This is a genomic window from Burkholderia territorii (assembly GCF_902833055.1).
GTDB classification, from domain to species: domain Bacteria; phylum Pseudomonadota; class Gammaproteobacteria; order Burkholderiales; family Burkholderiaceae; genus Burkholderia; species Burkholderia territorii.
On record NZ_CADFEJ010000018.1, the window covers coordinates 57,672 to 114,062 of the forward strand.

Consider the following 56,391-nt stretch of genomic DNA (forward strand, 5'->3'; position numbering starts at 1 on the left):
GAGACGATGGGCGGTCTCGTCGAGAAGATCATTCCGCGCAATTCGACGATTCCGATCGCGCGTGCGCAGGAATTCACGACCTTCAAGGACGGCCAGACCGCGATGGCGATCCACGTCGTGCAAGGCGAGCGCGAGCTCGTTGCCGACTGCCGGTCGCTCGCGCGCTTCGAGCTGCGCGGCATCCCGCCGATGACGGCCGGCGCGGCGCGCATCCGTGTGACGTACCAGGTCGATGCGGACGGACTGTTGTCGGTGTTCGCGCGCGAGCAGCACTCGGGCGTCGAGGCATCGGTCGTCGTGAAGCCGTCGTATGGCCTCGCCGACGACGACATCGCAAAGATGCTCGAGGACAGCTTCAAGACCGCCGAAATCGACATGCGCGCACGCGCGCTGCGCGAAGCGCAGGTCGAGGCCGAACGGATGATCGAGGCGACGCAGGCGGCGCTGGCCGCCGACGGCGAATTGCTCGACGACGCCGAACGCGCGCAGATCGACGCGCTCGTCGCGGCACTGCGCTCGGTCGCGCAGGGCGACGACACGGACGCGATCGAAGCGGCGACCAAGACGCTGGCCGATGGCACCGACGAATTCGCGGCGCGCCGGATGGACAAGAGCATCAAGCGCGCGCTGTCGGGCCGACGCCTCGACGAGATCTGAACGAACTGCACGCGGACCGGCGACGGCCCGCGCGATATTGAACCGTGCGGCGCCAGCCGCCGCACCCTGACTGACGGAACGGACATGCCTCAACTGGTGGTGCTGCCTCACGTCGAACTGTGCCCGGACGGCGCAGTGATCGACGCGACGCCCGGCAAGAGTATTTGCGACAACCTGCTCGACAACGGGATCGAGATCGAGCACGCGTGCGAGAAGTCGTGCGCATGCACGACCTGCCACGTGGTGATCCGCGAGGGCTTCAACGATCTCGAGCCGTCCGACGAGGACGAAGACGACCTGCTCGACAAGGCATGGGGCCTCGAGCCGACTTCGCGCCTGTCGTGCCAGGCAATCGTGAAGGAAGATTCCGACCTGGTGGTGGAGATCCCGAAGTACTCGATCAACCACGCGAAGGAAAATCACTGACGGTTCGGCGGGGCGGACTCGCCGCGTACACGGGAGAGCAGGCCATGAAGTGGACCGATTCGCGCGAAATCGCCATCGCGCTGGCAGACAAGCATCCGGACGTCGATCCGCAGCGGATCAATTTCGTCGACCTGCGCCAATGGGTCCTCGAACTGGACGGCTTCACCGACGACCCGGCTCATTCGGGCGAGAAGATCCTCGAAGCGATCCAGGCGCACTGGATCGATGAATCGGACTTCGACGACGAAGACTGACGCTCGGGCCGGGGGCCGCACCAACGCGGTGGCCGGGCAGCAAAAACCTCGCGCAAAAGGAAAAGGCTCGTGATGCTTCACGAGCCTTTTTCATTTCCGGCACGGCGCCGGGGCCGCCCGGCGACGCGTCAGACGTTAAGCGCCGACTAGCGTGCCGTTCTCGATCCGCACGCGCTGGCCCTGGCCGAACGGCGGCGGGTTGTGGTACGTGAACGTGCGCGTCGCGCCGCTTTCCATCTGGACCTGCACCTGATAGTCGGTTTCCGCGCGCACCTGCTTCTCGACCTGGTTGCCGGCGAGACCCCCGCCGAGCGCGCCGATGATCGTCATTGCGGTGCGGCCGTTGCCATGACCGAACTGGTTGCCGAGCAGGCCGCCGGCCGCTGCGCCGCCAACCGCGCCGATCCCCGAGCTCTGGCCCGGCGTGCGTGTCTGGGTGATCGCGACGACCGTCCCGCAAGTCTGGCAATAAGCCGGCTGCGCGGGCGCGGACGGCTGCTGCGCGTATTGCGGCGGTTGCGGCGCGGGCGTGTGGCGCCGGTGCGTGGCTGCGGGGCGCGGCGCGGGCTTCGATTCCGCCTGGACTGCCGCGGCCTTCTCGGCCGCCGCCTTCTGCCGCGCGGCTTCTTCGGCTGCTGCCTGTTGCTGCGCTTGCGCGGCGAGCGCCGCGCTGGCCGCCGCAGCCGTATCGACGGCCGGCTGCGACGCGATCAGCGCGGCCTGGGACTGGCCGTTCTGCGCGTTGTTGCTGTTGGCCTTCGGCAGGATGCCCGTGATCGCGGCGGTGGCTGCGAGGCTCGCGACGATGACGGCGCCTGCCGCGGTCGCGATGAGCGGGTGAAGGCGTTGCTTTTGCGGCGTGGTTTGATTCTGGTTGTCCATTTTGTTCTCCGGTGTCGACCCGGCTTCGCATGTCTGCGCTGGCCGGATCCCACGCTCGGGAGCGAGCAGACTTGGCGTTCCGGCGCCGCGTTCTGGTCCCGTGGTCATGCGTGGTGACGCAACAGGAGTGTCGTCCACAGGCGAGGCGCGCACCGTATCAAGGTGTAACGAATTGCAGCGGGGAGCCGGCGCGCGTTACAGGGAAAACCCGGAGAATGCCGTCGCGACGAGGGGATAAATCGGGGGAGGATCGAAAACCGGCGAACGCCGGCAGGCGGGATTTACGCGTGGTTACAAAGCTGACGCGTGCGCGCCGCAGGGCGCGGCGCACACGCGGCCTCGGCCGTCAGTCCTCGCGGCGCAGGTGCGGGAACAGCAGCACGTCGCGGATCGTCGGGCTGTCGGTGAGCAGCATCACGAGACGGTCGATGCCGATCCCGCAGCCACCCGTCGGCGGCATCCCGTGTTCGAGCGCGCGGATGTAGTCGGCGTCGAAGAACATCGCTTCCTCGTCGCCCGCATCCTTCTGCTCGACCTGCTTCTTGAAGCGCGCGGCCTGGTCTTCCGGATCGTTCAACTCCGAGAAGCCGTTCGCGATTTCGCGGCCGGTCATGAACAGCTCGAAACGCTCGGTGATGCCCGGCACCGTATCCGATGCGCGCGCGAGCGGCGACACTTCGACCGGGTAGTCGATGATGTAGGTCGGCTCCCACAGCTGCGATTCGGCGGTTTCCTCGAACAGCGCGAGCTGCAGCGCGCCGATGCCGGCGTTCAGGAAGGCCGGCTGCGACACGTCCACGCCGAGACGCTTCAGTTCGGAGCGCAGGAACGCGTCGTCCGACAGCTGGCCGTCGGTGTACTGCGGTGCGTACTTCTGGATCGCCTGCGTGATCGTCAGGCGGTGGAACGGCTTCGCGAGGTCCAGCTCGCGGCCCTGGTACTGGATCGTCGCGGTGCCGAGCGCATCGATCGCCGCCTGGCGGATCAGCTGTTCGGTGAAGTCCATCAGCCAGCGGTAGTCGGTGTACGCGGCGTAGAACTCCATCATCGTGAATTCCGGGTTGTGACGCGGCGACACGCCTTCATTCCGGAAGTTGCGGTTGATCTCGAACACGCGTTCGAAGCCGCCGACGATCAGGCGCTTCAGGTACAGCTCCGGCGCGATGCGCAGGAACATCTGCATGTCGAGCGCGTTGTGATGCGTGACGAACGGCTTGGCCGCCGCGCCGCCCGGGATCGGGTGCAGCATCGGCGTTTCGACTTCCATGAAGTCGGCGTTGTCCATGAACTTGCGGATCGACGCGATGGTCTTGGTGCGCGCGCGGAACGTGTCGCGCGTTTCCGGCGTGACGATCAGGTCGACGTAGCGCTGGCGATAGCGCATTTCCTGGTCCGCCAGGCCGTGGAACTTGTCCGGCAGCGGGCGCAGCGCCTTCGACAGCAGGCGCAGTTCCTTGCACTGGACCGACAGCTCGCCCTTGTTGGTGCGGAACAGCACGCCGCGTGCGGCGACGATGTCGCCGAGGTCCCACTTCTTGAATGCGTCGTAGGTTTCCGCGCCGACGTCGTTCGGCGTCACGAAGAACTGGATCTGGCCCGAACCGTCCTGCACCGTCGCGAAGCTCGCCTTGCCCATCACGCGCTTGAGCATCATGCGGCCGGCGACCGCCACCTCGACCGGATTCGCCTCGAGCGCGGCCTTGTCCGAGTCGGCGAAGTCCGCCTGGAGATTGGCGGCGTGATGCGTCGGCCGGAAATCGTTCGGATAGGCGACGCCTTGCTCGCGCAACGCGCGCAGCTTCTCGCGGCGCTCGGCGATGATCTGGTTTTCGTCCGCCGCGACGGCGGGCTGCGTTTGGGTCGGTTCGGTCATGATGGTCGGAATTCGGAGTGGGTGCGGCAACGCAACGGGAAGGGCGGCGCGACCGGAGAGGCCGCGCCGCGGCGCTTACACGCCCTGTTTGAGGCTCGCGCTGATGAAGTCGTCGAGATCGCCGTCGAGCACGGCCTTCGTGTTGCTCATTTCGACGTTCGTACGGAGGTCCTTCACGCGGCTCTGGTCGAGCACGTACGAGCGGATCTGGTGACCCCAGCCCACATCGGTCTTGCTCGACTCGAGCTTGTCCTGCTCGGCCTGGCGCTTGCGCATTTCGGCTTCGTACAGGCGCGACTTCAGCATGGCCATCGCTTCGGCGCGGTTGCGGTGCTGCGAGCGGTCGTTCTGGCACTGCACGACGATGCCGGTCGGCATGTGCGTGATACGCACGGCCGAGTCGGTCTTGTTGATGTGCTGGCCGCCCGCGCCCGATGCGCGGTACGTGTCGATGCGCAGGTCGGCCGGGTTGACCTCGACTTCGATCGAGTCGTCGATTTCCGGATACACGAACACCGACGAGAACGACGTGTGGCGGCCGCCCGACGAGTCGAACGGCGACTTGCGCACGAGACGGTGAATGCCGGTTTCGGTGCGCAGGAAGCCGTATGCGTATTCGCCCGACACCTTGATCGTCGCGTTCTTGATGCCCGCGACGTCGCCGTCGGATTCTTCGAGCACTTCGGCCTTGAAGCCCTTGCGCTCGCAGTAGCGCAGGTACTGGCGCAGCAGCATCGACGCCCAGTCGCACGCTTCGGTGCCGCCGGCGCCGGCCTGGATGTCGATGAAGCAGTTGTTCGGGTCGGCCGGGTTCGAGAACATCCGGCGGAATTCGATGTCGCCGACGCGTGCTTCGAGCTTTTTCGCGTCTTCCTCGGAGGCGACGAGGGTGTCTTCGTCGCCTTCCTCGCGTGCGAGTTCGAACAGGTCGAGTGCGTCGCGCAGGTCGCTATCGAGCGCCGTCAGCGTCGTGACGACGCCTTCGAGCAGCTTCTTCTCGCGGCCGAGTGCCTGGGCGTTCTTCGAATCGTTCCAGACGTTCGGGTCTTCGAGTTCCTTGTTGACTTCGTTCAGACGCGCAGCTTTGGCGTCGTAGTCAAAGATACCCCCGAAGCTCGCCCGCGCGCGTGCGCAGGTCGAGCAGGGAGCTTTCGATCGCGTTGAGACGTTCCGCTTCCATGATCGTTCGCTTTTCTTGCTTCGTAAAAAAGCGGAATTATAGCCGATCGGCGGGCTTACCCGGTGACGCGGAACGTGCTTGCATGCGCGCCGCGGCCCCGTTCGGCGCGGCGCGCATGCGGCCGGCGAGCGCGGCAGGCCGGTCGGCCACGCGGGCGGGGGAGTCTCAGCCGGCTGCGTGTTCGACGATCAGCTGGACACGCGTCACGCCGTTCCACGTGTCGGCCACGAGGCGGTATGCGATCAGCGCGCTCGCCGGCAACGGCTCGGTGTGGTTGAACCAGATCGCGTTGAAGCGCTGGCGGCCGCGCGCCAGTTGCAGCTTCAGGTGCTTTTCCTTCACGAGCGACTGCGACACGACGTCGAATTCACCGGAGAAAAGCGGGGCCGGGAAGCCCTGGCCCCAGACGGCTTCGTCGAGCAGCCCGACGAACTGCGGCGTGAAATACGCGTCCTCGAGTTCGCCGTCGGTCTCGATCACGCGTGCCAGCGCGTCGTCGGACAGCCACTCGCGCGCGACGGCCTCGAACGCGGCCGCGAAGCGCGGCACGTTGTCGGTGTCGAGCGTGAGGCCGGCCGCCATCGCGTGGCCGCCGAACGCAACGATCAGGTCGGGCTCGCGCTTCGATACGAGATCGAGCGCATCGCGCAGGTGGAAGCCAGGGATCGAGCGGCCCGAACCCTTGACCCGCGTGCCGGCTTCGTCCGCATGCGCGAACGTGAACGACGGGCGGTGGAATTTCTCCTTGAGCCGCCCGGCGACGATGCCGATCACGCCCTGGTGCCACTCGGGGTTGAACAGCGTGATCGTGCATGCGTCGGCCGGATCGACGTCGGCGAGATCGGCGAGCGCCTGCTGCTGCATGCCGGCCTCGATCTCGCGGCGTTCGCGGTTCATCGTGTCCAGCTGCTGCGCGAGGTCCCACGCGCGGCCGATGTCGTCGGTAATCAGGCACTCGATGCCGAGCGACATGTCCGAGAGCCGCCCGGCCGCGTTCAGGCGCGGGCCGAGGCCGAAGCCGAGATCGAAGCCCGACGCGGTGCGTGCGTCGCGGCCGGCCGCGCGAAACAGCGCGGCGATGCCCGGCTGCATGCGGCCGTTGCGGATGCGCTGCAGCCCCTGCGCGACGAGCACGCGGTTGTTGCCGTCGAGCCGCACCACGTCGGCGACCGTGCCGAGCGCGACGAGGTCGAGCAGCCCGTCGAGGCGCGGTTCGGCCTCCTTGCTCGCGAACGCGCCGCGCCGGCGCAGCTCGGCGCGCAGCGCGAGCAGCACGTAGAACATCACGCCCACGCCGGCGATATGCTTGCTCGGGAATCCGCAGCCGGGCTGGTTCGGGTTGACGATCGCGCGCGCGGCGGGCAGCGCGTCGCCGGGCAGATGGTGGTCGGTGACGAGCACGTCGATGCCGCGCGCGTTCGCGGCTTCGACGCCCGCGACGCTCGCGATCCCGTTGTCGACGGTGATCAGCAGGTCGGGCTTGCGCGCGGCCGCGAGCTCGACGATCTCGGGCGTGAGCCCGTAGCCGTATTCGAAGCGGTTCGGCACCAGGTAGTCGATCTGCGCGCCGAACATCCGCAGGCCGCGCACCGCCACCGCGCAGGCGGTCGCGCCGTCGCAGTCGTAGTCGGCGACGACCAGCAGTCGCCGCTTGTCGGCGATCGCGTCGGCGAGCAGCGCCGCAGCGTTAGCGCAGCCTTTCAGTTCGGAGGGCGGAACGAGGCGCGCGAGCGCCGTTTCGATGTCGGTCGGAGACTGCACGCCGCGCGCCGCATACAGGCGCGCGAGGACGGGGTGCAGGCCGTGGCGCGCGAGCGCTTCGGCGTCGGCGGGCGCGACGGGGCGGGTAACGATCCGGGTCATACAGGTCGGGTTATTCGAACAGGGACGCCAGCGCGCGGCGGCGCCAGAACTTGCGCAGGTCGCCGCGCGTGGCGTGCAGCGTCACCGAGCTGGTGTCGCCGCACAGCGTGAAGTCGACGCCGGCCAGCTCGCCGTTGTGCAGCGCTGCCAGCGCGGGCGCGAACCAGTCGCGCTCGAGCGCGGCGAGCGCATCGTGCCAGCGCGCCCAGTCCTGTTCGATGAACGGTGCGGACAGCGCCGGCAGCTCGACGAGCGTCGCGCCGGGGCCGCCGGGCAGTGCGCCGAATGCGGCCGGCACGGCGCCGGCTTCGGCCTGCGCGGCGCGCGCGAGACCGAGTGCCGCGGGCGATGCGGACAGCACGCGAGCGAACGGCTTGTCGACCGGCTTCAGCGTGCCTTGCGCATGGAACCAGATCGAATTGACGGCGGGCAGGCCGCGCGCTTCGCGCGCTTCGTTGACCGGATGCTGGAACCACGCCATCTGCACTTCGTTCTGCAGCTTCATCCACATCCGCGAGCGTTCGCCGGTGTGCGCCTCGTGCGGCAGCCAGATCTCGATGTTGCGGCCGCTCGCGCGCAGCGGCGCCGCGCCGGCGAGGCGGGCGAGCTGCTCGCTGGACAGGTACCAGCGCGCCGGCTGCGGCGCCTCCAGTCGCACGCCGAGTTCCTCGATCAGCGGGCGCGCGACCGCCAGCAACGCGGCGGCGTCGCCGTCGTCGAGCGCGAGGCTCGACGGATCGACGAGCACGAGGTGATCGTGCGCGATTTCGACGTGGACGGGCTCGACGCACGCCCAGGCGTGGGTGCCCGGGTCGCCGCCGTCGGCCAGCAGCATGTAGGGCGCGAGCGGTGCTTCGTCGGCGGCGTTGCCCTGGGTCGCGCCGAACTGGCGGGCCAGCCAGCGCTCGTGCGGCAGCGTGCGCTGGAAGTCCTCGCCGGCCACGCGCTCGACGAGGCTCGCGCGCGCGAGCAACTTTTCGAGCGCGGGGCTGTCCAGCGTGTGCAGGGACGAGGCCGCATCGGCCGCCGACGGCAGCGCGAACGGAACGAGAAAATGGAGGCGTCGGTCGTGCATGATGGTGCGCATTGTATGGCAAACTGCGCGCGTGATCGGGCCGGCGGACGGCCCGATTGCGTCCGGCGACCGATTTTTCGGCCGTGCGCCGGGCGGCCGTCCGCCGCCGGACGGCGCTCCGGCCGCGGGCCGCCATCCCCGCCGTAACCAGCAGAAAGGATTCGCTTGAAACTTCCGTACGAATGGCAGATCGGCTGGCGCTACACGCGCGCCGGCAAACGCACGACCGGCAACGGCTTCATTTCCTTCATCGCACTGGTATCGATGCTCGGGATCGCGCTCGGCGTCGCGGCGCTGATCGTCGTGCTGTCGGTGATGAACGGCTTCCAGAAGGAGGTGCGCGACCGCATGTTGTCGGTGCTCGCGCACGTCGAAGTGTTCTCGCCGACCGGCTCGATGCCGGACTGGCAACTGACCGCGCAGGAAGCGCGCCGCAATCCGTCGGTGATCGGCGCGGCACCTTACGTCGAGGCCCAGGCGCTGCTCACGCGCCAGGACGCGGTGAGCGGCGTAATGCTGCGCGGCATCGAACCGTCGCTCGAGCCGCAGGTGTCGGACATCGGCAAGGACATGAAGGCGGGCCAGCTCTCTGCGCTCGTGCCCGGCCAGTTCGGCATCGTGCTCGGCGATGCGCTCGCCGGCAACCTCGGCGTGACGGTCGGCGACAAGATCACGCTCGTCGCGCCCGAAGGCACGATCACGCCGGCCGGGATGATGCCGCGGCTCAAGCAGTTCACGGTGGTCGGCGTGTTCGAGTCCGGCCACTACGAATACGACAGCACGCTCGCGATGATCGACATCCGCGACGCGCAGGCGCTGTTCCGGATGTCCGCGCCGACCGGCGTGCGATTGCGCCTCACCGACATGCAGAAGGCGCCGCAGGTCGCGCTCGAGCTGTCGCATACGCTGTCGGGCAGCCTGTACATCCGCGACTGGACCCAGCAGAACAAGACCTGGTTCTCGGCCGTGCAGATCGAGAAACGGATGATGTTCATCATCCTCACGCTGATCATCGCGGTGGCCGCGTTCAACCTCGTGTCGTCGCTCGTGATGACGGTGACCAACAAGCAGGCCGACATCGCGATCCTGCGCACGCTCGGCGCGCAGCCGGGCTCGATCATGAAGATCTTCGTCGTGCAGGGCGTGACGATCGGCTTCGTCGGCACCGCGTCGGGCGTCGCGCTCGGCTGCCTGATCGCTTGGAGCATTCCGTGGCTGATCCCGATGATCGAGCATCTGTTCGGCGTGCAGTTCCTGCCGCCGTCGGTGTACTTCATCAGCGAGCTGCCCTCCGAGCTCGTCGCGGGCGACGTCGTCAAGATCGGGCTGATCGCGTTCGCGCTGTCGGCCGTCGCGACGCTCTATCCGAGCTGGCGCGGCGCGAAGGTGAAGCCGGCGGAGGCGCTGCGCTATGAATGACCGCGCGACCGCATTCGCGGATTCACGACAACCCATCAGACAGGATTCGGCAGGTATGCAGGAATACGTGCTTCAGGCGCGCGGGATCACGAAGGCGTTCGTGCAGGGCGGCTTCAACGTGCAGGTGCTCAACAACACCGAGCTGACGGTGCGGCGCGGCGAGAAGCTCGCGGTCGTCGGCGCGTCGGGCTCCGGCAAAAGCACGCTGCTGCACGTGCTGGGCGGCCTCGACGAACCGAGCGCGGGCGAGGTGTCGCTGCTCGGCAAGCCGTTTACGCAACTCGCCGAGCGCGAGCGCAACGAGCTGCGCAACCGCGCGCTCGGCTTCGTCTACCAGTTTCACCATCTGCTGCCGGAGTTCACCGCGCTCGACAACGTCGCGATGCCGCTGCGCATCCGTCGGATGACGACCGAGGACGCACGCGCGCAGGCGCAGGCGATGCTCGAACGCGTCGGTCTCGGCCCGCGTGCGAAGCATCGGCCGGGCGAGCTGTCGGGCGGCGAGCGGCAACGCGTGGCGATCGCGCGCGCGCTGGTGACGAAGCCCGCGTGCGTACTCGCCGACGAGCCGACCGGCAACCTCGACGGCACGACCGCCGACACGGTGTTCAACCTGATGCTCGAACTGTCCGAGACGCTCGAGACGAGCTTCGTGATCGTCACGCACGATCCCGAGCTGGCGGCGCGTTGCGACCGCATCATGCGGCTGCGTGACGGCGTGCTGCACGAGGAGCCGGCGCTGCCGGTATGAACGAACGCGCCGCCGTGCCCGGCGATTTCCGGCACGGCGGCGACGGCGCAGGAAAGCCGCCATGTGGATCGATACGCATTGCCATCTCGATGCCGCCGAGTTCGACGCCGACCGCGACGCCGTCGCGCATGCGGCGCGCGCGGCGGGCGTGTCGCGCATCGTGATCCCGAGCATCGGGCGCGACAATTTCACGACCGTGCGCGAACTGGCACAGCGCACGCCGGGTGCGGTCTATGCGCTCGGTATCCATCCGATGTATACGCCGCATGCGCGCGACGAGGATCTCGACCGCTTGCGCATGGAGATCGAGGCGAGCCTCGATGATCCGCGCTTCGTCGCGATCGGCGAGATCGGTCTCGACTACTTCGTGCCGGGCCTGGACGAGGACCGGCAGCAATTCTTCTATCAGGGGCAGCTCAAGCTCGCGCGCGAATTCGACCTGCCGGTGCTGTGCCACGTGCGCAAGTCGCAGGACCGCGTGCTCGCGGGGCTGCGCCGCTTCGGCGTGCGGCGTGGCATCGCGCATGCGTTCAACGGCAGTTTCCAGCAGGCCGACGCGTATCTCGCACAGGGGCTGCATCTCGGTTTCGGCGGCAACGTGACGTTCGGACGCGCGTTGCAGATTCGTCGGCTCGCTGCGCAGTTGCCGCTCGATGCGATCGTCGTCGAGACGGACGCGCCCGACATCGCGCCCGAGTGGGCGTACAAGTCCCGCAACGCGCCCGACCAGGTGCCGCGCATCGGCGCCGTGCTCGCCGAGCTGCGCGGCATCGACGCGCACGCGCTGTCGCTATCCACAACGGCTAACGCGCTCGCCGCGCTGCCGCGCCTCGCACTTTCGTCCGCATAATCGTTGCCCGAAGGCGCCGCATCGACGGCGGCGCCAGGTCGACGAGGAGGTGCGATGCGCGTGTGGTGGATCGCGTTCGCGCTCGGCGTCGTCGTGCTGCAGCGGCAGGCGGCGTTGCCGGGCATGAGCGCCTGGATTGGCGGGGCGATCATGCTGGCCGGCTGCGGCGCGTTGCTCGGATGGTGCGCGCGGCGCCGCACGACTCGCGCGCTCGTCGCGCTTCGGTGGATGCTCTGCGCCTGCGCCGCCTGCGCGATCGGATTCGGCTATGCGGCCGCACGCGCCGAATGGCGGCTGCGTGACAACCTGCCCGTCGAGTGGGAAGGGCGCGACATCATCGTCACGGGTGTGATCAGCGGGTTGCCGGTGATCGATGACACCGGCGCGCGACTGCTGCTGGCCGTCGAATCGAACGATGCGGGGCTGGCCCATTTCCCTCCGGTCATCCGGTTGTCGTGGCGCACATACGGCGCGCGCGCCGCACGCGACGCGATGCCCGATTTGCGTGCCGCGCAGCGCTGGCGTCTAGTCGTGCGACTGAAGCGCCCGCATGCCGAGGCGAATCCCGGCGTGCGCGACAGCGAGGCGACGTGGCTCGCCGCGGGCATTCGTGCGATCGGCTACGTGGTCGCGCCCGGGCGGGCGGAACTGCTCGATGCGCGTGCATCGGGATGGCGCGCGTCGATCGACCGGCTGCGCGATGCATTGCGCAACGGCATCGGTGACGCGCTCGGTAGAGACGCGCGCCATCGCGGCATCGTGACCGCGCTTGCGGTCGGCGATCAATCCGCCATCGACGATGACGACTGGCGCGTGCTGCGCAATACGGGCACGAGTCATCTGGTCGCGATTTCGGGCCTGCACGTCGGGCTCGTCGGCGCAATTGCCGGCGGGATCGTATCGTGGGTCTGGCGGCGTCTGCGCTGGCGCGGGCATGCCGCGGTGCTCGCGATGCCGGCTCCTTATGTGACTTCGGTGGCGGCGCTGACGGCGGCCGCCGGCTATGCGGCGCTTGCCGGTTTCAACGTGCCGGCGCAGCGTGCATGGTGGATGATCGCGGCCGCGGCGGCCGCCCATCTTGCCGGTCGTAGCGTGCCGACGTCCGCCGTGTTGTGCACGGCGCTTGGCGGCGTGCTGCTCGTGGATCCGTGGGCCGTGGTATCGGCCGGGTTCTGGCTGTCTTTTGGCGCGGTCGCCGTGATCCTGATGGCCGTGGCGGGCTGGCGCGCGATGCGCGACTTCGACGGCGGTGACGACCGAGGGACGGACGATGACGCCGCCATCGAGCACTGGCACCGCCTGCGCGCGTGGTGCAGGCGAGCCGGGCGCCGTGTCGCGGAGGCGACGCGCGTGCAGTACGCGGTGACGATCGGTCTCGCGCCGCTCACGGCCGCATGGTTCGCCCAGATTTCGGTATCGGGTCCGTTCGGCAATGCGCTTGCGATTCCGTGGGTCAGCGCCGTCGTGACGCCGATCGTGCTGGCCGGCATCGGGTTGCCCGCGCCGTTGGACGCGTATGCGTTCCGGCTCGCGCATGCGGCGCTCGAACCGATGATGGCGCTGCTGCGGCACCTTGCCGACTGGCCGGCCGGTGTGTTGTGGTTGCGCATGCCCGACTGGCCGGCGCTGACGCTCGCATGCGTGGGCGTCGCGTGGGTCCTGATGCCGCGCGGCTGGCCGCTGCGCTGGGTGGCGCCGATGACATGGTTGCCGCTGGTCGCGCCGGCACCCGATGCGCCGCCGCCCGGCGGCTTCCGGCTGACCGTGCTCGATGTCGGGCAGGGCGCGTCGGTGCTCGTCGAGACCGCGCGCCGGACCTTGCTGTTCGATGCGGGGCCTGGGGCCGAGTCGACCCATGCCGGTGCGCGGATCGTCGCGCCGGCATTGCGCGCACGCGGGATCCGGACGATCGATTCGCTCGTGCTGAGTCATGCGGATGCCGATCACTCGGGCGGCGCGGCGGCCGTCTACGGGGCCGCCGAGGTTCGCCAGCTGCTTGCCGGCATCGCGCCGCAGCACCGGCTGTGGCGTGACGCGCAGGCGGCCGGCGTGGCCGATCGGCTGCCGTGCGCGAGCGGGCAGCGGTGGACCTGGGACGGCGTCGCATTCACGATGTTGTGGCCGTCGCGCGCTGCCGGCGCCGCTCACTCGAACGAACGATCGTGCGTGCTGCGCATCGACGCGGGCGACACGTCGGCGCTGTTGACGGGCGACATCGACGCACGCGCCGAGCGCCGGCTGGTGCAGGATGCGCGCGACGCGCTGGCCGCGCAGATCCTCGTCGTGCCGCACCACGGCAGCCGCACGTCGTCGGTCGAGCCTTTCCTCGATTCGGTCGGGCCGCGCGTCGCGGTATTTCCTGTAGGCTATCGCAATCGATTCGGGCATCCGCACCGGACGGTCCTCGCGCGTTACGAAATGCGCGGAATCCCGCTGCCGCGCACGGATCGCGACGGGGCCGTGAGGTTCGACGTCGCCCCGGGCGGCGGTTATGCGTTCGAGCGCCATCGCGATGCGCGGCGGCGTTACTGGATGGACCGGTGAGCGGCGCGATGGCGCGGATCAAGAAAGAGAAGGCAGGAGCAGCGCTGAAGCGCCCAACTGCAGTCGACCGCGAAGCATGGGACTGGAGTAAGCGCTGAAGCGCCAACTCCAGTCGACAAAGGAGACATTGGCGTTTGAAGGACATCCTCCATTTCTCGCATGCGAACGGTTTTCCGGCATCGACGTACCGGACGATCTTCGCCGAGCTGGCAGACGACTACGAGCTGCGCTACATCGAGCGCATCGGCCACGATCGCCGCTACCCCGTGACGCGTGACTGGCCGCATCTCGTCGAGCAACTGCTCGACGACATCGGCAGCCGCTACGAGCGCCCGGTCTGGCTCGTCGGCCATTCGCTCGGCGGCTACCTGTCGCTGATGGCCGCGCTGAAGAAGCCGCACTGGGTGCGCGGCGTGGTGATGATCGATTCGCCGATCATCGCGGGATGGCGCGCCGGCGCATTGCGCGCGAGCCAATGGGCGGGGCTCGACGAGCGGCTCTCGCCGGCGGCCGCGACGCGCAAGCGGCGCACGCGCTGGGCGAGCCGCGACGAGGCCTGGCGGCACTTCCACGAGAAACCCGCATTCGCGCGCTGGGACGAGCGGATGCTGTCCGACTACATCGACTACGGCATTCCGCAGGTGGGCGCCGACGGCGAACGCGTACTCGCGTTCGATCGGCAGGTTGAATACCTGATCTACCGGACACTCCCGCATACGCTCGGTCCGCGGCTCGCGCACGGCGCGCCGGTGCCGCTCGGCTTTCTTGCCGGCACGCGCTCGCGCGAGGTGCGGCAGGTCGGGCTCGATGCGACGCGTCGCGCGGCGCGCGGGCGCATCGAATGGCTCGAAGGCAGCCATCTGTTCCCGATGGAGCGGCCGATCGAGACGGCCCGCGCATTGCAGCGGATGCTGAATTCGCTGAGAGCGGCGGAGGGCGGCGTGCCGCGCGACAGCGCGGCGCTCGCGAAAAGCGCCTGAGGCACCGGTCCGGTGCGCCGCGCCGGCGTGCGCAGTCGCGCCGACCGGCCGGCCGCTTCGCCCCGGCGCGCACGGCTGGCGCGGCACAGCGCGAAAGGGCGGGATCATCGCGTCAATTGCTGAGAGAAGGGCGGGCTTTACGGTATAATCCGTTTTTCCCGCGAGCATTCAGCGATGACCAAATATGTTTTCGTCACCGGCGGCGTAGTTTCTTCCCTCGGCAAGGGTATTGCCGCCGCCTCCCTCGCCGCGATCCTCGAATCGCGCGGTCTGAAAGTCACCCTCCTCAAACTCGATCCCTACATCAACGTCGACCCCGGCACGATGAGCCCGTTCCAGCACGGCGAAGTGTTCGTGACGGAGGACGGAGCGGAGACCGACCTCGACCTCGGCCACTATGAGCGCTTCATCAGCACGAAGATGCGCAAGGCCAACAACTTCACGACCGGCCAGATCTACGAATCGGTGATCCGCAAGGAACGCCGCGGCGACTATCTCGGCAAGACCGTGCAGGTGATCCCGCACATCACGAACGAAATCCAGGCGTTCATCGAGCGCGGGGCGGCATCGGCCACCTGCGGCGAGCCCGACGTCGCGATCGTCGAGATCGGCGGCACGGTCGGCGACATCGAATCGCTGCCGTTCCTCGAGGCCGCGCGCCAGATGAGCCTGCGCCTCGGCCGCAACAGCGCGTGCTTCGTGCACCTGACGCTCGTGCCGTACGTCGCGACGGCCGGCGAGCTGAAGACGAAGCCGACCCAGCACAGCGTGCAGAAGCTGCGCGAGATCGGCATCCTGCCGCACGTGCTGCTGTGCCGCGCGGATCGCCGCATCCCCGACGACGAATCGAAGAAGATCTCGATGTTCTCGAACGTGCCGGAAGACGCCGTGATCTCGGTGTGGGACGCCGACAGCATCTACAAGATTCCGCAGATGCTGCACGACCAGGGCCTCGACCGGATCATCTGCGAGGAACTGAAGCTGTCGCCGAAGGACGCCGACCTGAGCATGTGGTCGACGCTCGTCGAGAAGCTGGAAAACCCGAAGCACGAAGTCACGATCGGCATGGTCGGCAAGTATGTCGACCTGACCGAGTCGTACAAGTCGCTGATCGAGGCGCTGCGCCACGCATCGCTGCACACGTCGACCAAGGTCAACATCGAGTACATCGACTCGGAAGAGATCGAGACGAACGGTGTCGACAGCCTGAAGCATCTCGACGCCGTGCTGGTGCCGGGCGGTTTCGGCCGCCGCGGCACGGAAGGCAAGATCGCCGCGATCCGCTATGCGCGCGAGTCGAAGGTCCCGTACCTCGGCATCTGCCTGGGCATGCAGCTCGCGGTGATCGAATTCGCACGCGACGTCGTCGGCCTGAAGCAGGCGAACAGCACGGAATTCGATCCGGACACGCCGGAACGCGTGGTCGCGCTGATCACCGAGTGGTACGACCGCGAAGGCAAGGTCGAGACGCGCACCGAGGAATCCGATCTCGGCGGCACGATGCGCCTCGGCTCGCAACGTTGCCCGATCAAGCCCGGCACGATGGCCGAAGAGATCTATGGCAAGGACGTGAACGAGCGCCATCGCCACCGTTATGAAGTCAATAACCGCTTCGTGCCCCAGCTCGAAGCCGGCGGCCTTATCATCAGCGCCCGTACCCCGAGCGAGGATCTGCCGGAAATGATGGAGCTGCCGCGTTCGATGCACCCGTGGTTCGTCGGCGTCCAGTTCCACCCGGAATTCACGTCCACGCCGCGTGACGGTCATCCCCTCTTCAAGTCGTTCGTCGAAGCCGCGCTCGCCAACAAGCAGGCGCGTGGAGTGCAAGCATGAAGCTGTGCGATTTCGAGGTCGGTCTCGACCAGCCTTTCTTCCTGATCGCGGGTACCTGCGTCGTCGAGTCGGAGCAAATGACGATCGACACGGCGGGCCGCCTGAAGGAAATCTGCGAGAAGCTGAACGTTCCGTTCATCTACAAGTCGTCCTACGACAAGGCGAATCGCAGCTCGGGCAAGTCGTTTCGCGGCCTCGGAATGGACGAGGGGCTGCGGATCCTCGGCGAGGTGAAGCGCCAGCTCGGCCTGCCGGTGCTGACCGACGTGCACTCGATCGACGAGATCGAGCAGGTCGCGTCGGTCGTCGACGTGCTGCAGACGCCCGCGTTCCTGTGCCGCCAGACCGACTTCATCCATGCGTGCGCGCGCTCGGGCAAGCCCGTCAACATCAAGAAGGGCCAGTTCCTCGCGCCGCACGACATGAAGAACGTGATCGACAAGGCGCGCGACGCGGCGCGTGAAGCCGGTCTGTCGGAAGACCGCTTCATGGCATGCGAGCGCGGCGTCTCGTTCGGCTACAACAACCTCGTGTCCGACATGCGTTCGCTCGCGATCATGCGCGAGACGGGCGCGCCGGTCGTGTTCGACGCGACGCACTCGGTGCAGTTGCCGGGCGGGCAGGGCACGAGCTCGGGCGGCCAGCGCGAGTTCGTGCCGGTGCTCGCGCGTGCCGCGGTGGCGACGGGTGTTGCGGGCCTGTTCATGGAAACGCATCCGAATCCGGCCGAAGCCAAGTCGGACGGCCCGAACGCGGTGCCGCTGAACCGGATGGGCGCGCTGCTGGAGACGCTCGTCACGCTCGACCAGGCGGTGAAGCGCAATCCGTTCCTGGAAAACGATTTCAACTAAAGACCGAATGAACCTTGCGGCGGCTTCGCGCGTCAGTAGCGTAGGCAGTTTCGGTGCGCGTGCCGTCGCAGTTTGAAGAATCCATCGTCATTCTCAGAGGAAACCCATGAGTGCAATCGTAGATATCATCGGACGCGAGATTCTGGATTCGCGCGGCAACCCCACGGTCGAATGCGACGTGCTGCTCGAATCGGGCACGATGGGCCGCGCGGCGGTGCCGTCGGGCGCGTCGACCGGCTCGCGTGAAGCGATCGAGCTGCGCGACGGCGAAGCCGGCCGCTACAACGGCAAGGGCGTGCTGAAGGCCGTCGAGCACATCAACACCGAAATCTCCGAAGCCATCATGGGCCTCGACGCGTCGGAACAGGCGTTCCTCGACAAGACGCTGCTCGAGCTGGACGGCACCGACAACAAGTCGCGCCTCGGCGCGAACGCGATGCTGGCCGTATCGATGGCCGTCGCGAAGGCAGCGGCTGAAGAAGCCGGCCTGCCGCTGTACCGCTACTTCGGCGGCTCGGGCGCGATGCAGCTGCCGGTTCCGATGATGAACATCGTCAACGGCGGCGCGCACGCGAACAACAGCCTCGACATCCAGGAATTCATGATCGTCCCGGTGAGCCAGCCGACGTTCCGTGAAGCCCTGCGTTGCGGCGCGGAAGTGTTCCACGCACTGAAGAAGATCCTGAGCGACCGCGGCATGAGCACGGCAGTCGGCGATGAAGGCGGCTTCGCGCCGAACTTCGGCAGCAACGACGAGTGCCTGTCGACGATCCTGCAGGCGATCGAGAAGGCCGGCTACCGCGCGGGCGAAGACGTGCTGCTCGCGCTCGACTGCGCGGCATCCGAGTTCTACCACGACGGCAAGTACCAGCTCGCGGGCGAAGGTCTGCAACTGTCGTCGGCCGAATTCACCGACTACCTCGCGACGCTCGCCGACAAGTTCCCGATCGTGTCGATCGAGGACGGCATGCACGAAGGCGACTGGGACGGCTGGAAGCTGCTGACCGAGCGCCTCGGCAAGAAGGTTCAGCTCGTCGGCGACGACCTGTTCGTCACGAACACGCGCATCCTGAAGGAAGGCATCGAGAAGGGCATCGCGAACTCGATCCTCATCAAGATCAACCAGATCGGTACGCTGACCGAAACGTTCGCGGCAATCGAAATGGCGAAGCGCGCCGGCTACACGGCCGTGATCTCGCACCGCTCGGGCGAAACCGAAGATTCGACGATCGCGGACATCGCGGTCGGCCTGAACGCCGGTCAGATCAAGACGGGTTCGCTGTCGCGCAGCGATCGCATCTCGAAGTACAACCAGCTGCTGCGCATCGAGGAAGACCTCGGCGATATCGCGAGCTACCCGGGCAAATCGGCTTTCTATAACCTGCGCTAACGCGCTACTATCGGGTTCGTCATCTCGACGCCGCTCTGTGCATGTCGCGCGGAGCGGCGCTTCTTATATCTGCGTCTCCTACATGCGGCTTGTCACTGTCGTCCTGATTGCGTTGCTGGCGCTCATTCAGTACCCCCTATGGTGGGGACACGGCGGCTGGTTGCGGGTGCACGAATTGCGCCAGCAGCTCGGCGACCAATTGCAGAAGAATGCGGACGAGAAGCTGCGCAATGAACGGATCGCGGGCGAAGTGCAGGATCTGCAGAGCGGTACCGCGGCGATCGAGGAGCGTGCGCGCTACGAGATGGGCATGGTGAAGGACGGCGAGGTATTCGTGCAGTTCGTGTCGCCGAATGCGCCGGCCGCGCCGCTGAACAACACGCCTTCGAGCACGTCGACACGCGGTACGGTGTCCGCGGCGCCCGTGCGTGTCGTGCCGAACCCGCAATCGATCGCGAAGCCGTCGCGGCATCATGGCGGCGAGAAGGGCAAGGCCGCGCATCACTGAGCGCGGGAGTCCGAACCATTGAAAAAGCGCGGGAAATACCGCGCTTTTTTATTTCCTGCCGGTCGTCAATCGAGCCGGTCGGGCCGGTCGATGCGATCGCGCATCACCACCACCAGCCCGGATACCCGTAGCCATAGCCGATCCCGGTGCCCCATCGGTTTCCCCAGCCGCCGCCGTAATAGCCGCCGTAGACCGTCACGGGGGGCGGCGAGTAGTACGACCACGCGCGCGCGGCGGCTTCGGCGGCCATCGCATCGTTCTGCTCGCGCAGCACCTGCCGGTCGATTTCGTCGTAGCGTTTGCGCTCCGCACTCGACAGTGCGGGCGGCTGGCCGCCCGATGCGCCCGGTTCGGGCAGGCGGCTCAGGATCGTCGACGAAGGCGGCTGCACCGCGCAGCCGGCGAGGGCCAGCGTGCCGGCTGCGGCACTGGTCAGGACGAAGGTGCGAAACGGGCGATTCATGTGTTTCTCCAGCAGCGCGCCGACAGCGGAAAGCGGCTCGCGCCGAAGGCGTGACCTCCGGCGCCGGGCCGTGCGCGCGACGCTCGTGCGTCATTATGCGCCCGCGCGCGCATGACGAGCACGGGCGCGCCGCGCCTCAGTGGCGCTGGTCGGTCGCGGGCGTGATGCCGGCCGCGAGCTCCGGCGCGGCGAACAGTTGTGCAACGTCGACCGGATCGAACTCGTAGCGCTGATTGCAGAACTCGCAATGGATCTCGACGTGACCGCGCTCGACGATCACGCTGTCGACTTCCTCGCGACCGAGCATGCGCAGCATCGCGCCGACCTTCTCGCGCGAGCACGAACACTGGAAGCGCGTGCCGGCCGGGTCGAAGTGCTGCACGTTTTCCTGCCAGAAGAGCCGGCGGAACACGACTTCCGGTTCGACCTCGAGCAGTTCCTTCGCGGACAGCGTGCCGCCTAGCGTGCAGACGCGCTCCCACGTGTCGGCGTCGGTCTCGGCGTTGCGCGGCACGATGCCACCGTCGCCCGGCAGTTTCTGCAGCAGCATGCCGACCGCGCGGTCGCGATCGGCCGCGAGCCACAGCCGCGTGTCGAGCTGCTCCGAGTGGTGCATGTAATGCTCGAGCACTTGCGACACCGATTCGAGCGGACCATCGATGCCGTTCAGCGGCACGATGCCTTGATAAGGCTGCTGGCCCGGCAACTTCTCGGCCGGGTCGAGCGTGATCACGCAGCGGCCGTGGCCGCTCGCGTTGACGAGCGACGCGAACTGCATGTCGTCGCCGATCGTCTGCGCGGCGTCGCCGGCGAACTTGGCCGTCGCGCGCATCGACAGGTCCGAGCTGCACTGGACGACCAGCATCTGGACCGGCCCGTCGCCGAAGATCTGCATGATCAGGGTGCCGTGAAATTTCAGGTTCGCGGACAGCAGCGCGCACGCGGCCATCATCTCGCCGAGCACCGTGCGCACCGGGGCAGGGTAGTCACGGCGGGAAAGCACCTCTTGCCACGTGTTGCGCAGCGACACGATTTCGCCGCGCACGGGTGCCGAATTGAACATGAATTTCTGTAACTGGTCGCTCACTCTTGTTCCTTGAAATCCGCGCGAATCAGCCGATCCGCACGAGTTGCTCCTTGAAATGCGCGCGTCGTTCGACGTACGTCTTCGCATTTGCGCGCAGCCGCGCGATGTCGTCTGCCGACAGCTCGCGCACGACTTTCGCCGGGGCGCCGAGAATCAGCGAATTGTCCGGGAACGTCTTGCCTTCCGTCACGACCGCGCCCGCACCAACCAGACAGTTGCGGCCGATCACCGCTCCATTCAAGACCACCGCCTGAATCCCGATCAGCGAACCTTCGCCGATCGTGCACCCGTGCAGCATCGCCTGATGCCCGATCGTCACGTTTTCGGCAATCGTCAGAGGAAAGCCGGGGTCCGTATGCAAGACTGCGCCTTCCTGGACGTTACTGCCGGCACCGACCGTGATCGTCTCGTTGTCGCCGCGAATCGTCGCGCCGAACCATACGCTCGCGTTTTCCTCGAGCACGACCTTGCCGATGATGGCCGCCGTGTCGGCGACGAATACGCTTTCGTGGATCGTCGGGGCCGTTTCGCCCAGTTTGTAGATCGTCACGGAGTCTCCTGGTCTCTTCGATGATGGGCGCCGGTAGAATGGCGCGTCTGGCGTGCCGGGCGCATTGCGTGACGGCACAAACGCATATTGTAAACCGTCGCGTGCATGCGCTCTCGCGATGCGCGCGGGCGGTGCCCCCGTTTCGATGAACATGGAGCCTTCTTCCTTGATGGCTGCGCCGCACTGCGTGCGCAGCGGCGCGCTCGACGCGCTGCGGATGTCCGAGCCGGCCGCGAAAGCCGCGCGCGTCCGCGCGCTGCATCACGCGCTGCTGGCCGGGCAGGCCGCGATCGCGCCGACGCTCGATCTGGACGAACCGGCCGACTTGCCGGGCCGTCCGGCGCGCCCGCCGCTCGTCGAGCCGCGCCAGCTCGAGCGGCGCAGCATGCGCTCGCCCGAGGGGCGCGCAGTGCTGCTGCACGCGCTCGCGCATATCGAATTCAACGCGATCAACCTCGCGCTCGACGCCGTGTGGCGCTTCGCCGGGATGCCCGACGCATTCTATGCGGACTGGCTGAAGGTCGCGGCCGAGGAGGCCCATCACTTCATGCTGCTGTCGGAGCGGCTTGCCGAATTCGGGCATGCGTACGGTGATTTTCCCGCGCACAACGGGCTGTGGGAGATGTGCGAGCGGACCAAGGCCGATGTGCTTGCGCGGATGGCCCTCGTGCCGCGCACGCTCGAGGCGCGCGGGCTCGACGCATCGCCGCCGATCCGGGCGCGCCTTGTCCAGGCGGGCGACGACGCGTCCGCGGCGATCCTCGACGTGATCCTGCGCGACGAGATCGGCCATGTCGCGATCGGGAACCGCTGGTTCCGGTACCTGTGCGACGAGGCAGGCCGCGATCCGGTGCCGGCGTACCGCGAGCTTGCCGCGCAGTATCACGCGCCACGGTTGCGCGGCCCGTTCAATTTCGACGCGCGTCGCACCGCCGGATTCGAGCAGGCGGAGCTCGACGAGCTCGCCGCGCAGGACGCGCCGCCGGGCAAGGCGGCGGGTTAGGGCGTCCAAAGGCGCCGCGGGCTTGCAGCGCGCGGGCGGAGGCCGCCGCGGCGCAGACCTCGCGCATCCGGACAGCGGCATGTCGGCGGAGCCCGACGTGCCGATTCCACCCGCCATCGCTAGAGAGCGGCCTCGACTGCCGGGCGCCGGAACGGCAGCGCCATCGTTATAATCGAACGACCATTCTTTTTTCTGGCGGCTGCAATGAGTGCATCGAGTTCTGTTTCCGATTTCGTCACGGTGCGCGGCGTCAAGCTGCATGTGCGGCGCTGGGGCCGGCCCGATGCGCCGACGCTGTTCATGCTGCACGGCTGGATGGACGTCGCGGCATCGTTCCAGTTCGTCGTCGACGCGCTCGCGGGCGACTGGCAGGTGATCGCGCCGGATGCGCGCGGCTTCGGCCTGTCCGACTGGCCGGTCGCGCGGCAGGGCGGCGGTCATTACTGGTTCCACGAGTACCTGGGCGATCTCGATGCGCTCGTCGATCACTATGCGCCCACTGGCGAAGTCAATCTGGTCGGGCACAGCATGGGGGCGAACGTCGTATGCCTGTACGCGGGCGCGCGCCCGGAGCGGGTGCGGCGCGTGGTCGACCTCGAAGGGTTCGGGCTTGCCCCGGCGCGGGCCGAGGAGGCGCCGCGCCGGCTGCGCGGCTGGCTCGACGAGTTGCGCGAGCCGCCCGTGCTGCGCCCGTATGCGTCGCTCGACGACGTGGCCGCCCGGCTGATCAAGACCAATCCGCGGCTCGATCCGCGCCGCGCCGCGTTCCTCGCCGCGCACTGGTCGAAGCGTGGCGACGACGGCCTCTACCACCTGCTGGCGGACCCCGCGCACAAGATGGCGGGCCCGCAGCTGTACCGGCTCGACGAGGTGATGGCGGTCTGGAAGCAGGTGCGCGCGAAGGTGCTGCATGTCGAGGCCGTCAATTCGCCGACGCTCGCGTATCTCGCCGGCGACATCCCGCTGCCGGAGTTCAAGGCGCGCTTCGACGCGTTTGCCGACTGGCGCGAGAAGCTCGTCGAGGATGCCGGCCACATGGTTCATCACGACCAGCCGGAGCAGATCGCGGCGCTGATCGAGGCGTTCTGCGCGTAGGCCGGCGCCGGGGCGGCGGATCGGGCGGACGGCGCAATTGCCGCATTGCAGTAGAATGAAGCTTCACCTGCCATGCCGACAATGAACGCTGATCTCCACTGCCATTCGAATGTTTCCGACGGGTTGCTGTCGCCTGCCGACGTCGCGCGCCGCGCCCATGCCGGCGGCGTGACCCTGTGGGCGCTGACCGACCACGACGAGATCGGCGGTCAGGCGGCGGCACGCAGCGAAGCGGAGGCGCTCGGGATGCGCTACCTGAGCGGCGTCGAGATTTCGGTCACGTGGGCGTCGCGTACCGTGCATATCGTCGGGCTGAACATCGATCCGTCGAACCCGACGCTCGTCGACGGTCTGTACCGCACGCGTCATGGCCGCGCCGCTCGTGCGCGGGCGATTGCCGCGCAACTCGAGACGCTCGGCATTCCCGGCGCGTACGAAGGCGCGCTGAAGTACGTATCGAATCCCGACCTGATCTCGCGCACTCACTTCGCGCGCTTCCTGGTCGAGAACGGCCATGCGGAATCGACCTCCGACGTGTTCGACCGCCTGCTCGGTGACGGCAAGCCCGGGTTCGTGCCGCACCGCTGGGCGACGCTGTCCGACGCCGTGACATGGATTCGCGCGGCGGGCGGCGAGGCCGTGGTCGCGCATCCGGGCCGCTATCGCTACACGCCGGTCGAATTCGATGCGTTCTTCGGCGAATTCATCGATCTCGGCGGCCGCGCGATTGAGGTCATCACGGGCAGCCATACGCCCGACCAGTACCGCGAATACGCGGACGTCGCGCGCCGCTTCGGTTTCGAAGCATCGTGCGGCTCGGATTTCCATGCGCCGGGCGAGGGCCGTATCGAGCTCGGCAGCCTGCCGCCGTTGCCGTCCGACCTGAAACCGCTCTGGGAGCGCTGGCTCTGACGTAGCGCGGCCGCTTGCCGCCGGCGCTGCCGCCGAGGCGCGCATCCGACTTCTCCCTCTTTACGTGTCCCCATGTCCCAGTTCTTCAGGATTCATCCGGATAATCCGCAGCCGCGCCTGATCAAGCAGGCCGCGGACATCGTCAGCAAGGGCGGCGTGATCGCAATGCCCACCGATTCGAGCTACGCGCTCGCGTGCCACCTCGACGACAAGGACGCGGTCGAACGCGTGCGCCGCATCCGTGGCCTCGACGAGAAGCAGCACCTGTCGCTGCTCGTGCGCGACCTGTCGGAACTGGCCAACTTCGCGATGGTGGACAACCGTCAGTACCGGCAAATCAAGTCGGTGACGCCGGGCCCGTACGTGTTCATCCTGCAGGCGACGAAGGAGGTGCCGCGCCGGCTGTCGCACCCGTCGCGCAAGACGATCGGGTTGCGCGTGCCCGATCACGCGATCACGCTCGCGCTGCTCGAATCGCTCGGCCAGCCGCTGCTCGGCACGACGCTGATCCTGCCGCCCGACGACGAGCCGCTCAACGATCCCGACGAGATTCGCGCGCGGCTCGAGAAGCAGGTGGATCTCGTGATCGACGGCGGCGCTTGTCCGCGCGAGCCGTCGACGGTGATCGACCTGACGGGCGACGAGCCGCAACTCGTGCGCGCGGGGCGGGGCGCACTCGAACCGTTCGGCCTTTCGGCCGCGTAAGCGCCATTCATTTTTGCGCGAGTGCGCTTGTTACAATAACGCGATATGGATGCTTCCCTGATACAGACCATCGCCGTCTACGCGCTGCCCGTGATCTTCGCGATCACGCTGCACGAGGCCGCGCACGGCTATGCCGCGCGCCTGCTCGGCGACAACACCGCCTACATGATGGGGCGCGTGTCGTTCAATCCGATGCGCCACATCGATCCGCTCGGCACGATCGCGATCCCGCTCGCCATGTATTTCCTGACGGGCGGCGCGTTCCTGTTCGGCTACGCGAAGCCGGTGCCGGTATCGTTCGGCAATCTGCGCAACCCGCGCTGGGGCAGCCTTTGGGTATCGCTCGCCGGCCCGGCCTGCAACTTCGTGCAGGCGCTGATCTGGGGCGTGCTCACCATCGTGCTGGCCGCTGCCGGCATCGACGAACCGTTCTTCACGCGGATGGCCTACGCAGGCGTCAGCGCGAACCTGGTGCTCGGCGTGCTGAACCTGTTTCCGCTGCCGCCGCTCGACGGCGGCCGCATCCTGGCGGCGCTGCTGCCGCCGAAGCAATCGATCGCGCTGTCGCGCATCGAGCCGTACGGTTTCATCATCGTCCTCGTGCTGGTCATGACGGGCGTGCTGACGAATTTCTGGCTGCGTCCGCTCGTGAACGCCGCGGCCGGCGTGCTGAGCGCCATCCTGTCTCCCTTCGCCTCGCTTTTCTAACGACAATCATGTTCCCAGATCGTATTTTCTCCGGCATGCGACCCACCGGGTCGCTGCACCTCGGCCACTACCACGGCGTGCTGAAAAACTGGGTGAAGCTGCAGTCCGAGTACCCGTGCTTCTTCTGCGTGGTCGACTGGCATGCGCTGACGACGCACTACGAAACGCCCGAGGTCATCGAGAAGAACGTGTGGGACGTGCTGATCGACTGGCTCGCGTCCGGCATCGATCCCGCACAGGCGACGCTGTTCATCCAGAGCAAGGTGCCCGAGCATGCGGAACTCGCGCTGCTGCTCGGCATGAGCACGCCGCTCGGCTGGCTCGAACGCGTGCCGACCTACAAGGAGCAGATGGAGAAGCTGAAGGACAAGGACCTGTCGACCTACGGCTTCCTCGGCTACCCGGTGCTGATGGCGGCCGACATCCTGCTGTATCGCGGCTCGCTCGTGCCGGTCGGCGAAGACCAGGTGCCGCACGTCGAGATGACGCGCGAGATCGCGCGCCGCTTCAACTATCTGTACGGCCGCGAGCCGGGCTTCGAGGAGAAGGCGCTCGAAGCCGCGAAGAAGCTCGGCGGCAAGCGCGCGAAGCTTTATCACGAACTGCGCAATGCGTACCAGCAGGAGGGCGACGACGAGGCGCTCGAACAGGCGCGCGCGATGCTGCAGGAGTCGCAGAGCCTGTCGATGAGCGACCGCGAGCGCCTGTTCGGCTATCTCGAAGGCGCGCGCAAGATCATCTTGGTCGAGCCGCAGGCGCTGTTGACCGAAGCGTCCCGGATGCCGGGCCTGGACGGCCAGAAGATGTCGAAGTCGTACGGCAACACGATCGGCCTGCGCGAGGACGCGGAGACGATCACGAAGAAGGTGCGCACGATGCCGACCGACCCGGCGCGCGTGCGCCGCACCGATCCGGGCGATCCCGACAAATGCCCGGTGTGGCAGCTGCATCAGGTCTACACGGACGAAACGACGCACCAGTGGGTGCAGAGCGGCTGCCGCTCGGCAGGCATCGGTTGCCTCGACTGCAAGCAGCCGGTCGTCGAAGGGATTCTGCGCGAGCAGCAACCGATGCTCGAGCGCGCGCAGAAGTACATGGACGACCCGTCGCTGCTGCGCGCGATCGTCGCGGACGGCTGCGACAAGGCGCGCAAGCACGCGGTCGAGACGATGCGCGACGTGCGCGAGGCGATGGGCCTGTCGTACACCTGAGCCGACGGCATGCGCGAACCCGTCATTGCCGCCGCGGGCGGTCACGTCGCCCAGACCGAACCGTCGCGCTGGGTCGCCCGCTGGTCGCGGCTCGTCCCGGCCGGTGGGGCGGTGCTCGACGTCGCGGCGGGCGGCGGCCGTCATGCGCGCTGGTTTGCTTTGCGCGGGCATCCGGTCGTCGCGCTCGATCGCGATGCTGCGGCGCTGGCCGCATTGCGCGCGATTCCCGGCGTCGACGCGCGTGACGCCGATCTCGAGGGTGCCCCCTGGCCGCTGCCGGCCGGTGCGTCGTTCGCGGCGGTGGTCGTCACCCATTATCTGCATCGCCCGCTCTGGCCCCGACTGCTCGACGCGGTGGCGCCGGGCGGCGTGCTGATCTACGAAACCTTCGCGCAAGGAAACGAAACGGTCGGCAAGCCGTCCAATCCGGCATTCCTGCTCGCGCCGGGCGAGCTGCTGGACGCGGTGCGCGGCGCGCTGCGGGTGGTCGCGTACGAGGACGGATTCGTCGCCGCGCCGCGCGAAGCGTTCGTGCAGCGCATCTGCGCGGTACGTGAGCACGCGACCCCGACGGCGGGGGCGGGAATTCCACGTTACGAACTGCCCGGCTAATCCGCTACAATCTCAACGTTTACCGGTACATCAATCAATCGCGTTTCATGGCTAACGGCACCCAAGACGGCATTCAAATCCGCGGCAGCATCCCCGCGATCGTCACCCCGATGCTCGAAGACGGCAGTCTCGACCTGCCGGCGTTTCGCAAACTGATCGACTGGCACATCGCGGAAGGCACCGACGCACTCGTCGTGGTCGGCACGAGCGGCGAGTCGGCAACGCTCAACGTCGAAGAGCACATCCTGATGATCCGCACGGCGGTCGAGCATGCGGCGAAGCGCATCCCGATCATCGCGGGCGCGGGCGGCAATTCGACCGCGGAGGCGATCGAGCTGACGAAGCACGCGAAGGCCGTCGGCGCCGACGCCACGCTGCAGGTCGTGCCGTACTACAACAAGCCCACGCAGGAAGGGATGTACCGGCACTTCAAGACGATCGCCGAGGCGGTCGACCTGCCCGTGATCCTGTACAACGTGCCCGGCCGGACGGTCGCGGACATGGCGCACGAGACGACGCTGCGCCTCGCGCAGGTGCCGGGCATCATCGGCTTGAAGGACGCAACCGGCAACATCGACCGCGCCGCGCACCTGATCAAGGCCGCGCCGAAGCATTTCGCGATCTACAGCGGCGACGATCCGACCGCGATCGCGCTGATGCTGCTCGGCGGCCACGGCAACATCTCGGTGACGGCGAACGTCGCGCCGCGCGCGATGAGCGACCTGTGCCGCGCGGCACTGGCCGGCGACGTCGCAACGGCGCGCGAACTGCACATGAAGCTGCTGTCGCTGCACAAGAACCTGTTCGTCGAGGCGAACCCGATTCCGGTGAAGTGGGCGCTGCAGGCGATGGGCAAGATGCAGGGCGGCATCCGCCTGCCGCTCACGCCGCTCGACGAGCGCTGTCACGATGTCGTGCGTTCGGCCCTCGTCGAGGCCGGCGTCCTCTGATGCCCGGGCGGCCGCGTCCTGCGGCCGCCGGCTCGACTCCTCATCAACCCGCACCGGCCGGCTCCGTCCGGCGCCGCTCCTGACGAGCGTTCTAGCAAGACGAAGGATTTCATGAAACGTTTCGCCTTTTCCTCTCGCGCCATCCAGGTTTCGGTGGTGGCGCTGGCGCTGGGCGCGCTCGCCGGCTGCGATACGCTGAACGATTATCTGGCCCCTGACCGGGTCAACTACAAGGACACGGGTTCGGCGCCGCCGCTCGCGGTGCCGAGCGACCTGAAGCCGGTGCCGACGACCCAGCAGTTCGTCGCGCCGCCGAGCAACGCCGGTCTCGGCACGCTGCCGCCGCGGGCGACGACCGCGGCCGGTAACGCAACCGACGGCGTCCCGAGCGCGCAGGATCCGCTCGGCATGCACATCGAACGCGACGGCGACCGCCGCTGGCTCGTCGTGGACGGGCGCACGCCCGAGCAGCTGTGGCCGATCCTGAAGGAATTCTGGCAGGAGAACGGCTTCTCGCTGAAGACCGACGCACCGTCGACCGGCATCATGGCCACCGACTGGGCGGAGAACCGCGCGAACATTCCCGACGACTGGTTCCGCCGCACGATCGGCAAGGTCATCGACTTCGCGTACTCGTCGGGCACGCGCGACCGTTTCCGCACGCTCGTGAACCGCACGCCGGACGGCAACACCGACATCTCGATCACGCACAGCGCGATGGAGGAAATGATGGTCGGCCCGCAGGGCGGCACGTCGTCGCGCTGGGAGGAGCGTCCGCGCAACCCGGTGCTCGAGGCCGTGTTCCTGTCGAAGCTCATGCAGAAGTTCGGCCTGAGCGATGCGCAGGCGAAGCAACTGCTGACCGATGCGCGCCCGGCGACGGCGCCGGCGCAGGTCAGCGATACGAGCAGCGGCGCCGCGACGCTGCAACTGGCGGAATCGTTCGACCGTGCGTGGCTGCGCGTCGGTCTCGCGCTCGACCGCACCAACTTCGCGGTCGACAATCGCGATCGCGAAAAGGGCCTGTACACGGTCCGTTACGCGAACACGATGGAAGAGCTCAAGCGCGACGGACTGTTCGGCAAGCTGTTCTACGGCGGCCCGTCGGCGGCCAAGCCGGGCAAGGAATACCTGGTCAACGTGCGCGCGCAGGGCAGTGGCGGCACGCAGGTCGCGGTGGTCGACGCGAACGGCAATGTCGACAACTCGTCGGACGCGCAGCGGATCATTTCGCTGCTGCACGCCCAGCTGAACTGATCGCGTGCGCTTCGCCAGCCTCGGTAGCGGCAGCGAAGGCAACGCGCTGGTCGTCGAGGTCTCGAGTGGCACGACGACCACCCGCGTGTTGCTCGACTGCGGTTTTTCCGCGAAGGAGGTCGAGCGCCGCCTCGGCCGCCTGAATCTCTGCATCGACGATCTCGATGCGATCCTCATCACCCACGAACATAGCGACCACGTCGGCAGCGCGCTCACGCTCGCACGGCGCGGGTCGCTGCCGCTCTACATGAGCTGGGGCACGGCGCGCGCGGTGGGTGCGGACGAAGCCGATGTCGACCTGCACGTGTTGTGGGGCGACGAGACGGCCGCGATTCGCGATCTGGCCGTGATGCCCTACACGGTGCCCCACGATGCGCGGGAACCGCTTCAGTTCGTCTTCATGGACGGTTGCCGCCGGCTCGGCGTGCTGACCGACGTCGGGATGGCCACGCCGCATATCACGGCCGTTCTGAGCGGTTGTGACGCGCTGGTGCTCGAATCCAACCACGATACCGCGATGCTTGCAGGGAGCCGCTATCCGCAGTCGCTGAAGGCGCGGATCGGCGGCAACCATGGCCACCTGAGCAACGAAGCCGCCGCGGGCATCCTCGCCTCGCTGGAGCGCAGCCGCCTCCAGCACTTGGTCGCGGCGCACCTGAGCCAGCAGAACAACCGGCCCGAACTGGCCCGCCAGGCGTTGGCCGGCGTGCTGGGGACGGACGGGGAGGGTGTGGTCGTGGCCACGCAGGACGCGGGCTTCGACTGGCTGACGCTCGGCTGAGCGCACGCAGGAGGGCGGCTGGGAGGCGTCCGCGCCGGCCACCTGCCCGCCGAGATCCGCAGGATCGACGGACGTAAAAAAACCGGCCCTTCGGGCCGGTTTTTTTTTCAGCTGATGCCGAGGCTTACTGGCTTGCGCCCGAAGCCGGAGCAGCCGTCGCTGCCGAAGCAGCCGACGCCACAGCAGCAGCTGCGTCGCTCGCAGCAGCAGCTGCCGACGAAGCAGCTGCCGAAGCGTCGCTCGCAGCACCAGCAACTGCCGAAGCAGCCGACGAAGCAGCAGCCGATGCGTCGCTAGCAGCCGACGAAGCAGCTTGATCAGCGCTCTTGTTGCAAGCAGCCAGTGCAACAGCAGCCAACAGGGAAGCTACGAGGAGGGATTTCTTCATGATCACGTCCTTTTATGGTTAAAGGTAAGCAACAGCGCGAAACAATACCGGTAATGTGCTCCAACACCGACCTGGGCCGCTGGTGGAGACGCACTTCTAGAGCGTGAATCTTCCCTACGGCTTGGGCGGAAATTATATGCACTTTCCTATCGACCGTCGACAAATGCGGGGTCAATACGTTGTCTTTCCCATACAGAATTTGATCTGCACGGGCATACGGGGCGACTCACTAAATCCGGTTTCCGACCCGTATCCAGCCCGCACAATACCACTCGTGCAGCAAGGCTGTCATTGAGGGAACCCGGGATAGTGTTACAAACCGTTTCGCCTCCATGTGACGCAGATTCGCCAATTCGGGCAGCCATTCGCTGGCCTGCTCGAGTGGTTCTTCCTCGCCATTCACGAAGTACGAGCGCGCGTTATACATCAATGCGGTCCGTCTGTCGAGATATATGCCTCGGCGCGACGCCTGCGCGACGAACGCGGCCTCCGACATCGGGCGCGCCGGCGGCTCGAATACGACGTTCGATTTGGGTTCGCTCAGGTAGCAGCCGAGGAATTCGGCGATGTCGCGCTTGCGCCAGCGGATCGCATCGACGATCTCGGCGACGCGTTCGACCATCGCCGGCGGCAGTTGCGCAGGGGTGTCGACCGCCGGCTGCTTCGGGTCGCGATAAAGCGCGTCACCGCGCTCGTCGCGCAGGCCGCCGCGTTCCGCGAGGTAGTACAGGAATTGCGCGCCCAACTCGCCGGCGGATGGCGCCCGAAAGCCGATCGAGCAGGTCATGCATTCGCCTTCGGCCACGCCGTCGTGCGCGATGTGCGGCGGCAGGTACAGCATGTCGCCCGGCTCCAGCACCCATTCGTCGCTCGGCTCGAAATGCTCGAGGATCTTCAGCGGGACGCCTGGCTGCAGCGACAGGTCCTTCTGCGCGCCGATGCGCCAGCGGCGCCGACCTTCGACCTGCAGCAGGAAGACGTCGTACGAGTCGAAGTGCGGGCCGACGCCGCCGCCATCGGTCGCGTACGAAATCATCAGGTCGTCGAGGCGTGCGTCCGGGATGAAGCGGAAGCGGTCGAGCAGCGCGCGCGCCGCGTCGACGTGCAGGTCGAGCCCTTGCACGAGCAAGGACCAGCCCTTGCGCGAAACGGCGGGCAGTGCACCCGGTTCGAACGGACCGTGGGCCAGTTGCCACTTGTTACGAAAATGGGTGATCAGTCGCGATTCGGCGTCATAGTCGGCTGCCAGCTCGAACAATGCGTCGCGCGTGACGGGCGGCTTCACGCCGGGGATCGCCTGGCGGATCAGCAGCGGTTTCTTCTGCCAGTAGCGGCGCATGAATTGCGCCGGCGAGAGGCCGCCGAGCAGCGGCGTGGGAAGATCGGAGGGCGGCGCGCCGAGCGGGGCGGCAGCGGCATCCCGCGGTTCGGCTTGAGACCGGTTGCGCATCGTATAATGAGACTTGTATTTGGGAGAATTGGATGAAAATCGCAAAAAACACCGTCGTGTCGGTCGCTTACAAGCTGTCGGATGCGCAAGGCAATCTGATCGAGGAAAGCGACGAGCCGATGGTTTATCTGCACGGCGGCTATGATGGCACGTTCCCCAAGATCGAGGAACAGCTCGACGGCCAGGAGCCTGGTTACCAGGCGCAGATTCAGCTCGAGCCGCAGGACGCGTTCGGCGACTACGATCCCGAACTCGTGAAGATCGAGCCGCGCGATCGTTTTCCCGAGCCGATCGAAGTGGGCATGCAGTTCGAAGGCACGCCGGAAGACGGCGACGAGGAAGTGGATTCGCTGATCTACACGGTCACCGACATCGCCGAAGACAAGGTCGTGCTCGACGGCAACCACCCGCTTGCGGGCATGGCGCTGCGTTTTGCGCTGACGGTCAAGGACGTTCGCGAAGCGACCGAGGACGAGATCGAGCATGAGCACGCGCATGGCGCGGAAGGCCTCGAGATCGTCGACGAGGACGAAGACGAGGACGAAGACGGCGACGCGCCGTCAGGGCGTACCCTGCACTGAGCTGGCAGGCTGGCCGGGCGCCGGCCCTGAAGAAGGGGGCGGCGCGGGCCACGAAGCGCTGCCTGGCGTCGTGCCGTCGCCCTGCAACGGCGGCGCGACGGATGACGAGTCGGGCAGTGCCGGCAAGGCCGGGATCTCCGGCATTTGCGGCAGCGGGACCTCGTCGCGCGGCGCCGCCGGCAGTGCGGGCGGAGTCGGCAGATTCTTCGGGACGTCCTGCAGGCTCACGTTGAAGATCGTCTGCCGTGCCGGCGACACGTTGACCTTCACCCACTGATTCGCCGCATGACGCGGACCGATCGCGACGCGCGTCACATTTCCCACCAGCACGCCATCGTCCGCATGCAGCGGGCGGTCGATCAGGAAGCCGTTCGCAAGCGGCTCGCTGCTCGCGTGCATCACGAGAATCGGGCCGCGGAATGTCGCCGCCGCCTTCACCAGCGTTCGTTTCAGTTCACGGAAGCCGTCGCGCACGCGCGGCCGGTTGAAACGCAACCACGCAAAGCGTTCGGCGCGTTCATAGCGATCGAACTGCGGATCGCCTTCGAATATCACCACCATCGCGCGCGCTTCGCGCCGCTTCGCGTATTCGGCCGCGTGGTCGATCCAGAAGCCGTTCGCGATGATGCGATCCTCGAATTCGCCGTTTCTGCCGCCGGCGGTCAGGTAGTGATTGTTCGGTGCCGGTACGTTCAGCGCGACGTAGACGACGTCGTCATGCAGCCAGCGTGCGTTTTCGCGATAAGGGCGGAACCGGGCGACTTCGCTTTCGCGGGTGATCTGCAGCGCGCCGGGGTCGGGCAGCGCCGCGTCGGCCAGCAGCGTCTGACGCAGGAAGTCCAGGCGTTCGACCGGATCGTAGTTGCCGCCGGCTGCCGTGTTGCACGATACCCAATCGTCGTGGCCGGGAATGAACACGAGCGGCACGCGCGATGCGCCCAGGATCGCGCCGCGCTGCGTATACAGCGAGTCGCGGCACGCTTCCTTCGCGCCCTTGATGTTGCCTGCATAGACGACGAAGGCCACATTGCGCTCGCGCGCGATCGATTCGAACAACCGCTGCGCGGCCGGCTCGTCGGCGCTCGCGTCGATCACGCCCGACACGACCGCGAACGAGTAGGGGGCGCCGCCGCGTTTGGGCGGCGCGGCCAGCGCGCCGGCCTGCGCCAGCGCGAGCACCCCCGCGGCCAGTGAGGCCGCGGCGCGGGCCGGCCAGCCCGGCGGGCGGCGTTTATGCGTGCCCGTCGGCATCGTGCGAGCGGACGAGCGTGCGCAGTTCGTACAGCAGGTCGAGCGCCTCGCGCGGCTTGAGGTCGTCGGGATCGATGCTGCGCAGCTTTTCAAGTGCCGGATGCGGGACGTCGGACGTGGCCGGCGCATCCGCGCATTCGAATTCGTCCGCCGTGGCCGACGGCGCGCTGAACAGGTCGAGCTGCGGCGTATGCTGCGTGGCCGATTGCTGTTCGAGATACGCGAGATGCTTGCGCGCGGCGCGGATCACCGGTGCCGGCACGCCTGCGAGCTGTGCGACCTGCAGCCCGTAGCTCTGGTTCGCCGGGCCTTCGTTGACCGCATGCAGGAACACGATGCCGTGGCCATGCTCGACGGCAGACAGATGGACGTTGGCCGCTTGCGGGAATTCGGCGGGCAGTTGCGTCAGCTCGAAGTAGTGCGTCGCGAACAGCGTGTAGCAGCCGTTGTGCGCGAGCAGATGACGCGCGATGGCCCATGCGAGCGCGAGGCCGTCGAACGTCGACGTGCCGCGGCCGATTTCGTCCATCAGCACGAGGCTCTGCGGTGTCGCGTCGTTCAGGATCGCAGCCGCTTCGGTCATCTCGACCATGAAGGTCGATCGGCCGCCGGCGAGATCGTCGGCCGCGCCGATTCGCGTGAAGATCCGGTCGATCGGGCCGAAGCAGGCCGACTTCGCCGGCACGTAGCTGCCGACGTACGCCATCAGCGCGATCAGCGCCGTCTGTCGCATGAAGGTCGACTTACCGCCCATGTTCGGGCCGGTGATCAGCAGCAGTTTGCGCTCGGCGCCGAACCGGCAGTCGTTCGCGATGAACTGCTCGACCTGCGCTTCGACGACGGGGTGGCGGCCCTGTTCGATTTCGATGCCGACTTCGTCGGTGAAGGTGGGCGCGACCCAGTCGAGCGTGCGGGCGCGCTCGGCGAATGCGGCGAGCACGTCGAGCTCCGCGAGCGCCGACGCGACACGCTGGCACTCCGGGATGAACGGCAGCAGTGCCTGCAGCACCCCGTCGTACAGCGCGCGCTCGCGCGCCAGCGCGCGCTCCTGCGCGGACAGCGCCTTGTCCTCGAAGGTCTTCAGTTCAGGCGTGATGTAGCGCTCTGCATTTTTCAGCGTCTGGCGACGGCGATAGTCGTCGGGCACCTTGTCGGTCTGGCCGCGCGTGACCTCGATGTAGAAGCCATGCACCTTGTTGTATTCGACGCGCAGGTTCGCGATGCCCGTGCGCGTACGCTCGCGTGCCTCGAGATCGATCAGGAACTGCCCGCAGTTCTCGGAGATGTCGCGCAGCTCGTCGAGCTCCGCATCGTAGCCGCGCGCGATCACGCCGCCGTCGCGCACCATCGCGGCAGGCTCGGGGGCGATCGCGCTCGTCAGCAGGTCCAGACATTCGGCGGGCGGCGCGAGCGCCGCGTCGACGCGCGCGAGCGCATCCGCGTTCGCGACGATCGCGCTGATGCGTTCGCGCAGCGCGGGTAGCGCGGCGAACGTGTCACGCAGGCTCGACAGGTCGCGCGGGCGCGCGGACAGCAGCGCGAGACGCCCGGTGATCCGCTCGACGTCGGCGATCTGGCGCAGCGCGCTGCGCAGTGCGTCGAGGCTCGCGTTCGCAGGCGCATCGAGCAGTGCGCCGATTGCCTGCTGGCGTGACTGCGCGGCGACGGACGCGCGCGGCGGGTGATGCAGCCAATGACGCAGCAGGCGGCTGCCCATCGTCGTGCAGCAGGTATCGAGCAGCGAGTACAGCGTGGGCGATTCGGTGCCGCGCAGCGTTTCGGTCAGTTCGAGGTTGCGGCGCGTCGCCGGATCGAGGCCGATATATTCCGTTTCGTTCTCGACCTTCAGGCTGCGCACGTGACGCAGTTGCTGGCCCTGCGTCGCGGCCGCGTACAGCAGCAGCGCGCCGGCGGCCCCGCATGCGCTCGTCAGCGAATGCGCGCCGAAGCCGTCGAGGCCGGCGACGTCGAGCTGGTCGCACAGGCGCTGCGTGCCGGCCGCGATGTCGAAATGCCATGCGGGCACGCGCTTGATCGCACCGGCGCCTGCGGGCACGGCGTCGGTTGTGCCATCCGCCGTCAGGATCTCGGCCGGCCGGATGCGCTCGAGCGCGGCGCCGAGCTGGTCGGGTTCGATTTCGGCGAGCCGCAGCGCACCGCTCGCGAGATTCAGCCACGCGAGGCCGATATTGACCGCGACGCCGCGCTTGTTGTGGCCGGTGCACATCGCGAGCAGGTAGACGTCGTTCTTGTCGGACAGCAGTGCCGCGTCGGTCAGTGTGCCGGGCGTGACGACGCGCACGACCTTGCGTTCCACCGGACCTTTCGACGTGGCGGGGTCGCCGATCTGCTCGCAGATTGCGACCGATTCGCCCATCTTCACGAGCTTCGCCAGATACTGTTCGACCGCGTGATGCGGGACGCCGGCCATCTTGATCGGCGTGCCGGCCGATGCGCCGCGTTGCGTGAGGGTCAGGTCGAGCAGGCGCGCCGCTTTCTCCGCATCCTCGAAGAACAGCTCGTAGAAGTCGCCCATCCGGTAGAAGACGAGCGTGTCGGGGTGATCGGCCTTGATGCGCAGGTATTGCTGCATCATCGGGGTGTGGCCAGCAAAGGCCTCGGGCGACAGCGTGGTCATAGATCCGGCGAAAGTTGTTGCTTGAGTTGCCCGAGTTTACCAGTGGCTCCGACGATTCCGGTCGAAGATGGCCGATAGGCCAGTAGATCGCGCGCAACGATCGCGTGTCAGGCGATGAATCCGGCTCCCGCTGCCTCGCCGGTCGGATGGTTTCAAGCGAAGCGTCGATGGCACGCTCGCTCGGCCTGCGACAACAGGCGAATTCACTCGCCTGTACGCAACGTGGTGAGAATCATCGATTCCGCCACGCGACGCCAAAGGGAAATCCGGCCACGCGCAGCGATCGATCTGTACAGTGATGATCCATCGGGTCGGCACAGGTCTGGGCGTGGCTTTCCTTGTGCGCCAAGACTGTCGGATCCTGCGGGGTAAAAGCGAGATGCCCGCTTGCGAAAGCGGGCCGTCGATCGCTCATGCGATCGTCGAGCGTTGCCCAATGCGCCGACGACGCGGTGTAACGCCGGTGACGGGTGCCAACATTCTCGTGAAGTCGCTCTGCGATCGGAGGCCGTCGGCTCGATGCGGCGATTCGCGCCCGCGCCGGGCAATTCATTGATAATGCAGCTTCATCCGGCGCACGGACCTTCATGCGCCGGGCCCGCCCGGCAATATCAGGACGCGTGCCGCGACATCAGGTCGAGCGCCACCGCCTGCGCGACTTCGATGCCGTCGATCGCTGCCGAATAGATACCGCCCGCATACCCGGCGCCTTCGCCGGCCGGATACAGCCCTTCGACATTCACGCTCTGGTAATCGTCCTTGCGCCGGATCCGGATCGGCGACGACGTGCGCGTCTCCACGCCGGTGAGCACCGCATCGTGCATCGCGAAGCCGGCGATCTTCTTGTCGATCTGCGGCAGCGCTTCACGAATGGCCTCGATCACGTAGTCGGGCAGCGCGGTGCTGAGATCGGTCGGGCGCACGCCCGGCTTGTACGACGGCACCACGGAGCCGAGCGACGTCGACGGCCGGCCCGCGATGAAATCGCCGACCAGCTGGCCAGGCGCGCTGTAATCGCCGCCGCCCAGTTCGAACGCGCGTTCCTCCCATTTGCGCTGGAACGCGATGCCCGCGAGCGGACCGCCGGGATAGTCTTCCGGCGTGATGCCGACGACGATGCCCGCATTCGCGTTGCGCTCGGCGCGGGAATACTGGCTCATCCCGTTGGTGACCACGCGGCCCGGCTCCGAGGTCGCGGCGACCACCGTGCCGCCGGGGCACATGCAGAAGCTGTAGACCGCGCGTCCGTTGCTGCAGTGGTGAACCACCTTGTAGTCGGCCGCGCCAAGCTGCTTGTGGCCTGCGAACTTGCCGAAGCGGCTGCGATCGATCACCCCCTGCGGATGTTCGATCCGGAAACCGAGCGAGAACGGCTTCGCTTCGACGTACACGCCGCGATCATGCAGCATCTGGAACGTGTCGCGCGCGCTGTGGCCCACGGCCAGCACGACGTGATCGCAGCGCAGCGTTTCGCCGTTCGACAGCTTCAGCGAGCGCACCTTGCCCTGGTCGATTTCGATGTCCTCGACCCGCGTTTCGAAGCGCACTTCACCGCCCAGTTCATGGATGGTCGCGCGCATCTTCTCCACCATGCTGACGAGGCGGAACGTGCCGATGTGCGGCCGGCTCAGGTACAGGATGTCTTCCGGCGCGCCGGCCTTGACGAATTCGTCGAGCACCTTGCGGCCGTAGTGGTGGGGGTCCTTGATCTGGCTGTAAAGCTTGCCGTCGGAGAACGTCCCGGCGCCGCCCTCGCCGAACTGCACGTTCGACTCGGGGTTGAGGATGCTCTTGCGCCACAGGCCGAAGGTGTCCTTGGTGCGCTCGCGCACGGCCTTGCCGCGCTCGAGGATGATGGGGCGAAATCCCATCTGCGCGAGGATCAGGCCGGCGAACAGCCCGCACGGGCCCATGCCGATGACGACCGGGCGCAGGAAGTTCGCGTGCTCGGGTGCCTTCGTGACGAAGTGATACGTCATGTCGGGCGTCACGCCGCAATGCGGCGTGCCGGCGAGTCGCGGAAGCACGGCCGCTTCGTCCTTGACCTCGACGTCGACGATATACGTGAGCTTGATGTCGGCACGCTTGCGCGCATCGTGCGCACGGCGGAACACCGTGTAACGGAGAAGCCCGTCTGCGGGCACGCCGAGCTCCGCGAGGCGCGCGCGGATCGCGGCTTCGAGAGCGCTCTCGGGGTGATCGAGCGGGAGTTTGAGTTCGCTGAGCCGTAACATGAGTATTCGGATACGGTCGCCACGAAGTCGCGGCGGTGTTGAAACAGGTGAGGGCGGCGCGCTGGCGGCAAGGATGCCGCGCCAGCCGCGCCGCGCGCGGCCCGGGCTTACTCCGCTGCCGGATGCACGCGGCTGTAGCGGTTCAGGATCGGGATCATCTGCGCGTAGATCTTCGGGTTCGCCGCGACGATCTCGTGACGATGCAGGAAGTCGGCGTCGCCCGTGTAGTTGCCGACGAGGCCGCCGGCTTCGGTGATCAGCAGGCTGCCCGCCGCCATGTCCCACACGTTGATGCCCTGCTCGAAGAACGCATCGAGACGGCCGGCCGCGACGTTCGCGAGATCAAGCGCGGCCGCGCCCGGACGGCGCAGCCCCGTGCAGGCCTGCGTCATTTCGGTGAACAGGCGTGCATATGCGTCGAGGCCGTCCTTCTCGCGGAACGGGAAGCCGGTGCCGACCAGCGCGTCCGCCAGGCGGTCGCGGCGGCCGACGCGGATGCGACGATCGTTCAGATATGCGCCGCGGCCGCGGGTGGCCGTAAACAGGTCGTTCTTGTTCGGGTCGTAGACGACGGCCTGCGTGACGACGCCCTTGTGCTCGAGCGCGATCGACACGCAGTAGTACGGGAAGCCGTGGATGAAGTTGGTCGTGCCGTCGAGCGGATCGATGATCCACTTGAATTCGGATTCGTTCTCGGACTCGCCCGATTCCTCCGCGAGGATCGCGTGATCGGGGTAGGCGGTCTTCAGCGTCTCGATGATCGCCTCTTCGGCGGCCTTGTCCACTTCGGTGACGAAGTCGTTCTGCTGCTTCTTGCGGATCTCGATCAGGTCGAGGTCGAGGGACGCACGGTTGATGATCTGTCCGGCGCGGCGCGCAGCCTTGACAGCGATGTTGAGCATGGGATGCATGAGCCTGGATCCTGTAGCCGGCGGCACGGGCCGCCACGAAGTGGAACACACCGCCCGGAACGGCGCAAAGGTGCCGGGCGAGATGAGACGCGAATTGACAAAGAGCAGGGTACGACCCGCGCCGCACGGAATGCGACACGTAAGCGCATGATTTTACCCGATTTTCGAGCGTTTCAGGTGATCGGAATACGGGGAAACCCCCACTGGCCGTCCGGACGAGTGGGTTTGCCGGGGCGATGGCGATACCATACTGCCATTCTGATGAACCGAGTCGTATGTAGTGGAAACCCCGCAGAACCCCGCCGCGCCGTCCGAATCGGGCGCGGCCTCGTCCCTGCCGCCGTCCGGCGGCTTCACGTCCACCCGTTTCGTGCTCGTCGAGCCGAGCCATCCCGGCAATGTTGGGGCGGCTGCCCGCGCGCTGAAGACGATGGGTTTCTCCAGGCTCGTGCTGGTCGCGCCGCGCGTGCCGCACGTGCAGAGCGACCCCGAAGCGATCGCGATGGCGAGCGGGGCGGATGACGTCCTTGCATCCGCGCATGTCGTGCCCACGCTCGGCGACGCGCTGTCCGGCGTTCACTGGTCGATCGCGCTGACCGCGCGCGTGCGCGAATACGGGCCGCCGCGCCTGGCGCCGCGCGCGGCCGCCGAACAGGCGCGCACGCAGGCCGGCGCCGGCGACATCGCGCTCGTGTTCGGCAATGAACGCACCGGCCTCGCGAACGAGCACGTCGAACAGTGCAGCGCGCTCGCGCACATCCCGGCGAATCCGGCCTACAGTTCGCTGAACCTTGCGCAGGCCGTGCAGGTGCTTGCGTACGAGCTGCGTGTCGCGCTCCTCGAGCAAGGCAATGAGCCGTCGCACCAGGCGCCGGCGGAGGCCGGCACGCTCGCGCAGAGCGACGAGATCGAGCGGATGTATGCGCACCTCGAAAACGCGCTGATCGCGCTCGATTTTCTCGATCCGCGCAACCCGAAGAAGCTGATGCCGCGTCTGCGGCGCCTGTTCGCACGCACCGGCCTCGAGCGCGAGGAAGTCAACATTCTGCGCGGCATCGCGAAGCACATTCTGCTGAAGTCCGGCACGCCGGAAGGCGACGCATAACCGGGCCGGCCCGCCGGCTGCTCGCACGCGGGGCGGCGGCTCTCCCGCGCGCGAACGCCGCATTGCATCGGCCGTTCGATACCAGCGCCCCGGTTCGCGGCGATCCGGCGAATGGCGGCGTCGACCCGCCGTGGCGGGCGTTCCCGACGAATACCCGCGCCGCCTGCGGGGGGAACGCGCGGCGCCGTGCGGCCGCGCGCGAGTGGCCCTACAATCGCCGAAACTCATAAGCAAATTACCCGGTGCGATAACGCGCGGCCCTTGCCGGCGGGCGCGCCGGCCCTTTATCGAGCCCAAGACCAGATCATGTTCACTAGACTGCGCGAAGACGTTGCGACGATTCGCGAGCGGGATCCCGCCGCTCGCAGTGCCTGGGAAGTGCTGACCTGTTATCCGGGCTTGCACGCGCTCGTGCTGCATCGCTTCGCGCATGCATGCTGGCGCGCGAAACGCTACTGGCTCGCACGCTTCGCGTCGCAGGTCGGGCGTTTCCTGACGGGCATCGAGATTCACCCGGGCGCGACGATCGGCCGGCGCGTGTTCATCGATCACGGGATGGGCGTCGTGATCGGCGAAACCGCGATCGTCGGCGACGACTGCACGATCTATCAGGGCGTGACGCTCGGCGGCACGTCGCTCACGCGCGGCGCGAAGCGCCATCCGACGCTCGAGGCCGGCGTGATCGTCGGTGCGGGTGCGAAGGTGCTCGGCGGTTTTACCGTCGGCGCCGGCGCGAAGATCGGCTCGAACGCGGTCGTCGTGAAGCCGGTGCCGGCAGGCGGCACCGCGGTCGGCAACCCGGCGCGCATCGTGATGCCGGCGCAATCGAAGCCGCAGCCCGAGCGCGCCGCGTTCTGCGCGTACGGGATCACGCCGAACGCGGACGATCCGATGTCGCTCGCGATTCATGGCCTGATCGACCACGCGGCGAAGGAAAGCCGGCGCGTGGACGAAATCGTTGCGGCGCTCGAGCAACTCGGCACGCACCTGGAAACGCTGCAGGGCGCGGATGCGGCGCGTCTGGACCTGCGCCGGCTGTCGGCGGTGCTGGAAGGCAAGGCGCTCGAGCGCCAGTCGTAACGCCGCGCATGCCGGCGGCTGCCGGCAGCGCCGATCGTGTCAGTCGAGCGGCATCGCGTGGATGCCTTCGGCGTCGACGCGCAGATAGCCGCCGCGCGGCGTGCCGTGGTCGAGATCCCAGTCGGGCAGTACCCAGCGAATCCCGCCCGGTTCGACGTGGCGCGCGGGGCGATGCGTATGGCCGTGAATGATCACGCTCGCACGGCTCTTGCGGAACAGCGCGGCGATGCCTTCACGCGTGACATCGTAGATCGCCGAAGCTGGGCGCATGCGGCCCGCTTCGCTGTTCGAGCGCATCCGTTGCGCGAGCGTGCGGCGCCAGCGGAACGGCCACGCGAGAAACAACGCCTGCGCGATGCCGTTGCGGGCGAACCGCCGAAACATCTGGTAGCCGCGATCGGCCGTGCATTGCGCGTCGCCGTGCGCGAGCACGATGCGCTGGCCGAACGACGTGATCAACGCCGGGTCGGGCAGCAGCATTGCACCGGCCGCCTTCATGAAGCGCCGGCCGAGCAGGAAATCGCGATTGCCGTGCATCACGTAGAGCGCGATCCCGCGTTCCGAGAACGTATGCATCAGCGCGGCCATGCGCGCCGCGAACGGATCATGGTCGAGCACGTCGTCGCCGATCCAGTATTCGAACAGGTCGCCGAGGATGAACACGGAATCGGCGCTGTCGGCCGTGTATTTCACGAAATGCTCGAACGCGGCGACCGTCTTCGGAATCGCCTCGCTCAAGTGCAGATCGGAGAGAAACAGGAACGGGCGTGCGGCTTGCGCGTATTCGCGCTCGCCCGGCACGCCCGCGGAGACGCTTCGCGGCGGACTCTCCTGCAACATCGAAGTGCCTCCGTAACGGACTATGCGTCAGACCACCACGGCCTTTTCGATCACGACGTCGTCGGTCGGGACGTCCTGGTGGAAGCCCGCGTTGCCCGTCTTGACGCCCTTGATCTTGTCGACCACGTCCTGGCCTTCGACGACCTTGCCGAACACGGCGTAGCCCCAGCCCTGCGGCGTCGGCGACGAGTGGTTCAGGAAGTCGTTGTCGTTCACGTTGATGAAGAACTGGGCGGTCGCCGAGTGCGGATCGTTCGTGCGCGCCATCGCGATCGTGTACGTGTCGTTCTTCAGGCCGTTGTTCGCTTCGTTGTCGATCGGCGCGTCGGTCGGCTTCTGCTTCAGGCCCGGCTCGAAGCCGCCGCCTTGAATCATGAAGCCGTTGATCACGCGGTGGAACACCGTGCCGTCATAGTGGCCCTTCTTCACGTAGTTGAGGAAGTTCTCGACCGTCTTCGGTGCCTTGGCGGCGTCCAGCTCGAGCTTGATGACGCCGTGGTTCGTGTGCAGTTCAACCATGATGAATTCCTTCGGTAAGGCGGTTTAAATGGCACGCGGCCGGTCGTGCGACGCGGCCGCGTGTGGCGCCGGACGTGCCGGCAGGTGCTTATTTCGAGACGATGCTGGCCGATTCGATCACGACCGGCTGGGCCGGCACGTCCTGCATCGGGCCGCGCGAGGTCGTCGCCACGCCTTCGATCTTCTTCACGACGTCGAGGCCCGAGACGACCTTGCCGAACACCGCATAGCCGTTGCCGTCCGGGTTCGGGTAGTCGAGGCCGCTGTTGTCGACCGTGTTGATGAAGAACTGCGCGGTGGCCGAGTTCGGATCGCTGGTGCGTGCCATCGCGATCGTGCCGGTCAGGTTCTTCAGACCATTGCGGCTTTCGAGCGGAATCGGCGCGCGCGTCGGCTTCTCCTCGAAGTTGGTCTTGTAGCCGCCGCCCTGGATCATGAAGCCCTTGATCACGCGATGGAAGATCGTGCCGTTGTACTGGCCGGCCTTCACGTAATCGAGGAAGTTGGCGACCGTCTTCGGCGCCTTTTCCGGATAGAGCTCGACGCGGATGTCGCCTTGCGAGGTCTTCAGCTGCACGACGGGGTGCGCGGTGGCCGATTGCGCGAACGCGGGCGCGGTCGCGAGAAGGGCGGCGCCGCCAAGCGCCAGCAACAGACGTTTCATTGCGATCCTCAGATTGGGAGGGAAGGAAGGTTGCGCCGCCTTACTGCGACGGCGCGACGTACGGCGCTGTCAGCGCACCGGACGGACCGTTGAACTGGAACGTCGGCGACATCGGCAGCGTGGTGGTGCTCACGTTCGCGGCGGCGCGATCGGTATACGCGCGCGTGGCCGGCGTGACGGCGCGTGCGTTCGCGGCCGCCTTCGGCGGCGACACGATCTTCTGCAGGTCGGCGAGGCGCTGCGCGGTCGCGCCGCTCGTGCGGCCGAGCGATTGCGCGCGCTTGTACGATTCGGCCGCGAGACGCAGGTAAAGGTCGCCGAGGTTCTCGTACGCGAGCGAGTAGCTCGGGTTCGATTGCGTCGCGGTGACGAGCGCGCTGCGCGCTTCGTCGTAGCGGCCGTGCTTCGCGTAGAGCGCCGCGAGGTTGTTGTACGGTTCGGGCAGTTCGGGGTAGGCCTGCGTGATCGCGACGAACTGCTGGATCGCGTCGTCGTCGCGGTTCAGCCGGGCGAGCACGGTGCCGCGCTTGAACTGCGCCTGCAGGTCGTGCGGATTCGCCGCGATGCGCGCGTCGAGTTGCGCGAGCGCCTGTTTCCACTGCTTGCCGGCGATCGACGCATCGATTTCGGGCGTGCCGTCGGCGGTGGCCGGGGCCTTTTGCGCGTATGCCGCGGGAGCCGCGAAAAGCGTCAGTGCGACGCCCATGACGGCGGTCGCAACGAGGGTCGCAGCGCTCGGCGCGCGGCCGCGATGAGGTTTCATAGGCGTAAATCGGAATGTTATACTCCGAGCCATTCTAACAAAACGTCTGCGCGTTCCGGCGAGCCGCAGACAGTCTTTCTTTGCCTCTCGTGGCCGTCACCGCTGTGCTTGCAGCCTGACCGCCCCATGTGATACCGAGGACGCGCGGCGTCGTGCCGCGGCAGGTGGTCCGTCCGTTTCGCATGCTGGGCGAGCTTCGCCAGGGCGGTTTCCTTCGGCTCACGGTTCATCTCTATGGAATCACTGCGCATCTACAACACGCTCGCGCGTGACAAGCAAGTTTTCGTGCCGCGCCAGTCAGGCGAAGTGCGGATGTACGTATGCGGGATCACCGTCTACGACTATTGTCACGTGGGCCACGCGCGCATGCTGGTCGTGTTCGACCTCGTCCAGCGCTGGCTGCGTGCGATCGGCTATCGGGTCACGTACGTGCGCAACATCACCGACATCGACGACAAGATCATCCGCCGTGCGGTCGAGAACGGCGAAACGATCAAGTCGCTGACCGACCGGTTCATCGGCGCGATGCACGAGGATGAAGCGGCGCTCGGCATCCAGCGGCCGGACATCGAGCCGCGCGCGACGCAGTTCATTCCGCAGATGCTCGGGATGATCGAGCGACTCGAGACGAACGGCTACGCGTACCAGGCGACCGACGGCGACGTCAATTATTCGGTGCGCAAGTTCGCGAACTACGGGAAGCTGTCGGGCAAGTCGCTCGACGACCTGCGCGCGGGCGAGCGCGTCGCCGCGAACGACGCGAAGGAAGACCCGCTCGATTTCGTGCTGTGGAAGCGTGCGAAGGCGGACGATCCGGAAGGCGCGTCGTGGGCATCGAAATACGGGATGGGCCGGCCGGGCTGGCACATCGAGTGCTCCGCGATGGGCTGCACGCTGCTGGGCGAGCATTTCGACATCCACGGCGGCGGCCAGGATCTGCAATTCCCGCACCACGAGAACGAGATCGCGCAAAGCGAGGGCGCAACCGGCCAGACGTTCGTCAATTACTGGATGCACAACGGCTTCGTGCAGGTCGACAACGAGAAGATGTCGAAATCGCTCGGCAACTTCTTCACGATCCGCGAAGTGCTCGAGCGCTACGACGCCGAGGTCATGCGCTTTTTCATCGTGCGCACGCACTACCGGTCGCCGCTCAACTACAGCGACGTGCATCTCGACGATGCGCGCGCGTCGCTCACGCGTCTGTATACGGCGCTGAAGGATGTCGAACCCGACGCGCTCGCGCTCGACTGGAACGAACCGCATGCGCGGCGTTTCGCGGCCGCGATGAACGACGACATCAACACGCCGGTCGCGGTGGCGACGCTGTTCGAGCTGGCGGGTGAAGTCAACCGCACGCGCGATGCGGCGCTCGCGCGGCAACTGAAACAGCTGGCGGGCCTGCTGGGCCTGCTTGGCCGCGAACCGCGCGCGTTCCTGCAGCAGGGCGCCGGTGCCGCGCAGGCGGGCGGGCTCGCAGCCGAAGAGATCGAAGCGAAGATCGCCGCGCGTGTCGCGGCGAAGCAAGCGAAGGACTATGCCGAAGCGGACCGGATTCGGGCGGAGCTGCTCGACGCCGGTATCGCACTTGAAGACAAACCGGGCGGATCGACCGAATGGCGTCGCGTATGAGCGCGGTGCGTTCCACTGACCGATCCGTCGGGTAGGAGGCAAGATGGCAACGGCCAGAAAAGCGCCGGTCAGGCGCGCGACTCCGCTCGCCGCGCGTCCGGCAGGCAAGCGCGCGCCGGCGGCGAAGGCGGACGCGACGCGCGCCGTGCCGAACGGCGCGCTCAACGGTCATGCGAAGCCCGCGCGCGGCAAGGGCGCGGACGCGACGCAACCGGAGGTCTCGATGGCGGCCGCCGACGCGGCACGCAAGGTGCGCGCCGCCGATCCGGCAGACGACGTCACCGAAGGCGCCGTGCGTCCCGCATACTGGGACAAGGCGTGCGCCGATCTCGTCAAGCGCGACCGCATCCTGAAAAAGCTGATCCCGAAGTTCGGCCCCGCACATCTCGTGAAGCGCGGCGACCCATTCGTCACGCTCGCGCGTTCGGTCGTCGGCCAGCAGATCTCGGTGCCGTCCGCGCAGGCGCTGTGGGCGCGCATCGAGGATGCGTGTCCGAAACTCGCGCCGCAGCCGGTGATCCGGCTCGGGGCGGACAAGCTGATCGCGTGCGGACTGTCGAAGCGCAAGACGGAATACATTCTCGATCTCGCGCAACACTTCGTGTCCGGCGCGCTGCACGTCGACAAGTGGATGTCGATGGACGACGAGGACGTGATCGCCGAACTCACGCAGATCCGCGGCATCAGCCGCTGGACGGCCGAGATGTTCCTGATCTTCAACCTGTCGCGGCCGGACGTGCTGCCGCTGGACGATCCGGGCCTGATCCGCGCGATCAGCGTCAATTACTTCAGCGGGGAGCCCGTCACGCGCAGCGAGGCGCGCGAGGTGGCCGCCAACTGGGAGCCGTGGCGTACCGTCGCGACCTGGTACATGTGGCGCAGCCTCGACACGCCGGACGCCGACGCCGATTGATGGCTATCGGGTTTTAAACATCAATAGTTGAGAGCCGGTTTTGCACGTCGCCCGCGCGGGTAGAATACGCGCTGCCGCAAGACCCAAGGATTCGAACACATGAAGACCACGTTTCTGGATTTCGAACAGCCGATCGCCGAACTCGAGGCCAAGATCGAAGAGCTGCGATTCGTGCAGGACGACTCGGCTGTCGATATTTCGGAAGAAATCGAGCGGCTGTCGAAGAAAAGCCAGCAACTGACGAAGGACCTGTACGCGAACCTGTCGCCGTGGCAGGTCTCGCAGATCGCGCGGCATCCGCAGCGTCCGTACACGCTCGATTACGTCGCGGAACTGTTTACCGATTTTCACGAGCTGCATGGCGACCGCGCATTCGCGGACGATCTCTCGATCGTCGGCGGTCTCGCGCGCTTCGGCGGCCATCCGTGCATGGTGATCGGCCATCAGAAGGGGCGCGACACGAAGGAACGCGCGGCGCGCAACTTCGGGATGCCGCGACCGGAAGGCTATCGCAAGGCTGAACGCCTGATGCGTCTCGCCGAGAAGTTCGGGCTGCCGATCTTCACGTTCGTCGACACGCCGGGCGCGTACCCGGGCATCGGCGCGGAAGAGCGCGGCCAATCGGAGGCGATCGGCCGCAATCTGTACGTGATGGCCGAGCTGAAGACGCCGATCATCACGACCGTGATCGGCGAGGGCGGTTCGGGCGGCGCGCTCGCGATCGCCGTGGCCGACACCGTGATGATGCTGCAGTTCTCGACCTATTCGGTGATCTCGCCGGAAGGCTGTGCGTCGATTCTGTGGAAGAGCGCCGCGAAGGCGCCCGAGGCAGCCGAAGCGCTGGGCCTCACCGCGCATCGCCTGAAGGCGCTCGGCCTGATCGACAAGATCATCAACGAGCCGCTCGGCGGCGCGCACCGCGATCCGAAGGGCATGGCCGCGCTGCTGCGCCGTGCGCTCGCCGATTCGCTGCGCCAGTTCCAGGGCATGAGCATCGACGCGCTGCGCGAGCGCCGCTTCGAGCGCCTGATGGCCTACGGCAAGTTCAAGGAAACCACGCCCGGCGCATGACCGGCGTGTTCACATCGCGCGCCGTCCGGCGCGCGTCTGACTCGTGATCCCCTCGACCGAATTCTCCGCCGACCGCGCCGTTCTCGACGCGGTCGGCGTTGCGCTTGCCGATCTGCCGGCCGATGCGCGCATTGCGATCGCGTACAGCGGCGGCCTCGACTCGACCGTGCTGCTCGACGCGGCCGTGCGCGTGGCGGGTGCCGCCCGCTGCGTCGCGCTGCACGTGCATCATGGCCTGAGCGCGAATGCCGACGCTTGGGTCGCGCATGCGCAGGAAGCGGCCGGGCGACTCGGCGTCGCGTTCGAAGCGGAGCGTGTCGACGTGCCGCGCGACAGCGGCCTCGGCGTCGAGGCGACCGCGCGCGAGCGCCGCTATGCGGCACTCGACGCGATGTGCGAACGTCACGGCGTCGCCGCGCTCTGGGTCGCGCAGCATGCGGACGACCAGGCGGAGACCGTGTTGCTGCAGTTGCTGCGCGGCGCGGGGATCGCGGGCCTGGCCGCGATGGCACCGCGTTATCGCCCTGACGGCGCGAGCGTCGAACGCATGCGCCCGTTGCTGCGATTGTTGCGCGCGCAACTTGAGCGCTATGCGGCGCAGCGCGAGCTGACGTGGATCGAAGACGAATCGAACGGCGACACGCGCTATGCGCGCAATGCGCTGCGTCTCGACGTGCTGCCGGCGCTCGCCGTGCATTTTCCCGGTTTTCGCGATGCGCTGGGCCGGGCGGCCCAGCACGCGGCCGCCGCGCAACGGCTGCTCGACGATCTGGCCGAACTGGATTTCGCCGGCGCCGCGCGCGACGACGGCCGCGCGCTGTCGCGCGATGCGCTGGTGGCGTTCGACGACACGCGCGGCGCGAACCTGCTGCGTTTCTGGATGCGTCGGCTCGGCTTGCCCGGCGCATCGGCAGGCCGTCTCGCGAACATGATGCGGCAACTGCGCGCCGCGCACGATGCGCATGCGCTGCGGGTCGATCATGCGGGGCAGTGTCTGCGGCTCTATCGCGACACCGTTTACTGGGAGGCGGGCGACAGCGCCGAGCCGGCGGACGACGGCACCGGAACGCCGCATCCCGAGTCCTCGCTCGCATGGGACGGCCAGGAAGTCTGGCACGTGCCGGCATGGCGCGGCACGTTCGTGTTCGCGCCGGCCGAAGCCGGCAGCGACGGTGCGGTGCCGGAGGCGCTGTTGCGAAGCGCGGTGCTCGCCGCGCGCGCGCGCTCGGGCGGCGAGCGGCTGCGTACGTGGCCAGGCGGTCCCGGCCGCACACTGAAAAATCTGTTCCAGGAGCGCGGCGTGCCGGCCTGGCAGCGCGACGTGCCGCTGCTGTTCGCGGGCGAGCGGCTCGTCTACGTGCCGCGGCTCGGTGTGAATCATGGCGACGGGCTCGCCGGCGACGGGCTTTCCGGCGACGGGCTCTCCGGCGACGGCGGGTGGCGCCGGATCGAATGGCGTCCCGACCTGCTGATCGCGTAGCGGCGGCACACGGTGGCACGCTTCTCCGGCGGCACGATCGCGCGCCGGTTTTCACCATTTGGTAAACAGCGCCGGAACGCCTGCCGAACCGGCGAGCGGCTTGTCAAGCGGGCCTCTATCGGGTACGCTCGGTCGTTTGCTCGGCTCGATTTTTGAGCGATTTGTGCAGGTTTTCCGCGTGACGTACCCGGTTTGCGCGGCCTGATCGGCCTTCCGGGCAAAATCCGTCACGCTTGCGTGTTGCGTCCCAGCCGTTCCCCTCGTCGTCCGTCCACAGCCACAAGCCGCGTGACCGAACGGCAACGCGGCCTGCCCAGCGCGCCCGTGCGGCTTCTCCTTCAGTTCAGAACGACAATGGCACTCATCGTACACAAATACGGCGGCACTTCGATGGGCTCGGTCGAGCGCATCAAGAACGTCGCGAAACGCGTCGCAAAATGGCATCAGGCCGGGCACCAGATGGTGGTCGTGCCGTCGGCGATGTCCGGCGAAACCAACCGTCTGCTCGGTCTCGCGAAAGAGATTTCGAGCCAGGCGAGCCCGCGTGAGCTCGACATGATCGCGTCGACCGGCGAGCAGGTCAGCGTCGGCCTGCTGTCGATCGCGCTGCAGGAAATCGGCGTCGAGGCCGTGAGCTATGCCGGCTGGCAAGTGCCGATCAAGACCGACAGCGCGTTCACGAAGGCGCGTATCCATTCGATCGACGACGAGCGCGTGAAGGCCGATCTCAACGCCGGCAAGGTCGTGATCATCACGGGCTTCCAGGGCGTCGATCCGGATGGCCACATCACGACGCTGGGCCGCGGCGGCTCGGACACGTCGGCAGTGGCGGTCGCGGCCGCGCTGGGCGCGGAAGAGTGCCTGATCTATACGGACGTCGACGGCGTCTACACGACCGACCCGCGCGTGGTGGAAGAGGCGCGGCGCCTCGATCGCGTGACGTTCGAGGAAATGCTGGAAATGGCCAGCCTCGGCTCGAAGGTCCTGCAGATCCGCTCGGTCGAATTCGCCGGCAAATACCAGGTGAAGACGCGCGTGCTGTCGAGCCTGACCGATCCGCTGATTGCGCTCGACGAAGAAATGCGCTCGGGCACCCTGATTACTTTTGAAGAAGACGAGACCATGGAAAAGGCAGTCATTTCCGGCATCGCGTTCCAGCGCGACGAAGCACGCATTGCGGTGATGGGTGTGCCCGACAAGCCGGGCATCGCGTATCAGATCCTCGGCCCGGTCGCCGACGCGAACGTCGACGTCGACATGATCATCCAGAACCAGAGCGTCGAAGGGAAGACGGACTTCACGTTCACGGTCGGCCGCGGCGACTACCAGAAGGCAATGGACATCCTCACCAACCAGGTGCAGGGCCATGTGAGCGCCGAGCGCGTACAGGGCGACCCGAAGGTGTCGAAGGTGTCGGTCGTCGGCGTCGGCATGCGTTCGCACGTGGGCGTCGCGAGCAAGATGTTCCGCACGCTGTCGGAAGAGGGCATCAACATCCAGATGATCTCGACGTCCGAAATCAAGATTTCGGTGCTGATCGACGAGAAATACATGGAGCTGGCTGTCCGCGCGCTGCACAAGGCATTCGAACTCGACCAGGCGGCGTGAATTTTTTGTGATGCATTGAAGAAAATGCATCACGGAAATTGACGTACGGTTCGAAACCCTATATTATCTCGTTCTCGTCGCACTGCCTCCCTGGTGCGAGCGAAAGTTTGGGAGACGTGGCCGAGAGGTCGAAGGCACTCCCCTGCTAAGGGAGCATCTGGGCCAAAACCTGGATCGAGGGTTCGAATCCCTCCGTCTCCGCCAAAAGCGGTGACAAAGCCCCGCAAGTTCTCGGACTTGCGGGGCTTTTTCTTTTCCGCACGCGCTTCCGTGCGCGCCGCGCGGCGTCACGCTTCGTCCGGACAGCCAATCAATGCTCGACTTGTGCGCCGCTCATGCGCTAAATAGGCGTATCGCCTCGCGCGGCTCAATCCGGAGCTCCTGCACGCATGCATTCCGTACTGACCATCCTTTCGCATCGACCCGTCGACGGGCTCGTCGAGAATCACGAACGTTACGCGCGCGGCCGCGGCTACCGGCACGCGATCGTCGACGGCACGCATGTATACGGCGAGCGCCAGCAGGTGCTGCACAAGTATCACGCGATCATCGCGCAGCTCGTCGCGATGGAGCAGGGCGCGTTGCTGCTCGTGCTCGATCCGTTCTCGGTGGTGTTCGGCCAGCATGCGTTGCCGGATGTCGCGGGCGCCTATGACGCGATCGTCACGACGCAGACGCCCAAGTCGCCGTTGCCCGCCGCGAGCGGCATGATCTTTCGCAACGTGCCCGACGTGCGCGAATGCCTGCGCAAGCTGGTGGTCGAGCTCGGCAAGTGGGCGATGCGCCTGCCCGAGCGGCAGCACGTGTGCGAGGCGACGCTGCTGGCCGAGCACTTCCCGCCGCTGCCGTTCGACCAGCCGCTCGCGACTGGCTACTTCGCATCGGCCCAGACGGTGTGGGGCGACGGGCTCGCGATCGACGAGGTCGTCGGTGCGCATCCGCTCGTGGCGCACCACGCGCCCGAATGGCAACAGATCGACGGCGTATGGGCGCCGACGCCCGACTACGATTTTCGCTACGTGCTCGCACTCGTCGACGATGCCGCGCGCGTTCAACGCGGCGACCACCCGCGCGCGATGGATGACTGGCGCGCCGCGCAGCAACGCACGCGCGAGCCGGCGTGCCACCTGAACCCGCATGCGGACATCGCGTTCGTGAGCCTGCACACGTCGCACATCGCCGGTTACGGCGATCTTCACGAAGAGAACTTCATCCGCTATTGCACGCGGCACGGTTATGCGTACCACGCGTATCGCGAACCGCCCGCGTTCCTGCCGGCCGGCGTCGATGCGAACTGGGCGAAGCTGCACCTGATTCGCGAACATCTGCCGGATCACGCGTTCGTGTTTTGGGTCGATGCGGACATCCTCGCGATCGATCAGCGGCAGACGGTCGACAGCGTGATCGACGGCCGCGATTTCGTGATCGGCACCGACCACACGGCCTGGGCGATCAACTCGTGCATGATCGGTGTGCGCAACGTCGCGCCGATGCGCGAACTGGTCGGGCGCATGTGTGCGCGCATCGAGAGCTTCGACGATCGGTCGTCGGTTTACGCGAGCGGCGGCGACCAGCAGGCGATCTATGTCGAACTGCTGGAGGCGGGCATGATCGACGCGCGCTACATCGTCGATGCGATGTCGCTCGCGTCATCGCCGGTCTATGCGACACGCGACAGCCGCTTCGTTCATTTCCCTGCGCAACACAACCACTATCGAGCGGTAACGATGCGCGTATGGGACAAGCTGAGCCATCACCGCTGACGAAATGCGCCGCGAATTTCGACGTTCGCGAGTGCGGCGATCGTGGCTCGCGCGAATGAAAATGAAAGAATCGATGTAAGGATAACGCCCATCTCATCCATCGTTCCCCGCATCCAGCGCTTGCACGCCAAAGAACCGGCCTTTGGAAAAAAATGCGGCGATGCACCGACTCACGCGATCGACATTGCGTCGTAATACAAAAAATTACTCATAAAAATCAGCGGACTATCGACGCATCGCAAACCGCCGCTTTGCTGCGATGCAAAAAATAATCAATCGCCTTATGCTGGTTAACCCGATTGCGCTTGAGCGGCATCAACCTTCGCGTTGATTCCGCTTTACATTTTGCCAACATTGGCGATCCACGAAATCTATCTGTCGATTTGATTTCGTTCCTTTCGTCACGCCTGTTCCGAATGCAGTGCGCGACCTTCTCAAGGCCTGTTGACATGCATGATTTCCCCTTCCTGAGCCTGGCGATCTGGCTTCCGATCCTGTTCGGCGCGTGCCTGCTGCGCGCTGGTTCCGACCGTCATCCGCATCGCACGAGATTGATTGCGCTCGTCGGCGCACTCGCCGGGCTGGCCGCCGTCGTGCCGCTCGTCACCGGTTTCGATTCCCACTCCGCCGCGATGCAGTTTTCCGAGACGCGCAACTGGCTGGCGGCGTTCAACGCCGGCTGGCGCGTCGGGATCGACGGCGCGTCGCTGTGGCTCGTCGTGTTGACCGCCTTCACGACGCTCGTCGTCGTGATCGCGTCGTGGGAGTCGGTGACCGTGCGCGTCGCGCAGTACTACGCGTCGTTCCTGATCCTGTCGGGGCTGATGGTCGGCGTATTCGTCGCGCAGGACGGGCTGCTGTTCTTCATCTTCTTCGAGGCGACGCTGATTCCGCTGTACCTGCTGATCGGCACGTGGGGCAGGGAGCAGCGCGTGTACGCGGCGGTGAAATTCTTCTTCATCTCGTTCGCCGGGTCGCTGCTGCTCTTGATGGCGATGCTGTACCTGTACGCGAAGTCTCATACGTTCGACATGAACGCGTGGCGCACGCTGCAGCTCGGCTTCGCGCCGCAGTTGCTGGTGTTCCTCGGCTTCTTCGCCGCGTTTGCGGTCAAGGTGCCGATGTGGCCGGTGCATACGTGGCTGCGCGACGTCTACACGGACGGCCCGACCGGCGCGGCGCTGATGCTCGCGATGCTCAAGCTCGGCGGCTACGGCTTCCTGCGCTTCGCGCTGCCGATCACGCCGGACGCGAGCCACTTCTTCGCGCCGGCCGTGATCGCGCTGTCGCTGTTCGCGATCGTCTATGCGAGCCTGATCGCGCTCGCGCAGACCGATCTCGGCAAGCTGCTCGCCTATTCGACGGTCGCGCACATGGGGATCGTCACGCTCGGGCTGTTCCTGTTCAACCGAATCGGCGTCGAGGGGGCGATCGTGCAGCTCGTGTCGTACGGCTTCGTTGCGGGCGCGATGCTGCTTTGCGTGAGCGTGCTGGTCGATCGCACGAAGCAGCGCGAGATTGCCGCGTACGGCGGCGTGGCGGGCGTGATGCCGCGCTTCGCGACGTTCGCGCTGCTGTTCGCGATGGCCAACGTCGGCCTGCCGGGCACGTCGGGATTCGTCGGCGAGTTCATGGTCATCATGGGCGCGATCCGCGTCAACTTCTGGATCGGTGCGATCGCGGCGCTCACGCTGATTCTGAGCGCGTCGTACACGCTGTGGATGGTCAAGCGCGTCGTGTTCGGCAAGATCGCGAACGCGCGCATCGCGAAACTCGCCGATCTCAGCCGTCGCGAGATCGTGATGTTCGCGTCGCTCGCGCTGATCGTTCTGATGGTCGGCGTCGATCCGAAGCCGTTCACCGACGCGATCGACCCGACCGTCGCGCGGCTGATCGACGACGCCAGCCATTCGAAGCTGCCGGCCGGAGACGGTGACGCACCCGCACAGGCGTACATGGCAGCGACGCACGGCTGATCGCGCGAGGTCGCGCACGACGTCCGCGCCGCACGACGGCGAGGTCGTTGCGCACACATCCATTCGGAGGACGGGCGCGGACGGCGTCCGGCCCGCTCGCGCTCGCCCTCCGGCTGCGTGAAATTGCCCCGCGACAATCTGTCTCACAGCAGATTTTGCAATGATGATTTGCCGCATCCGCCGGTTTTTCGTCGCGCCCGCGCGACGTATGATTCGGCCACTTTCGTGGATCGAATGCGCATCGGGCATACGCAACGGATTCAATGACCCTCGGGCTGTGTGATGAAAAGAAAAGCTTCAAGAGGCTGGACGGCGCTGATATCGATCGGCGCGGCGCTGAGCCTGTCAGGCTGTAATTTAGATGTACTAAATCCGAAAGGAAGCGTCGGCGCCGCTGAAAAGGCGCTGATCGCAACGTCGACGTGGGCGATGCTGATCGTCGTCGTGCCGGTGATCCTGCTCACGCTCTGGTTCGCGTGGCGCTACCGCGCGTCGAACCGCAACGCCGCCTACGCGCCGAACTGGTCGCACTCGACCGCGATCGAAGTCGTGATCTGGACGGTGCCGACGCTGATCATCCTGTTTCTCGGCGTGCTCACGTGGAAAACCACGCACGAGCTCGATCCGTACAAGCCGCTCGAGTCGTCGGTGAAGCCGATCGACGTCGAGGTCGTCGCGCTCGACTGGAAGTGGCTGTTCATCTATCCGGAGCTCGGCATCGCATCGGTGAACCAGCTCGCGATTCCGGTCGGCACGCCGGTGAACTTCCGCATCACGTCGGATTCGGTGATGAACTCGTTCTTCATTCCGCAGCTCGGCGGCCAGGTGTACGCGATGGCCGGCATGCAGACGCG

General features: G+C 66.9%; 52 protein-coding genes, 1 tRNA gene and 1 pseudogene (2 of these 54 running past the window's edge). 35 read left to right on the forward strand and 19 right to left on the reverse strand.

The genetic code is table 11. From position 1 onward, the window contains the following. The 3 genes from hscA to iscX all read left to right on the forward strand — a co-directional run. Nucleotides 1-657, forward strand: the final stretch of a protein-coding gene (gene hscA / locus HW466_RS24895) for a Fe-S protein assembly chaperone HscA (protein WP_151004614.1). It extends 1,212 nt beyond the left edge of the window; only the last 657 of its 1,869 coding nucleotides appear in the window; its start codon lies beyond the left edge, outside the window; the stop codon is at nt 655-657. A gap of 84 nt (nt 658-741) precedes the next feature. Further along, nucleotides 742-1,083 (forward strand): ISC system 2Fe-2S type ferredoxin, encoded by a 342-nt coding sequence (gene fdx / locus HW466_RS24900; RefSeq protein WP_057925227.1) that lies wholly within the window; start codon nt 742-744, stop codon nt 1,081-1,083. A gap of 44 nt (nt 1,084-1,127) precedes the next feature. After that, on the forward strand, nt 1,128-1,337 hold the full coding sequence (iscX, locus tag HW466_RS24905) for a Fe-S cluster assembly protein IscX (protein ID WP_151004616.1): 210 nt from the start codon (nt 1,128-1,130) through the stop codon (nt 1,335-1,337). Nucleotides 1,338-1,472: 135 nt separating this feature from the next. On the opposite strand, the gene HW466_RS24910 is transcribed toward iscX, so the two are convergent. The 5 genes from HW466_RS24910 to HW466_RS24930 all read right to left on the reverse strand — a co-directional run bounded on the left by HW466_RS24910 (nt 1,473) and on the right by HW466_RS24930 (nt 8,222). Further along, entirely contained in the window at nt 1,473-2,219 is a 747-nt protein-coding gene (locus HW466_RS24910) for a glycine zipper 2TM domain-containing protein (protein WP_174905893.1), read from the reverse strand. A 346-nt stretch (nt 2,220-2,565) separates the two neighbouring features. Beyond that, nucleotides 2,566-4,092 carry a lysine--tRNA ligase gene (gene lysS / locus HW466_RS24915; protein ID WP_059450453.1) on the reverse strand — a complete coding sequence of 509 codons (1,527 nt, stop codon included), beginning with the start codon at nt 4,090-4,092 and terminating at the stop codon, nt 2,566-2,568. Nucleotides 4,093-4,167: 75 nt separating this feature from the next. Next, nucleotides 4,168-5,272, reverse strand: a protein-coding gene (prfB, locus tag HW466_RS24920) for a peptide chain release factor 2 (protein WP_147956413.1) whose coding sequence is annotated in 2 segments (ribosomal slippage) — nt 4,168-5,190 and nt 5,192-5,272 — 1,104 coding nt in all. Because the reading frame shifts where the segments join, the coding sequence is not laid out codon by codon here. Nucleotides 5,273-5,437: 165 nt separating this feature from the next. After that, nucleotides 5,438-7,135, reverse strand: coding sequence for a single-stranded-DNA-specific exonuclease RecJ (gene recJ / locus HW466_RS24925; RefSeq protein WP_059503483.1), 1,698 nt, complete (start codon nt 7,133-7,135; stop codon nt 5,438-5,440). A gap of 10 nt (nt 7,136-7,145) precedes the next feature. After that, on the reverse strand, nt 7,146-8,222 hold the full coding sequence (locus tag HW466_RS24930; RefSeq protein WP_174905892.1) for a regulator: 1,077 nt from the start codon (nt 8,220-8,222) through the stop codon (nt 7,146-7,148). Nucleotides 8,223-8,375: 153 nt separating this feature from the next. Between HW466_RS24930 and HW466_RS24935 the strand changes: the two genes are divergently transcribed. From HW466_RS24935 to ftsB, 9 genes are all read left to right on the forward strand, one after another. Continuing rightward, on the forward strand, nt 8,376-9,629 hold the full coding sequence (locus tag HW466_RS24935) for a lipoprotein-releasing ABC transporter permease subunit (protein WP_059450450.1): 1,254 nt from the start codon (nt 8,376-8,378) through the stop codon (nt 9,627-9,629). Then, nucleotides 9,622-10,380 (forward strand): lipoprotein-releasing ABC transporter ATP-binding protein LolD, encoded by a 759-nt coding sequence (gene lolD / locus HW466_RS24940; protein WP_081051465.1) that lies wholly within the window; start codon nt 9,622-9,624, stop codon nt 10,378-10,380. The genes HW466_RS24935 and lolD overlap by 8 nt, the downstream gene beginning before the upstream one ends. Before the next feature lie 61 nt (nt 10,381-10,441). Further along, nucleotides 10,442-11,230, forward strand: coding sequence for a TatD family hydrolase (locus HW466_RS24945; RefSeq protein WP_059545793.1), 789 nt, complete (start codon nt 10,442-10,444; stop codon nt 11,228-11,230). 54 nt (nt 11,231-11,284) lie between these two features. After that, nucleotides 11,285-13,774 carry a DNA internalization-related competence protein ComEC/Rec2 gene (locus tag HW466_RS24950; RefSeq protein ID WP_174905891.1) on the forward strand — a complete coding sequence of 830 codons (2,490 nt, stop codon included), beginning with the start codon at nt 11,285-11,287 and terminating at the stop codon, nt 13,772-13,774. A gap of 134 nt (nt 13,775-13,908) precedes the next feature. Beyond that, nucleotides 13,909-14,754, forward strand: a complete 846-nt coding sequence (locus HW466_RS24955; protein WP_059450446.1) for an alpha/beta fold hydrolase — start codon at nt 13,909-13,911, stop codon at nt 14,752-14,754. A 174-nt stretch (nt 14,755-14,928) separates the two neighbouring features. Next, complete coding sequence (locus HW466_RS24960; protein ID WP_059503475.1) at nt 14,929-16,587, forward strand: CTP synthase; 1,659 nt, start codon at nt 14,929-14,931, stop codon at nt 16,585-16,587. Further along, nucleotides 16,584-17,438, forward strand: coding sequence for a 3-deoxy-8-phosphooctulonate synthase (gene kdsA / locus HW466_RS24965; protein WP_040144558.1), 855 nt, complete (start codon nt 16,584-16,586; stop codon nt 17,436-17,438). Before HW466_RS24960 ends, kdsA begins: the two co-directional genes overlap by 4 nt. A 106-nt stretch (nt 17,439-17,544) precedes the next feature. Further along, nucleotides 17,545-18,828 carry a phosphopyruvate hydratase gene (eno, locus tag HW466_RS24970; protein WP_011885396.1) on the forward strand — a complete coding sequence of 428 codons (1,284 nt, stop codon included), beginning with the start codon at nt 17,545-17,547 and terminating at the stop codon, nt 18,826-18,828. Between the two features lie 82 nt (nt 18,829-18,910). After that, nucleotides 18,911-19,336, forward strand: coding sequence for a cell division protein FtsB (ftsB, locus tag HW466_RS24975; protein WP_059450443.1), 426 nt, complete (start codon nt 18,911-18,913; stop codon nt 19,334-19,336). A 103-nt stretch (nt 19,337-19,439) separates the two neighbouring features. Here ftsB and HW466_RS24980 read toward each other — a convergent pair whose 3' ends face one another. The 3 genes from HW466_RS24980 to HW466_RS24990 all read right to left on the reverse strand — a co-directional run bounded on the left by HW466_RS24980 (nt 19,440) and on the right by HW466_RS24990 (nt 21,436). Continuing rightward, entirely contained in the window at nt 19,440-19,799 is a 360-nt protein-coding gene (locus HW466_RS24980; RefSeq protein ID WP_069229729.1) for a hypothetical protein, read from the reverse strand. 136 nt (nt 19,800-19,935) lie between these two features. Next, the gene (gene hslO / locus HW466_RS24985) at nt 19,936-20,886 is read right to left on the reverse strand and encodes an Hsp33 family molecular chaperone HslO (RefSeq protein WP_059450441.1); all 951 of its coding nucleotides are present in this window, start codon (nt 20,884-20,886) and stop codon (nt 19,936-19,938) included. A 25-nt stretch (nt 20,887-20,911) separates the two neighbouring features. After that, nucleotides 20,912-21,436 (reverse strand): gamma carbonic anhydrase family protein, encoded by a 525-nt coding sequence (locus tag HW466_RS24990; RefSeq protein ID WP_059450440.1) that lies wholly within the window; start codon nt 21,434-21,436, stop codon nt 20,912-20,914. A 145-nt stretch (nt 21,437-21,581) separates the two neighbouring features. On the opposite strand from HW466_RS24990, the gene HW466_RS24995 reads away from it, so the two are divergent. From HW466_RS24995 to HW466_RS25045, 11 genes are all read left to right on the forward strand, one after another. Continuing rightward, nucleotides 21,582-22,439: a ferritin-like domain-containing protein gene (locus HW466_RS24995; RefSeq protein ID WP_060348725.1), complete on the forward strand. Its 858-nt coding sequence runs from the start codon at nt 21,582-21,584 to the stop codon at nt 22,437-22,439. 204 nt (nt 22,440-22,643) lie between these two features. Next, nucleotides 22,644-23,534 carry an alpha/beta fold hydrolase gene (locus HW466_RS25000; RefSeq protein ID WP_174905890.1) on the forward strand — a complete coding sequence of 297 codons (891 nt, stop codon included), beginning with the start codon at nt 22,644-22,646 and terminating at the stop codon, nt 23,532-23,534. Nucleotides 23,535-23,615: 81 nt separating this feature from the next. Beyond that, the gene (locus HW466_RS25005; RefSeq protein WP_059450437.1) at nt 23,616-24,446 is read left to right on the forward strand and encodes a 3',5'-nucleoside bisphosphate phosphatase; all 831 of its coding nucleotides are present in this window, start codon (nt 23,616-23,618) and stop codon (nt 24,444-24,446) included. 72 nt (nt 24,447-24,518) lie between these two features. Then, the gene (locus HW466_RS25010) at nt 24,519-25,151 is read left to right on the forward strand and encodes an L-threonylcarbamoyladenylate synthase (protein WP_059450436.1); all 633 of its coding nucleotides are present in this window, start codon (nt 24,519-24,521) and stop codon (nt 25,149-25,151) included. A 45-nt stretch (nt 25,152-25,196) separates the two neighbouring features. Further along, complete coding sequence (locus tag HW466_RS25015) at nt 25,197-25,859, forward strand: site-2 protease family protein (RefSeq protein WP_059450435.1); 663 nt, start codon at nt 25,197-25,199, stop codon at nt 25,857-25,859. An 8-nt stretch (nt 25,860-25,867) separates the two neighbouring features. Beyond that, on the forward strand, nt 25,868-27,070 hold the full coding sequence (locus HW466_RS25020; protein WP_059450434.1) for a tryptophan--tRNA ligase: 1,203 nt from the start codon (nt 25,868-25,870) through the stop codon (nt 27,068-27,070). A 9-nt stretch (nt 27,071-27,079) separates the two neighbouring features. Then, nucleotides 27,080-27,682 carry a class I SAM-dependent methyltransferase gene (locus tag HW466_RS25025; RefSeq protein WP_151004795.1) on the forward strand — a complete coding sequence of 201 codons (603 nt, stop codon included), beginning with the start codon at nt 27,080-27,082 and terminating at the stop codon, nt 27,680-27,682. A 47-nt stretch (nt 27,683-27,729) separates the two neighbouring features. Continuing rightward, entirely contained in the window at nt 27,730-28,632 is a 903-nt protein-coding gene (gene dapA, locus HW466_RS25030) for a 4-hydroxy-tetrahydrodipicolinate synthase (RefSeq protein ID WP_059450432.1), read from the forward strand. A 111-nt stretch (nt 28,633-28,743) separates the two neighbouring features. Continuing rightward, complete coding sequence (bamC, locus tag HW466_RS25035) at nt 28,744-29,889, forward strand: outer membrane protein assembly factor BamC (protein WP_059450431.1); 1,146 nt, start codon at nt 28,744-28,746, stop codon at nt 29,887-29,889. A 4-nt stretch (nt 29,890-29,893) separates the two neighbouring features. Then, the gene (locus tag HW466_RS25040) at nt 29,894-30,670 is read left to right on the forward strand and encodes an MBL fold metallo-hydrolase (protein ID WP_151004797.1); all 777 of its coding nucleotides are present in this window, start codon (nt 29,894-29,896) and stop codon (nt 30,668-30,670) included. Between the two features lie 132 nt (nt 30,671-30,802). Further along, nucleotides 30,803-30,967, forward strand: a complete 165-nt coding sequence (locus HW466_RS25045; RefSeq protein ID WP_174905889.1) for a hypothetical protein — start codon at nt 30,803-30,805, stop codon at nt 30,965-30,967. Nucleotides 30,968-30,987: 20 nt separating this feature from the next. Here HW466_RS25045 and HW466_RS32320 read toward each other — a convergent pair whose 3' ends face one another. Both HW466_RS32320 and HW466_RS25050 read right to left on the reverse strand, forming a co-directional pair. Further along, nucleotides 30,988-31,233 carry a hypothetical protein gene (locus tag HW466_RS32320; protein ID WP_011657350.1) on the reverse strand — a complete coding sequence of 82 codons (246 nt, stop codon included), beginning with the start codon at nt 31,231-31,233 and terminating at the stop codon, nt 30,988-30,990. Between the two features lie 54 nt (nt 31,234-31,287). After that, nucleotides 31,288-32,508, reverse strand: coding sequence for a cupin domain-containing protein (locus HW466_RS25050; RefSeq protein WP_059503461.1), 1,221 nt, complete (start codon nt 32,506-32,508; stop codon nt 31,288-31,290). A gap of 32 nt (nt 32,509-32,540) precedes the next feature. On the opposite strand from HW466_RS25050, the gene HW466_RS25055 reads away from it, so the two are divergent. Next, the gene (locus HW466_RS25055) at nt 32,541-33,089 is read left to right on the forward strand and encodes an FKBP-type peptidyl-prolyl cis-trans isomerase (RefSeq protein WP_059464165.1); all 549 of its coding nucleotides are present in this window, start codon (nt 32,541-32,543) and stop codon (nt 33,087-33,089) included. On the opposite strand, the gene HW466_RS25060 is transcribed toward HW466_RS25055, so the two are convergent. The 4 genes from HW466_RS25060 to HW466_RS25075 form a co-directional block, all read right to left on the reverse strand. Continuing rightward, nucleotides 33,069-34,340 (reverse strand): hypothetical protein, encoded by a 1,272-nt coding sequence (locus tag HW466_RS25060; RefSeq protein ID WP_151004802.1) that lies wholly within the window; start codon nt 34,338-34,340, stop codon nt 33,069-33,071. The genes HW466_RS25055 and HW466_RS25060 overlap by 21 nt on opposite strands. Then, nucleotides 34,321-36,978 carry a DNA mismatch repair protein MutS gene (mutS, locus tag HW466_RS25065; protein ID WP_174905888.1) on the reverse strand — a complete coding sequence of 886 codons (2,658 nt, stop codon included), beginning with the start codon at nt 36,976-36,978 and terminating at the stop codon, nt 34,321-34,323. The genes HW466_RS25060 and mutS overlap by 20 nt, the downstream gene beginning before the upstream one ends. A gap of 611 nt (nt 36,979-37,589) precedes the next feature. After that, nucleotides 37,590-39,212: an NAD(P)/FAD-dependent oxidoreductase gene (locus HW466_RS25070; RefSeq protein WP_059770292.1), complete on the reverse strand. Its 1,623-nt coding sequence runs from the start codon at nt 39,210-39,212 to the stop codon at nt 37,590-37,592. Nucleotides 39,213-39,319: 107 nt separating this feature from the next. Beyond that, nucleotides 39,320-40,123, reverse strand: a complete 804-nt coding sequence (locus tag HW466_RS25075; protein ID WP_006751612.1) for an inositol monophosphatase family protein — start codon at nt 40,121-40,123, stop codon at nt 39,320-39,322. A gap of 280 nt (nt 40,124-40,403) precedes the next feature. Here HW466_RS25075 and HW466_RS25080 point away from each other — a divergent pair, with 280 nt between their 5' ends. Continuing rightward, entirely contained in the window at nt 40,404-41,228 is an 825-nt protein-coding gene (locus HW466_RS25080; protein ID WP_174905887.1) for an RNA methyltransferase, read from the forward strand. 306 nt (nt 41,229-41,534) lie between these two features. Beyond that, nucleotides 41,535-42,308 carry a serine O-acetyltransferase gene (gene cysE, locus HW466_RS25085; protein ID WP_059450419.1) on the forward strand — a complete coding sequence of 258 codons (774 nt, stop codon included), beginning with the start codon at nt 41,535-41,537 and terminating at the stop codon, nt 42,306-42,308. A gap of 39 nt (nt 42,309-42,347) precedes the next feature. On the opposite strand, the gene HW466_RS25090 is transcribed toward cysE, so the two are convergent. The 4 genes from HW466_RS25090 to HW466_RS25105 form a co-directional block, all read right to left on the reverse strand. After that, nucleotides 42,348-43,148 (reverse strand): UDP-2,3-diacylglucosamine diphosphatase, encoded by an 801-nt coding sequence (locus tag HW466_RS25090; protein WP_060348716.1) that lies wholly within the window; start codon nt 43,146-43,148, stop codon nt 42,348-42,350. A 27-nt stretch (nt 43,149-43,175) separates the two neighbouring features. Continuing rightward, nucleotides 43,176-43,667 (reverse strand): peptidylprolyl isomerase, encoded by a 492-nt coding sequence (locus HW466_RS25095; RefSeq protein ID WP_059450417.1) that lies wholly within the window; start codon nt 43,665-43,667, stop codon nt 43,176-43,178. Between the two features lie 88 nt (nt 43,668-43,755). Next, the gene (locus tag HW466_RS25100; RefSeq protein WP_059450416.1) at nt 43,756-44,331 is read right to left on the reverse strand and encodes a peptidylprolyl isomerase; all 576 of its coding nucleotides are present in this window, start codon (nt 44,329-44,331) and stop codon (nt 43,756-43,758) included. 40 nt (nt 44,332-44,371) lie between these two features. Then, a complete protein-coding gene (locus HW466_RS25105; protein WP_059503345.1) occupies nt 44,372-45,094 on the reverse strand; it encodes a tetratricopeptide repeat protein in 723 nt (240 codons plus the stop codon). Nucleotides 45,095-45,328: 234 nt separating this feature from the next. Here HW466_RS25105 and cysS point away from each other — a divergent pair, with 234 nt between their 5' ends. The 4 genes from cysS (at nt 45,329) to tilS (ending at nt 50,190) form a co-directional block, all read left to right on the forward strand. After that, nucleotides 45,329-46,726, forward strand: a complete 1,398-nt coding sequence (cysS, locus tag HW466_RS25110; protein ID WP_151006023.1) for a cysteine--tRNA ligase — start codon at nt 45,329-45,331, stop codon at nt 46,724-46,726. A 43-nt stretch (nt 46,727-46,769) separates the two neighbouring features. Next, nucleotides 46,770-47,639: a DNA-3-methyladenine glycosylase family protein gene (locus HW466_RS25115; protein WP_059503341.1), complete on the forward strand. Its 870-nt coding sequence runs from the start codon at nt 46,770-46,772 to the stop codon at nt 47,637-47,639. A gap of 99 nt (nt 47,640-47,738) precedes the next feature. Then, the gene (locus HW466_RS25120) at nt 47,739-48,710 is read left to right on the forward strand and encodes an acetyl-CoA carboxylase carboxyltransferase subunit alpha (protein WP_006478433.1); all 972 of its coding nucleotides are present in this window, start codon (nt 47,739-47,741) and stop codon (nt 48,708-48,710) included. Nucleotides 48,711-48,753: 43 nt separating this feature from the next. Beyond that, the gene (tilS, locus tag HW466_RS25125; RefSeq protein ID WP_174905886.1) at nt 48,754-50,190 is read left to right on the forward strand and encodes a tRNA lysidine(34) synthetase TilS; all 1,437 of its coding nucleotides are present in this window, start codon (nt 48,754-48,756) and stop codon (nt 50,188-50,190) included. Between the two features lie 134 nt (nt 50,191-50,324). Here tilS and HW466_RS32325 read toward each other — a convergent pair. Beyond that, nucleotides 50,325-50,562, reverse strand: a pseudogene (locus HW466_RS32325) (hypothetical protein); the annotation flags it as partial. On the opposite strand from HW466_RS32325, the gene HW466_RS25130 reads away from it, so the two are divergent. From HW466_RS25130 to cyoA, 5 genes are all read left to right on the forward strand, one after another. Then, nucleotides 50,545-51,798 carry an aspartate kinase gene (locus HW466_RS25130; RefSeq protein WP_151004677.1) on the forward strand — a complete coding sequence of 418 codons (1,254 nt, stop codon included), beginning with the start codon at nt 50,545-50,547 and terminating at the stop codon, nt 51,796-51,798. The pseudogene HW466_RS32325 and the gene HW466_RS25130 sit on opposite strands and share 18 nt — an antisense overlap. Before the next feature lie 110 nt (nt 51,799-51,908). Further along, a tRNA-Ser gene (locus tag HW466_RS25135) sits at nt 51,909-52,002 on the forward strand. A 185-nt stretch (nt 52,003-52,187) separates the two neighbouring features. Beyond that, entirely contained in the window at nt 52,188-53,561 is a 1,374-nt protein-coding gene (locus tag HW466_RS25140) for a glycosyltransferase family protein (RefSeq protein ID WP_151004679.1), read from the forward strand. A gap of 449 nt (nt 53,562-54,010) precedes the next feature. Further along, the gene (locus HW466_RS25145; protein WP_059503336.1) at nt 54,011-55,537 is read left to right on the forward strand and encodes an NADH-quinone oxidoreductase subunit M; all 1,527 of its coding nucleotides are present in this window, start codon (nt 54,011-54,013) and stop codon (nt 55,535-55,537) included. A gap of 282 nt (nt 55,538-55,819) precedes the next feature. Further along, nucleotides 55,820-56,391, forward strand: partial view of a ubiquinol oxidase subunit II gene (cyoA, locus tag HW466_RS25150; protein ID WP_059450408.1) — the 5' portion only. 316 nt of this gene lie beyond the right edge of the window; the window shows 572 of its 888 coding nt (coding positions 1-572); it begins with the start codon at nt 55,820-55,822; its stop codon lies beyond the right edge, outside the window.

What these genes read in the sequence shown, in the direction of transcription:
- fdx (WP_057925227.1), top strand. Translation starts at nt 742, where the DNA reads ATGCCTCAACTGGTGGTGCTGCCTCACGTCGAACTGTGCCCGGACGGC.
- iscX (WP_151004616.1), top strand. Translation starts at nt 1,128, where the DNA reads ATGAAGTGGACCGATTCGCGCGAAATCGCCATCGCGCTGGCAGACAAG.
- HW466_RS24910 (WP_174905893.1), bottom strand. Translation starts at nt 2,219, where the DNA reads ATGGACAACCAGAATCAAACCACGCCGCAAAAGCAACGCCTTCACCCG.
- lysS (WP_059450453.1), bottom strand. Translation starts at nt 4,092, where the DNA reads ATGACCGAACCGACCCAAACGCAGCCCGCCGTCGCGGCGGACGAAAAC.
- recJ (WP_059503483.1), bottom strand. Translation starts at nt 7,135, where the DNA reads ATGACCCGGATCGTTACCCGCCCCGTCGCGCCCGCCGACGCCGAAGCG.
- HW466_RS24930 (WP_174905892.1), bottom strand. Translation starts at nt 8,222, where the DNA reads ATGCGCACCATCATGCACGACCGACGCCTCCATTTTCTCGTTCCGTTC.
- lolD (WP_081051465.1), top strand. Translation starts at nt 9,622, where the DNA reads ATGAATGACCGCGCGACCGCATTCGCGGATTCACGACAACCCATCAGA.
- HW466_RS24945 (WP_059545793.1), top strand. Translation starts at nt 10,442, where the DNA reads ATGTGGATCGATACGCATTGCCATCTCGATGCCGCCGAGTTCGACGCC.
- HW466_RS24950 (WP_174905891.1), top strand. Translation starts at nt 11,285, where the DNA reads ATGCGCGTGTGGTGGATCGCGTTCGCGCTCGGCGTCGTCGTGCTGCAG.
- HW466_RS24960 (WP_059503475.1), top strand. Translation starts at nt 14,929, where the DNA reads ATGACCAAATATGTTTTCGTCACCGGCGGCGTAGTTTCTTCCCTCGGC.
- kdsA (WP_040144558.1), top strand. Translation starts at nt 16,584, where the DNA reads ATGAAGCTGTGCGATTTCGAGGTCGGTCTCGACCAGCCTTTCTTCCTG.
- eno (WP_011885396.1), top strand. Translation starts at nt 17,545, where the DNA reads ATGAGTGCAATCGTAGATATCATCGGACGCGAGATTCTGGATTCGCGC.
- ftsB (WP_059450443.1), top strand. Translation starts at nt 18,911, where the DNA reads ATGCGGCTTGTCACTGTCGTCCTGATTGCGTTGCTGGCGCTCATTCAG.
- HW466_RS24980 (WP_069229729.1), bottom strand. Translation starts at nt 19,799, where the DNA reads ATGAATCGCCCGTTTCGCACCTTCGTCCTGACCAGTGCCGCAGCCGGC.
- HW466_RS24995 (WP_060348725.1), top strand. Translation starts at nt 21,582, where the DNA reads ATGAACATGGAGCCTTCTTCCTTGATGGCTGCGCCGCACTGCGTGCGC.
- HW466_RS25000 (WP_174905890.1), top strand. Translation starts at nt 22,644, where the DNA reads ATGAGTGCATCGAGTTCTGTTTCCGATTTCGTCACGGTGCGCGGCGTC.
- HW466_RS25005 (WP_059450437.1), top strand. Translation starts at nt 23,616, where the DNA reads ATGAACGCTGATCTCCACTGCCATTCGAATGTTTCCGACGGGTTGCTG.
- HW466_RS25010 (WP_059450436.1), top strand. Translation starts at nt 24,519, where the DNA reads ATGTCCCAGTTCTTCAGGATTCATCCGGATAATCCGCAGCCGCGCCTG.
- HW466_RS25015 (WP_059450435.1), top strand. Translation starts at nt 25,197, where the DNA reads ATGGATGCTTCCCTGATACAGACCATCGCCGTCTACGCGCTGCCCGTG.
- HW466_RS25020 (WP_059450434.1), top strand. Translation starts at nt 25,868, where the DNA reads ATGTTCCCAGATCGTATTTTCTCCGGCATGCGACCCACCGGGTCGCTG.
- HW466_RS25025 (WP_151004795.1), top strand. Translation starts at nt 27,080, where the DNA reads ATGCGCGAACCCGTCATTGCCGCCGCGGGCGGTCACGTCGCCCAGACC.
- dapA (WP_059450432.1), top strand. Translation starts at nt 27,730, where the DNA reads ATGGCTAACGGCACCCAAGACGGCATTCAAATCCGCGGCAGCATCCCC.
- bamC (WP_059450431.1), top strand. Translation starts at nt 28,744, where the DNA reads ATGAAACGTTTCGCCTTTTCCTCTCGCGCCATCCAGGTTTCGGTGGTG.
- HW466_RS25050 (WP_059503461.1), bottom strand. Translation starts at nt 32,508, where the DNA reads ATGCGCAACCGGTCTCAAGCCGAACCGCGGGATGCCGCTGCCGCCCCG.
- HW466_RS25055 (WP_059464165.1), top strand. Translation starts at nt 32,541, where the DNA reads ATGAAAATCGCAAAAAACACCGTCGTGTCGGTCGCTTACAAGCTGTCG.
- HW466_RS25060 (WP_151004802.1), bottom strand. Translation starts at nt 34,340, where the DNA reads ATGCCGACGGGCACGCATAAACGCCGCCCGCCGGGCTGGCCGGCCCGC.
- mutS (WP_174905888.1), bottom strand. Translation starts at nt 36,978, where the DNA reads ATGACCACGCTGTCGCCCGAGGCCTTTGCTGGCCACACCCCGATGATG.
- HW466_RS25070 (WP_059770292.1), bottom strand. Translation starts at nt 39,212, where the DNA reads ATGTTACGGCTCAGCGAACTCAAACTCCCGCTCGATCACCCCGAGAGC.
- HW466_RS25075 (WP_006751612.1), bottom strand. Translation starts at nt 40,123, where the DNA reads ATGCATCCCATGCTCAACATCGCTGTCAAGGCTGCGCGCCGCGCCGGA.
- cysE (WP_059450419.1), top strand. Translation starts at nt 41,535, where the DNA reads ATGTTCACTAGACTGCGCGAAGACGTTGCGACGATTCGCGAGCGGGAT.
- HW466_RS25090 (WP_060348716.1), bottom strand. Translation starts at nt 43,148, where the DNA reads ATGTTGCAGGAGAGTCCGCCGCGAAGCGTCTCCGCGGGCGTGCCGGGC.
- HW466_RS25095 (WP_059450417.1), bottom strand. Translation starts at nt 43,667, where the DNA reads ATGGTTGAACTGCACACGAACCACGGCGTCATCAAGCTCGAGCTGGAC.
- HW466_RS25100 (WP_059450416.1), bottom strand. Translation starts at nt 44,331, where the DNA reads ATGAAACGTCTGTTGCTGGCGCTTGGCGGCGCCGCCCTTCTCGCGACC.
- HW466_RS25105 (WP_059503345.1), bottom strand. Translation starts at nt 45,094, where the DNA reads ATGAAACCTCATCGCGGCCGCGCGCCGAGCGCTGCGACCCTCGTTGCG.
- cysS (WP_151006023.1), top strand. Translation starts at nt 45,329, where the DNA reads ATGGAATCACTGCGCATCTACAACACGCTCGCGCGTGACAAGCAAGTT.
- HW466_RS25115 (WP_059503341.1), top strand. Translation starts at nt 46,770, where the DNA reads ATGGCAACGGCCAGAAAAGCGCCGGTCAGGCGCGCGACTCCGCTCGCC.
- HW466_RS25120 (WP_006478433.1), top strand. Translation starts at nt 47,739, where the DNA reads ATGAAGACCACGTTTCTGGATTTCGAACAGCCGATCGCCGAACTCGAG.
- HW466_RS25130 (WP_151004677.1), top strand. Translation starts at nt 50,545, where the DNA reads ATGGCACTCATCGTACACAAATACGGCGGCACTTCGATGGGCTCGGTC.
- HW466_RS25140 (WP_151004679.1), top strand. Translation starts at nt 52,188, where the DNA reads ATGCATTCCGTACTGACCATCCTTTCGCATCGACCCGTCGACGGGCTC.
- HW466_RS25145 (WP_059503336.1), top strand. Translation starts at nt 54,011, where the DNA reads ATGCATGATTTCCCCTTCCTGAGCCTGGCGATCTGGCTTCCGATCCTG.